The 57,671-nt window shown below is 43.1% G+C and carries 43 protein-coding genes (2 of these 43 running past the window's edge); 24 read left to right on the top strand and 19 right to left on the bottom strand.

Going from position 1 to position 57,671, the window contains the following annotated elements; translation table 11 throughout:
* The 4 genes from JMW85_RS05860 to rsmG all read right to left on the bottom strand — a co-directional run.
* Nucleotides 1–422, bottom strand: partial view of a MotA/TolQ/ExbB proton channel family protein gene (locus tag JMW85_RS05860; RefSeq protein WP_055124227.1) — the 5' portion only. It extends 313 nt beyond the left edge of the window; 422 of the gene's 735 nt are visible here — the first part of the coding sequence; the start codon lies at nucleotides 420–422; its stop codon lies off the left edge, out of view.
* A gap of 86 nt (nucleotides 423–508) precedes the next feature.
* Nucleotides 509–1,654: a ParB/RepB/Spo0J family partition protein gene (locus tag JMW85_RS05855; RefSeq protein ID WP_201581187.1), complete on the bottom strand. Its 1,146-nt coding sequence runs from the start codon at nucleotides 1,652–1,654 to the stop codon at nucleotides 509–511.
* 153 nt (nucleotides 1,655–1,807) lie between these two features.
* A complete protein-coding gene (locus tag JMW85_RS05850; RefSeq protein WP_201581186.1) occupies nucleotides 1,808–2,587 on the bottom strand; it encodes a ParA family protein in 780 nt (259 codons plus the stop codon).
* A 225-nt stretch (nucleotides 2,588–2,812) separates the two neighbouring features.
* Nucleotides 2,813–3,529: a 16S rRNA (guanine(527)-N(7))-methyltransferase RsmG gene (gene rsmG / locus JMW85_RS05845; protein ID WP_201581185.1), complete on the bottom strand. Its 717-nt coding sequence runs from the start codon at nucleotides 3,527–3,529 to the stop codon at nucleotides 2,813–2,815.
* Nucleotides 3,530–3,901: 372 nt separating this feature from the next.
* Between rsmG and JMW85_RS05840 the strand changes: the two genes are divergently transcribed.
* From JMW85_RS05840 to JMW85_RS05830, 3 genes are all read left to right on the top strand, one after another.
* Nucleotides 3,902–6,757, top strand: coding sequence for an ATP-binding protein (locus tag JMW85_RS05840; RefSeq protein WP_201581184.1), 2,856 nt, complete (start codon nucleotides 3,902–3,904; stop codon nucleotides 6,755–6,757).
* A 165-nt stretch (nucleotides 6,758–6,922) separates the two neighbouring features.
* A complete protein-coding gene (locus tag JMW85_RS05835; protein WP_201559783.1) occupies nucleotides 6,923–8,041 on the top strand; it encodes a helix-turn-helix transcriptional regulator in 1,119 nt (372 codons plus the stop codon).
* An 88-nt stretch (nucleotides 8,042–8,129) separates the two neighbouring features.
* A complete protein-coding gene (locus JMW85_RS05830) occupies nucleotides 8,130–8,777 on the top strand; it encodes a TerD family protein (protein WP_201559782.1) in 648 nt (215 codons plus the stop codon).
* Nucleotides 8,778–8,890: 113 nt separating this feature from the next.
* Here the strand turns inward: JMW85_RS05830 and JMW85_RS05825 are convergent, their stop codons facing one another.
* Nucleotides 8,891–9,874: an ion transporter gene (locus JMW85_RS05825; RefSeq protein ID WP_087814355.1), complete on the bottom strand. Its 984-nt coding sequence runs from the start codon at nucleotides 9,872–9,874 to the stop codon at nucleotides 8,891–8,893.
* Nucleotides 9,875–10,716: 842 nt separating this feature from the next.
* On the opposite strand from JMW85_RS05825, the gene JMW85_RS05820 reads away from it, so the two are divergent.
* Nucleotides 10,717–11,358 carry an OmpW/AlkL family protein gene (locus JMW85_RS05820; protein WP_109590148.1) on the top strand — a complete coding sequence of 214 codons (642 nt, stop codon included), beginning with the start codon at nucleotides 10,717–10,719 and terminating at the stop codon, nucleotides 11,356–11,358.
* 228 nt (nucleotides 11,359–11,586) lie between these two features.
* Here the strand turns inward: JMW85_RS05820 and JMW85_RS05815 are convergent, their stop codons facing one another.
* Both JMW85_RS05815 and aceE read right to left on the bottom strand, forming a co-directional pair.
* Entirely contained in the window at nucleotides 11,587–13,323 is a 1,737-nt protein-coding gene (locus tag JMW85_RS05815; protein WP_201581183.1) for a 2-oxo acid dehydrogenase subunit E2, read from the bottom strand.
* 25 nt (nucleotides 13,324–13,348) lie between these two features.
* Nucleotides 13,349–16,162, bottom strand: coding sequence for a pyruvate dehydrogenase (acetyl-transferring), homodimeric type (gene aceE, locus JMW85_RS05810; RefSeq protein ID WP_201581182.1), 2,814 nt, complete (start codon nucleotides 16,160–16,162; stop codon nucleotides 13,349–13,351).
* 626 nt (nucleotides 16,163–16,788) lie between these two features.
* Between aceE and JMW85_RS05805 the strand changes: the two genes are divergently transcribed.
* The 5 genes from JMW85_RS05805 to JMW85_RS05785 all read left to right on the top strand — a co-directional run bounded on the left by JMW85_RS05805 (nucleotide 16,789) and on the right by JMW85_RS05785 (nucleotide 27,790).
* Complete coding sequence (locus JMW85_RS05805; RefSeq protein WP_201581181.1) at nucleotides 16,789–18,420, top strand: hypothetical protein; 1,632 nt, start codon at nucleotides 16,789–16,791, stop codon at nucleotides 18,418–18,420.
* A gap of 273 nt (nucleotides 18,421–18,693) precedes the next feature.
* Nucleotides 18,694–19,158, top strand: a complete 465-nt coding sequence (locus tag JMW85_RS05800) for a hypothetical protein (RefSeq protein WP_060490843.1) — start codon at nucleotides 18,694–18,696, stop codon at nucleotides 19,156–19,158.
* A gap of 51 nt (nucleotides 19,159–19,209) precedes the next feature.
* Nucleotides 19,210–21,381, top strand: coding sequence for a beta strand repeat-containing protein (locus JMW85_RS05795; RefSeq protein WP_201581180.1), 2,172 nt, complete (start codon nucleotides 19,210–19,212; stop codon nucleotides 21,379–21,381).
* A 135-nt stretch (nucleotides 21,382–21,516) separates the two neighbouring features.
* A complete protein-coding gene (locus JMW85_RS05790) occupies nucleotides 21,517–26,850 on the top strand; it encodes an SdrD B-like domain-containing protein (protein WP_201581179.1) in 5,334 nt (1,777 codons plus the stop codon).
* 166 nt (nucleotides 26,851–27,016) lie between these two features.
* Nucleotides 27,017–27,790: a hypothetical protein gene (locus JMW85_RS05785; RefSeq protein WP_201581178.1), complete on the top strand. Its 774-nt coding sequence runs from the start codon at nucleotides 27,017–27,019 to the stop codon at nucleotides 27,788–27,790.
* Nucleotides 27,791–27,932: 142 nt separating this feature from the next.
* Here the strand turns inward: JMW85_RS05785 and JMW85_RS05780 are convergent, their stop codons facing one another.
* The 4 genes from JMW85_RS05780 to glpK form a co-directional block, all read right to left on the bottom strand.
* Nucleotides 27,933–28,625, bottom strand: a complete 693-nt coding sequence (locus JMW85_RS05780; protein WP_055124242.1) for a TetR/AcrR family transcriptional regulator — start codon at nucleotides 28,623–28,625, stop codon at nucleotides 27,933–27,935.
* A 238-nt stretch (nucleotides 28,626–28,863) separates the two neighbouring features.
* Nucleotides 28,864–29,892, bottom strand: coding sequence for an endonuclease/exonuclease/phosphatase family protein (locus JMW85_RS05775; RefSeq protein WP_201581177.1), 1,029 nt, complete (start codon nucleotides 29,890–29,892; stop codon nucleotides 28,864–28,866).
* Between the two features lie 248 nt (nucleotides 29,893–30,140).
* Entirely contained in the window at nucleotides 30,141–30,653 is a 513-nt protein-coding gene (locus JMW85_RS05770) for a hypothetical protein (protein WP_045446919.1), read from the bottom strand.
* A gap of 266 nt (nucleotides 30,654–30,919) precedes the next feature.
* Nucleotides 30,920–32,512, bottom strand: coding sequence for a glycerol kinase GlpK (glpK, locus tag JMW85_RS05765; protein WP_201581176.1), 1,593 nt, complete (start codon nucleotides 32,510–32,512; stop codon nucleotides 30,920–30,922).
* 622 nt (nucleotides 32,513–33,134) lie between these two features.
* Between glpK and JMW85_RS05760 the strand changes: the two genes are divergently transcribed.
* The 5 genes from JMW85_RS05760 (at nucleotide 33,135) to JMW85_RS05740 (ending at nucleotide 39,685) form a co-directional block, all read left to right on the top strand.
* The gene (locus tag JMW85_RS05760) at nucleotides 33,135–34,832 is read left to right on the top strand and encodes a TolC family protein (RefSeq protein WP_201581175.1); all 1,698 of its coding nucleotides are present in this window, start codon (nucleotides 33,135–33,137) and stop codon (nucleotides 34,830–34,832) included.
* A 210-nt stretch (nucleotides 34,833–35,042) separates the two neighbouring features.
* The gene (locus JMW85_RS05755) at nucleotides 35,043–35,909 is read left to right on the top strand and encodes a YihY/virulence factor BrkB family protein (RefSeq protein WP_201559776.1); all 867 of its coding nucleotides are present in this window, start codon (nucleotides 35,043–35,045) and stop codon (nucleotides 35,907–35,909) included.
* Nucleotides 35,910–35,957: 48 nt separating this feature from the next.
* Entirely contained in the window at nucleotides 35,958–37,142 is a 1,185-nt protein-coding gene (locus JMW85_RS05750; protein WP_087945569.1) for an HlyD family secretion protein, read from the top strand.
* A gap of 3 nt (nucleotides 37,143–37,145) precedes the next feature.
* Nucleotides 37,146–38,483 (top strand): ABC transporter permease, encoded by a 1,338-nt coding sequence (locus tag JMW85_RS05745; protein ID WP_201559775.1) that lies wholly within the window; start codon nucleotides 37,146–37,148, stop codon nucleotides 38,481–38,483.
* A complete protein-coding gene (locus JMW85_RS05740; protein ID WP_201559774.1) occupies nucleotides 38,483–39,685 on the top strand; it encodes an ABC transporter permease in 1,203 nt (400 codons plus the stop codon). The genes JMW85_RS05745 and JMW85_RS05740 overlap by 1 nt, the downstream gene beginning before the upstream one ends.
* Before the next feature lie 131 nt (nucleotides 39,686–39,816).
* Here the strand turns inward: JMW85_RS05740 and sthA are convergent, their stop codons facing one another.
* From sthA to ppsR, 3 genes are all read right to left on the bottom strand, one after another.
* Nucleotides 39,817–41,466: a Si-specific NAD(P)(+) transhydrogenase gene (sthA, locus tag JMW85_RS05735; protein WP_227681675.1), complete on the bottom strand. Its 1,650-nt coding sequence runs from the start codon at nucleotides 41,464–41,466 to the stop codon at nucleotides 39,817–39,819.
* 81 nt (nucleotides 41,467–41,547) lie between these two features.
* Nucleotides 41,548–41,952 (bottom strand): DUF4377 domain-containing protein, encoded by a 405-nt coding sequence (locus JMW85_RS05730; protein ID WP_201559773.1) that lies wholly within the window; start codon nucleotides 41,950–41,952, stop codon nucleotides 41,548–41,550.
* 144 nt (nucleotides 41,953–42,096) lie between these two features.
* On the bottom strand, nucleotides 42,097–42,993 hold the full coding sequence (gene ppsR, locus JMW85_RS05725; protein WP_045446910.1) for a posphoenolpyruvate synthetase regulatory kinase/phosphorylase PpsR: 897 nt from the start codon (nucleotides 42,991–42,993) through the stop codon (nucleotides 42,097–42,099).
* 594 nt (nucleotides 42,994–43,587) lie between these two features.
* On the opposite strand from ppsR, the gene ppsA reads away from it, so the two are divergent.
* The 6 genes from ppsA to JMW85_RS05695 all read left to right on the top strand — a co-directional run bounded on the left by ppsA (nucleotide 43,588) and on the right by JMW85_RS05695 (nucleotide 49,084).
* Nucleotides 43,588–45,972, top strand: a complete 2,385-nt coding sequence (ppsA, locus tag JMW85_RS05720) for a phosphoenolpyruvate synthase (RefSeq protein WP_201559772.1) — start codon at nucleotides 43,588–43,590, stop codon at nucleotides 45,970–45,972.
* Nucleotides 45,973–46,101: 129 nt separating this feature from the next.
* On the top strand, nucleotides 46,102–47,097 hold the full coding sequence (locus JMW85_RS05715) for an RDD family protein (protein ID WP_201559771.1): 996 nt from the start codon (nucleotides 46,102–46,104) through the stop codon (nucleotides 47,095–47,097).
* A gap of 280 nt (nucleotides 47,098–47,377) precedes the next feature.
* Entirely contained in the window at nucleotides 47,378–47,782 is a 405-nt protein-coding gene (rpsF, locus tag JMW85_RS05710; RefSeq protein ID WP_045446907.1) for a 30S ribosomal protein S6, read from the top strand.
* Nucleotides 47,783–47,798: 16 nt separating this feature from the next.
* On the top strand, nucleotides 47,799–48,029 hold the full coding sequence (gene rpsR, locus JMW85_RS05705; RefSeq protein ID WP_010198808.1) for a 30S ribosomal protein S18: 231 nt from the start codon (nucleotides 47,799–47,801) through the stop codon (nucleotides 48,027–48,029).
* A 26-nt stretch (nucleotides 48,030–48,055) separates the two neighbouring features.
* Nucleotides 48,056–48,565: a 50S ribosomal protein L9 gene (rplI, locus tag JMW85_RS05700; protein ID WP_045446903.1), complete on the top strand. Its 510-nt coding sequence runs from the start codon at nucleotides 48,056–48,058 to the stop codon at nucleotides 48,563–48,565.
* A gap of 270 nt (nucleotides 48,566–48,835) precedes the next feature.
* Nucleotides 48,836–49,084 carry a hypothetical protein gene (locus JMW85_RS05695; RefSeq protein WP_055124252.1) on the top strand — a complete coding sequence of 83 codons (249 nt, stop codon included), beginning with the start codon at nucleotides 48,836–48,838 and terminating at the stop codon, nucleotides 49,082–49,084.
* A gap of 76 nt (nucleotides 49,085–49,160) precedes the next feature.
* Here the strand turns inward: JMW85_RS05695 and JMW85_RS05690 are convergent, their stop codons facing one another.
* From JMW85_RS05690 to cobT, 3 genes are read right to left on the bottom strand one after another with little or no spacing between them, the layout of a single operon-like run.
* Nucleotides 49,161–49,712 carry a histidine phosphatase family protein gene (locus JMW85_RS05690; RefSeq protein WP_055124253.1) on the bottom strand — a complete coding sequence of 184 codons (552 nt, stop codon included), beginning with the start codon at nucleotides 49,710–49,712 and terminating at the stop codon, nucleotides 49,161–49,163.
* A 37-nt stretch (nucleotides 49,713–49,749) separates the two neighbouring features.
* On the bottom strand, nucleotides 49,750–50,625 hold the full coding sequence (locus JMW85_RS05685; RefSeq protein WP_201581174.1) for an adenosylcobinamide-GDP ribazoletransferase: 876 nt from the start codon (nucleotides 50,623–50,625) through the stop codon (nucleotides 49,750–49,752).
* Nucleotides 50,625–51,677, bottom strand: coding sequence for a nicotinate-nucleotide--dimethylbenzimidazole phosphoribosyltransferase (cobT, locus tag JMW85_RS05680; protein WP_055124255.1), 1,053 nt, complete (start codon nucleotides 51,675–51,677; stop codon nucleotides 50,625–50,627). The genes JMW85_RS05685 and cobT overlap by 1 nt, the downstream gene beginning before the upstream one ends.
* Before the next feature lie 226 nt (nucleotides 51,678–51,903).
* On the opposite strand from cobT, the gene JMW85_RS05675 reads away from it, so the two are divergent.
* Both JMW85_RS05675 and JMW85_RS05670 read left to right on the top strand, forming a co-directional pair.
* Nucleotides 51,904–53,262 carry a GntP family permease gene (locus tag JMW85_RS05675; RefSeq protein WP_201581172.1) on the top strand — a complete coding sequence of 453 codons (1,359 nt, stop codon included), beginning with the start codon at nucleotides 51,904–51,906 and terminating at the stop codon, nucleotides 53,260–53,262.
* 20 nt (nucleotides 53,263–53,282) lie between these two features.
* Entirely contained in the window at nucleotides 53,283–54,419 is a 1,137-nt protein-coding gene (locus JMW85_RS05670; protein ID WP_201581171.1) for a glycerate kinase, read from the top strand.
* A gap of 88 nt (nucleotides 54,420–54,507) precedes the next feature.
* Here JMW85_RS05670 and JMW85_RS05665 read toward each other — a convergent pair whose 3' ends face one another.
* Nucleotides 54,508–55,377 carry a LysR family transcriptional regulator gene (locus tag JMW85_RS05665; RefSeq protein WP_201559766.1) on the bottom strand — a complete coding sequence of 290 codons (870 nt, stop codon included), beginning with the start codon at nucleotides 55,375–55,377 and terminating at the stop codon, nucleotides 54,508–54,510.
* Between the two features lie 107 nt (nucleotides 55,378–55,484).
* On the opposite strand from JMW85_RS05665, the gene JMW85_RS05660 reads away from it, so the two are divergent.
* Together JMW85_RS05660 and JMW85_RS05655 are read left to right on the top strand one after the other, a co-directional pair.
* Nucleotides 55,485–55,985 (top strand): lactoylglutathione lyase family protein, encoded by a 501-nt coding sequence (locus tag JMW85_RS05660; protein ID WP_201559765.1) that lies wholly within the window; start codon nucleotides 55,485–55,487, stop codon nucleotides 55,983–55,985.
* A gap of 192 nt (nucleotides 55,986–56,177) precedes the next feature.
* A complete protein-coding gene (locus tag JMW85_RS05655; protein WP_201581170.1) occupies nucleotides 56,178–56,990 on the top strand; it encodes an enoyl-CoA hydratase in 813 nt (270 codons plus the stop codon).
* 602 nt (nucleotides 56,991–57,592) lie between these two features.
* Here JMW85_RS05655 and JMW85_RS05650 read toward each other — a convergent pair.
* Nucleotides 57,593–57,671, bottom strand: the 3' end of a protein-coding gene (locus JMW85_RS05650) for a RidA family protein (RefSeq protein WP_055124581.1). The gene runs 260 nt beyond the window's last position; 79 of the gene's 339 nt are visible here — the last part of the coding sequence; its start codon lies beyond the right edge, outside the window — the gene reads right to left on this strand; its stop codon occupies nucleotides 57,593–57,595.

Genomic DNA, 57,671 nt, shown 5'->3' with positions numbered 1-57,671 from the left:
GCCCCATCAGTAATCGCCAAAAATGACGAAATAATGCCTAACACCGTGCCTAACAACCCCAGTAGTGGCGCAATCGCCCCTATGGTCCCAAGCATATTGATGTTTTTTTCTAACTGATGCACTTGTACGCTAGCGCGGTTTTGCATATGCATCGTCATCGAGTCTAAGCCATATTGACGATACAGCAGCCCTGTCGCTAAAATATCTCCCAAAGGTGTTTTTTCTTTGACATTCATCAACTGTGTACGACCAATATCCCCATTCTCACGTAAGCGCGTGATTAGCTGTTCGCGCAATCTACTCGGAGCAACTTTATTAAACTGTAAAGTATGACTACGCTCGATGATGATAACCAATGCCAATATTGAGCACACCACGATAGGCGTCATCAACCAACCACCCGCTTTTACCAACTCCCACATATTGACTCTCTTTTATATTTTTATAAAAATAGCGGTTATCAAAATATCTTAATATTTACAGCATCATGACAAACTCGTTAGCGATATCAAGCCTGTGCTTCTATGTGCTTAATCAAAGCTGCTAACTGATCTTGGTTATGGAAAAATATCTCAACACTACCCTGGCCATCTTTTTTATGTTTGAGTTTGACTTCAGCCCCTAACATATCTGTCAGTCTTTGCGTCAAGCGCTCAACCTCACGAGATTGCGTTTGCTCAGCACGATTGGCTTTAGGCGCAGGCTGTAAGATCGATTTAACCAACTTTTCAGCGTCGCGTACCGTCATACCACCGTCGATAATTTTTTGCGCGATAATCGGCTGCTGCTCAGAGGATAATGCCAAGAGCGTGCGCGCATGACCCATATCTAGGGTGCTATTTGCCAAATGATCTTTGACTGTATCATGCAGTTGATTGAGACGCAGCAGGTTTGATACGGTGGTGCGTGCCTTGCCAACGACTTCGGCAATCATCGCATGACTCATACCAAATTCAGTATGAAAACGTTGTAATGCAGCGGCCTGTTCAATCACGGACAAGTCCTCACGCTGGATATTTTCAATCAAGGCCAGTGCGATGGCAAGCTCATCAGATAAAGCACGTTCAATCGCTGGAATAACGGCTTTACCTGCCATTTTTGCTGCACGCCAGCGACGCTCACCAGCAATGATCTCATGGGTAACGAATGCTTCACTCTTGTCTTCATTGGCCAATAACGGACGGATAACGATCGGTTGCATAACGCCATGCTGCTCAATCGAAGACGCCAGCTCTGCAAGCGCCGTTTCACTCATATCACGGCGTGGCTGATACTTACCCGCTTGCAAACGCGTGACATCTATTTGCACCAAGCTTATCTGGTCTTCAGAGGCACTAGTATCTGTTCCATTAACACGATTCTTATTAGCCGTACCTTTGTTTATCGTGCGCGGCGACCGTGTGGTTCGACTGCTGGCAGTGGTGTCAGAGGCAATAGGTTTGGTCGTTGGTTTTTCACTGGTCTCATTATCATCAGATTGAGCAGGCGTGCTAATATTTAATCTATCAGCGTTTAGCGTTTCAGCTGGCAAAGTACTCTCACGCGCCGCCATGTCGTCTTGCAAGGCAGAGGCGGTGATTTGCTTTTCTTTTTTGATTGACCCCAACAAGGCATCTAAGCCTCGATTGGCAGCCAACCCTCTTTTCTTCGCCATGATTACCTATCCTCTAACGCTAAAATAAAAGCCAAATAATTATTAATACAGCTTACTCATTACTTATAAATACGACATTCAATGTTCAATATCTGTTTAGTCGCTTGTGCTGACATTCTATCACTGGTGCTAAAAAACATGCATACATGCATATTAGTCACTTTGTTTCATGACTTCAGCCGCCAATTTTTGATAAGCGCGCGCACCTTTTGACCATCTCTCGTAAGCGATAACTGGCAAACCATGCGCTGGCGCTTCTGCCAAACGAATATTTCTTGGAATATGGGTTTTATACATAATATCGCCAAAGTGCGCTTCAAGCTCGGCAGACACATCCCGAGCCAGTGTATTGCGTGCATCAAATAATGTTCTCACCACACCGCGGATATATAGCTTTGGATTCAACTCGGTTAAACGCTCTATCGTCTGCGACAAATCAGCCAAGCCTTCTAATGCATAGTATTCACACTGCATAGGAATAATAACGCTATCTGTAGCAACTAACGCATTAATCGTCAGCAAATTCAAGCTGGGTGCACAGTCTATAACCACATAATCGTAAGCAGGTTTTTTAGCAGCTAGCTGATCATTAACCAAAGCCACCATTGCTGTTTTAAACAGCTCATGACTATTGGTCTTGTTCATTAGGGTGATATCCATGCCTGCCAAATCACGATTGGCACCGATCACATCAAACCCCGCCGGACTGGTAACAATAGCATCAGACAGCGATACTCCATCCAATAATACGTCAGCGATAGTTAGCCCAAGCTCGTTTTTATCAACACCCGTACCACTGGTCGCATTACCCTGTGGGTCTAAGTCAATCAGCAGTACATGCTTGCGCTTCGCAGCCAAGCTGGCGGTCAAATTTACTGCCGTCGTGGTTTTGCCCACGCCGCCTTTTTGATTCGCAATTGCTATGATTTCCATACACTCACTCAATTTAATTAGGGTCTATTACTGTTATTTTACTTTTGGCTTACACAATCAATTTTTCGCTAAACTTTGCATAGCATCATACTCATAAGCGTAAACAATACGAGTACTTTTATCTAATTAGCACGATTTGCATCACTATATTTTGAATATTATGCCATTCAAATATCCACAAAATCATGTGATACCGACATGTATCACTTAAAAGGTGTTCATAGCTTAGACATTTTTATAGGACAATTCAATTAAATGACGACTATCATGTAAACGAGGCACTTTAAGCTTAATCGTCTTAATATGCCAGTCATTGTCCAGCGCTTGTAGTTCTTCATCGCTTGGCGCTTTGCCTTTCATCGCGCATAGGTAACCGTTATCTGCTAAGCGCGGCTGAGCCACTTCGACAAAATCGATCAAACTGGCAAAGGCTCTAGAAGTCACAACGTCATAGCTGGCGTCATGCGCCTCGATACGAGAAGCAATTGGCTGCATATTATTCAAGCCAAGCTCACTGCTGATTTGCTTAATAAAACGAATTTTTTTCTGATTACTATCAAGTGCGGTGCATTGACGCTCTGGCTGACAAATCGCAATAATAACCGCTGGCATCCCTGCTCCTGTGCCAATATCTAACAGTGACCCTGACGGTAAATGCGTTATAATAGCCAAACAATCAATTATATGTTTGATCAATGCCTCTTCTGGATCAGTGATGGCGGTCAGATTATACGCTTTATTCCACAACAAAAGCTGGTCTAAGTACAATAATAATGTGCGCTGCTGCGTCTCACTCAAGGGTAAATTGAGCTCATTGACCGCTTGTGCCAAGGTATTCGCCAGCGCTGGCAACTGTGCGCCAAGCTTTACAAAGCCAGTCGGATCAATACGGATATTGCCCGTGTTAGCAGAGGATGAAGATGTTTTAGTAAAGTCTGACATACAACGAGTTATCCAGTTTTGACATGTGAACCGTCTATTTTATCATGCAGTCTGCCCATTGAATAGTTGCAGATTGCGCCAATGTGAGACATCTTATACTATCTGAGCCTATATTGAGGCGTTATTGTTCTTTAATCGCCTTAAATGGATGATGAATGATTACTTATATAGGCGGTTTTGACAGAGCCTGCTAATGATACAAAACTGCTTTTAATGATTTATTTAAAACACCGTTTTATCTTGTAAGATGTTTTTATGAACGATGCAAATTAACTAGAAAAAACCAAGTATTAGCACTCATTAGTAAACTTAATAACACTTAATAGCACTTAATAACCACGCCACTTTCCACAAACGATATAATTTATACCTATGACCAAACAGCCACACATCCCTACCTCTCAATTATCGAGAGACGCTAATAAAAAAGACGCTAATAATATGGCAACACCCATCATTGAATTAAAAAGCACCAAATCAGCAACACCGAATGCACCGCATCCATGCTTTATTGATATCAAGCAGCGCTGCCTTGTCACCGCTGAGCAACTAAAACGCTATAGCGATCCTGATGAATTGCCCTCGGATACTCGCACGGCACCAGATCTAGACGTTGGCTTTGGTCAGCAGCGTGCACTAAAAGCCTTACAAACAGCTTTGGATATCAAAGCCAGTGGCTATCATGTGTTTGCTGCTGGTGAAAATGGCTTGGGCAAACGCACCGTCATCAGCCGCTTGCTAACGCGTATTGCCGCCGATGCACCCACACCTGACGACTGGGTATATGTGCATAATTTTACCGATCCACGTACCCCTTTAGCCTTGCGACTACCTGCTGGGCAAGCCTCTTTATTGCAGCAGCAAGTCACTCACTTATGGCAACAAGCCAAAAAGCGATTGAGCCAACGCTTTCGTAGTGATCAATATCAAAGCAAAATCGAAGCAATCAAAAATGACACGCATCAAAAAGAAAGTCAGGCTTATGATGTGCTCAATGCAGAAGGCAAACAATATGATTTGGCGTTGACGTTTCGCTCCTTTGATAATAAAGCGGTGTTTGTACATCCCAGTCAACTCGCGACAGAAACTAGTGGTAGTAATGACAAACCATCTGCTAGCAACAAAAATAAATCCGTGAGCGATAATAGTAGTGAACCGAGCATTCTTAGCACCGAGTATAACGATCCTATAAATGCAGAGCAGAATAAAAACAATACTGAATACGGCAATAGTGAATACGAAGCTGAGCTAAATAACTTTGTCCAAAAAAACCATATGCAAAAACGCTTAAGTCAGTTGACCATCGCGTTAGAGCAGTTAGAGGACGAAGCCAATGATGCGATAGAAGCCCTGCATCGCAATATTGCACGTCGTGCATTACAACCGTTATTTGCCCCTGTTTATGAGCAATTTGCCAGTCACCCACTGGTCATTGACTATCTCAAGACCGTATTTGCCGACATGGTTACGCATGTCGAGCGCATCGTCAATGGCGATGACGAAGAGTTTGTAACGGCAGTTTTGGCCACAACCCCAAGTCGCTATGCGGTCAACGTCATTGTCAGTCACATGCCGGACGACGGTGCACCCGTCATCTTTGAGGACTTACCGACGCACTTGAACTTGTTAGGTCATGTCGAGCAAATCACCCAATTGGGCACGGTCACCACTGATGTCAGTATGATTCGAGCGGGTGCTCTACACCGTGCTAATGGTGGTTATTTACTATTAGAAGCGAGTCACTTACTTGAGCATCCGTATGCCTGGCAGGGTCTCAAGCGGGCGTTACAATCACGCAAAATCAAACTCTCAAGCCTTGAACAAATGCTGACCTTAACAGGCAGCTTATCGTTAGCACCTGCCCCCATTGACCTTGATGTTAAAGTGATTTTGCTTGGTGAAGCAGACTTATATTATGAGCTGTTAGAGCTTGAGCCTGAGTTTGATGCGGTATTTAAAGTACGTGCGGATTTTCACGATGACGTGCCTCGCAGCAGTGAGCACGAATTGGCGTTAGTCGCGAAAATGGCTGATATCATTGACTATGCCAATCTCTATCCGTTTGATCGTAGCGCGCAAGCTGCCCTACTTGAGCATTTAAGCTTACAAGCAGAAGACCAAGACCGCTTAAGCTTGCACAGTGATTTATTAATCAAGCTGTTGCATGAGTCTAACCGCCACGCGCATTTAAGCGGAAAAAACATTGTTAATGCCTATCATGTCACACAAGCCATCGATGATATGGACGAGCGTTCAGGATACCTGCGTGACCTCTATTGGGATGAGCTAAGAAACGGTCAGCAGCTTATTCAAACTCAAGGCAGCGCTGTCGGACAAGTCAATGCGCTGACAGTGGTCAGCTATGCCGATAGCGAGTTTGGCATGCCCGCCCGCTTGACTGCCGTCATTCAACCAAATATCGGTACAGGTGAGATTCTCGATATCGAGCGTGATGTAGACTTGGGCGGTAGTTTACACGCCAAAGGCATGCTGATTATGACCAGCTATTTGCGCGCATTATTCAGCCAACATCATGCGCTCAACTTTAGCGCCTCGCTCGCTTTTGAACAAAGCTACGCCCATATCGATGGCGATAGTGCTACCGTCAGCGAAGGCTGTGCGCTGCTATCTGCCTTAGCAAACGTCCCGATTGATCAATCATTTGCCATTACTGGCTCTATGAACCAATTGGGCGAAGTGCAAGCGGTTGGTGGCATCAACTCTAAAATCGCCGGATTCTTTGATGCATGCCGCGAGCAAGAATTGACTGGGCAGCAAGGCGTGGTCATTCCAATGGCCAATGTCAAACAGCTCATGCTGCGTGACGACATCATTGCTGCCGTCAAAGCGAACGAATTTCATATTTATGGTGTCTATACACTGAGCGAAGCATTGACGCTGATGACTGGTTTGCCTATCGATACCATGAACAAGAAAGGTCGCTATCGTAAAGACACGTTGTTTGGCAAAGTTTTAAGTCGTCTGATGTTATGGGATGAAAATCAAGATAACAATGACGATGGTATGGATGATAAAAAGTCCAAAAAGAAAGATAAAAAGAAGCAGAAAGCAAAACGTCAAAAAAAACGGGACAAGAGAAAAAAGGAAAAACACAAAGACAAGGCGGAGCACAACGAAGTCAGTATAAATGATGATCAAGGTATCAACCAAAGCATCAATCAAGGTATCGATAAGAATGCCACTAAAACGCCCATTGACGCCATATAAGCTGATTTATAGTGAAATTTAGCTGTATCAAAACCAATCCATAAGTCAGTGTGCTAATTGAAGACATGCCCTAGACGCTACGATACTTTTCTGCGATGATGAATGGTTAATACTCCGCTAAGCTATACAAAAGCCAACTCGTAATTTCATAAAGGTTATCGCTTAATGACTGTACATTCTACTGACGCCGACCACTCTCATGCTCAAACGAACTCTGTTGAGCAAGCTAATACTGTAGCGGCAGCGGACAGTCATGTCTCAGGAGATAACAACGATAATCGCCATGGCGCGGCGACGACGGCGCGCCAGTGGCAAGTGCTATCGCAACTACAGCGCAACCGCTGGGTGGGCACAACCCATATCTACGAGCAGCTGATGATGGCAGGTTTTGACATCAGCCTACGCACTGTTCAACGCGACTTAAATGCGCTAGCAAAACGCTTTCCTATAGAAAAAAACAACGCCAACCCACAAGGCTGGCGCTGGCGTGATGACGCGCCACTCCAAAGCTTACCGCACATGAATCTATCGCAAGCAGTCGCCTTTAATATGGTTGAAGCCAATCTAACTCAGCTACTACCACCTGTTATTTTAGATGAATTATTTCCGTGGTTTGACTTGGCAAGGCGGCAGCTAAAAAACAGTAAAGTCACCCATTCATGGATCGACAGAGTGCGTATTGAGCCTGCCACTCAGCCACTAATCGCGCCGCATATTGACTTGGATAGCAAAGACAATATTTACCATGCGCTATTTTATCAATTACAAATCAAAGCCTGCTACACACGCAGCAATAAATCACAGGCCAGTGAATATCTTTTGAATCCCATCGCTATTATCCAGCGCGGTGTGATTATTTATCTGCTGGCAACTCGTACTGATGATCCAAACTTTACCATTCGTACCTTTGCCCTACATCGATTTGCTAGCGTTGACATTCTTGAAAGCGCCGCACAAACACCTGAGAGTTTCCAACTCGATAATTATTTGGATGCGGGTGGTATGGGCTTTAGCCACCCCTTATTCGGTGAGCTGCCTAATCATGGCAAAAACACCGCTATTGAGCTACAATTCACCAAACAAGCGGGCAAAAGCCTGACTGAAAGCAAGCTCAGTGACGACCAAACTGTTACGTTGGATGATGACACGCTGACTATTCAAGCCACTGTCAACCTAACTTCACAACTGGTTTGGTGGTTGCGTGGTTTTGGCAATGGTTTATTGAATGCCAAACCAGCATTGTTACATCAAGCCGTATTGGATAAGTTTTTTGATCATAAATAACAACTGCGAGTAATGATGCTCAAATTTAACCGTATTCAGACGATTACCATTATTTAAAAATGAAGAACGAAAGTAGATAAGGAATGTTATGCCGACCACTACCTCATTGCCATTACTGTCAGACAGTTTAAGAGGACTGGGCTTAGACGCGGGAACCTTATTTTTTGCGCTAAACTATGAATTTACCAAGATTGAGCCAAAAGGCATGTTTAAGCGCTTTAAAAAAAACCAGAGCGCTATTGATATTGATTTGGCTTGCGTACTATATGACGACAATTGCACCATCAGTGATATCGTGTGGTTCAAACAATTGCGCGATAAAGCGGAATCAGTGAAACATCAAGGCGACAGTCTCAATGGCAAAGATCGCGGCGAACAAGCGATGTATTTGGCACCTCTTGACCAAGAGCAAATCAGGCTTTACTTAGATAAAATCCCAGCACATATCACCCACATTGCTATGATAGCCAACTCTTACCACGGTCATCCGTTTTCAAGAGTCAAAAAAGGCGAGATTCATCTAAGCGATGATGAAGGCAATCGATGCTTTGAAGTCAATCTAAAGCAACTGCCACGTGATTGCACGACGCTGTGGGTGGCACATTTACGCCGAGAAGTGGATGATTGGCATCTCACACTACAAAACTTACCCCTTACTGCCGAAGATTTAGCAACGGCGGCGCAGCAAGTCGCCCATGAATTGGCCCGTGCGCTACCCATTCCACAAGCTATCTAAATACCATAAAATATCCGTTTATTGCTAATAAAAAGGGTGCAACGTTCTGATAACATTGCACCCTTTTGTTAAACACCCATTTTTTGAAACCTGAAATAATTACTATAAAAGACTTACAGTGGCTCACCGCAATGTGGGCAAAAGTTCTTTTGTCGTTCTTCCACTTCTCTTTCGCGGCGCTCAAGCTCTTGTTCGCGTAATACCTGCAATACGATATTTTGCGCCTGCTCTTTATCCAGTCCCAGCTCACGGCGAATTTTATCGATCATCATCTGATTTTTCACCAAATCAAAATCGCTATCAATCAGCTGCGCTCGAAAGTCTTGTTCAAGCTCTTCACGGCGCTGAGCAAGCTCATTTGCTAAACCAGTCGCTAAAATACCTGCAGGTAATGCCGCCAGACCCACACCTAATATGGTAATAACCGCACCCAATATTTTACCCGCATTGGTAATCGGCGTGACATCGCCATAGCCCACCGTCGTTAGCGTCACCACCGCCCACCACATCGCTTTAGGTATCGACTCAAACTCTTCTGGCTGGGCGTGGTTTTCAACCAAGTAAATGCCACTAGATGCCGTCACAATCATAATTATTAAAATAAAAATAACCGCTTGGAACGAGCCTTTTTCTTTACTAATGACCACCAATAAGATGCGTAACGAAGCAAAATAGCGTGTCAGTTTGAGAATGCGGAATAAACGTAAAATACGTAAGAAGCGTAAATCAATCGTAACAAAGAAATTCAGGAAAGCTGGCGCAATGGCGACTAAATCAATCAACGCAGAAGGACTTTTCAACCACTCCCAACGCTGACGCCAAGTAGTGTCATCTGGTTTTTCCTCGGCCACACTCCACAAACGCAGCAAATACTCAATAGAAAACACCACGATAGAGAAATTTTCAAACCAAGTAAAATACTCCTGATAAGGGTAATACCAACTGTCAACCGACTCAGCAATGACCGCTGCTACATTGGTCATGATTAGAAATATTAAAAAGTAGTCAACGCAACGGCTAAACAGCGTATCGTGCTCATCATTTTGCAGAATATCGTATACGAAAAGACGCAAGCGCCGTATAGATTGGAATAGCATGCCGTCCCTATGCGGTGAAACACCGGTCTTATATTAATATAATAAAGCAGTCATCACAGAATATGACATTAATGCTCGGTCACCATCAGTATTTCATACCCATCACTACTTGACGATGTAGTGCTCTTAAAGCATTACTAGTGATAGGACTGGCTTATTTAGTATGAATCATGATCGGTGATTATACTAAATTTAAATAATACATGTAGGCAAACAAAATTAGCATCAGCACAATGGCGATGATAGCGAAGCGTAAAAATCGTTCGTCAGCGCGTAATTGCTGACTGATATCTTGAGCAGGCAGCAAAAATAAGTTGCATTCAGGACAGCAAGAGTCCATGCGATCCAATATCGTCACAGAACGTGCGTTTGTGCAGCGTAGAGGAGAATTACTACAATAGCCAAGCATAATATATTACCCCTCTTTTCCCACTCTCATTATTCATTCGAAAAGTAATGAGACTATCATTACCGGCTCTAAGTTTTTGACATTTTAATACGCTAAAAGTATCAGCGAGAGTTTAGCATCATTGACTATCGACCAAATTCTAGCGCCGTGCCTCTGTATAACATCGGTATGATAGAATCTAAGTCCTGCCTCACAAACACTAACTGTCCCAAGTAATTTTTAATTACCTCGACAAATATACCTTTTACGGTAAATTTATGCCATAAAAGCCATTAACATGCATTTAAAACCTTACAGTAAATATGGTTTTGTATTATAATGGCGTTGTAATGTTACAGGTTAGTCAATAATCATAACATTGTGTATCGGTACCTAATGTCATCCCTCGTTAGATAGCCACCGATAATCTTCTATCACGTTAAGGAATCAAATGATGAAACTACAATCCCTAGTTTTAGCCACTGCTGCTGCACTTACTATGACCACAGCATTTGCTGTACCAGCTGGTACTTGGTCTGTCGCTGCTGGCGCTCACATGGTTGACCCAAAGAGCGATAACGGTACTCTGGCAGATGGCACTATTGGTGTCGACGTAGACAGTGATGTTCAACCAACCATTAGCGGCGAATATTTCGTTGCCAATAACATTGGTATTGAATTACTAGCGGCTACACCATTCCATCATGACATTACCTTAACTGCTGGCGATGCTACTATCGATGCTAAAACTCAGCATTTACCACCGACTCTATCGGTACAGTATCACTTCGATGGCTACAACATGCCTATGAATGTGAAGCCATTTGTTGGTGTTGGTGTGAACTATACGACTTTCTTTAAAGAAAAAATCTATAGCGATGCTTTCGAAAAATTAGAACTTGATGATAGCGTCGGCGTTGCTGGTCACATCGGTCTTGACATACCTTTTGCCCCAACTGAATACTTCCGTATTGATGCTCGCTATATGGACATCAAAACAGACGCCAGCGTAAAAGCTAATGGTGAGACCATTGAACTTGGTGAAGTTGACATCAGCCCTTGGGTATATGGCGTTGCTTTTGTTAAGACTTTCTAATATAACATAAAGTAATGTGAATAAAAAAAGCTGGCTTAATCGCCGGCTTTTTTGTATCTAAAGTTTAAGCGGCAATGATTATAGATAAAAAGATTATAGATAAAAACGATTGTGCTAAAGTCATTAACCGCTAAAAATCTGGCGACCATTAGCAACAAATTTTAAGCACAAAAAAAGACCATCCTAAGACAGTCTTCTTTTTTCAGATCCTTTTAGTACAAACGATTCTTACAGCAAAATACGGCGCGGATCAGCCAGCAATGTTGCGATATAACGGGTAAATACGGCAGCATCTGCGCCATTAATCACACGGTGATCGTAAGACAATGATAATGGCAACATGAGACGCGGCTCAAAGCTTTGCTTCTTAGCATCCCAACGTGGCTGCATGCTTGCCTCAGACACACCTAAAATACCCACTTGAGGCCAATTTACTAATGGCGTAAAGGCAGTACCACCCAAGTTACCTTGGCTTGATATGGTAAAGCTTGCGCCTTGCAAATCTTTAGTAGTGAGTTTTTTGTCACGCGCTTTTACCGCAAGCTCACCAATTTCAATGGCGATTTGCTTCAAGCCTTTATCCTGTACATTCTTGATAACAGGTACGATGAGACCATCATCCGTTGCCACCGCGATGCCCATATTGACACTTTTACGCAAGATAACTTGCGTATTGTCATCATTTAAATGACTGTTAAAAAGTGGATGCTGCGTTAAGGCATAGGCCGTCGCTTTGACCACGAACGCTAAAATCGTGAAGCCGATACCTTCAGCTTTCATGCTACCTTTTAGCTCGCCACGCAGTTTTTCTGTCTCAGTGATATCAGACAAATCAAACTGGGTCACTTGTGGCAACAAGGTATTATAGTTGAGCTGCGGTATCGATACTTTTTGTAGACGGCTAAGGTCTTGGGTTGTTGTTTCACCCCAAATCTCAACGTTGCTCATGTCAGGTAAGCTTGGCAGGCTAGCGCTGGCTACATTGCCACTGGCAGGTGCCGCTTTTTGAGTGCTTAAGCTTTCTTTAACATGTGCAAACAAGTCTTCTTTTAGAATGCGATCATTCAGCGCCGAACCATTCACTTGGGTGATATCGACACCTAACTGACGCGCTAGCTTACGTACGGCTGGACCTGCATATACGTCAACCAACTTTTCATTGACCTGTGCTTCAGTCAACTTATCAGCTTGCTTACTAGCGACCGCATTAGGCGTTGTAGATTTTTCTGCCTGTTTTGCCTCACCCATTGTTTTAGCAGCAGCTTTCTCTTCTACTTTGGCTGGTGCTGAATGCTTTTGCTCAGCGCTATCTGATGTAGACTCACTTGTATCAGCAGCATCTGCACCACTACTCATGATAACGATAAAGTCTTGACCATTAGCAACCATATCACCAGTCTGAACTAAGATTTTTTCAATCTTACCAGCGACTGGTGCGGGTACTTCTACCGATGCTTTGTCAGATTCAATCAATAGGATTGATTGATCTGCAGTCACGATGTCACCAACACTGACCATGATTTCAGAAACTTGCGCTTCATCAACACCTAAATCTGGCAATGCATGAGTGGTCGATTTACCAGCGTTAGACGCAGGCTTGTCATTAGCGTCAGACGAGGCTGATTCAGTTGCCGCAGGCTCAGGTTTTGTTTCTGGTTTAGCAGCCGTTTCATCTGCCTTTTGCTTCTCGTCAGCAGCGCTATTTTCTTTAGTGTCTACATTGCTTTCTGCATTGTCTGCTTCACTTTCAAGCTCAATCAGTACCATACCTTCACTGACCTGATCACCAACAGCAACGCTGATTTTGGTGACTGTGCCAGCAGCGGAACTTGGTACTTCAACCGAGGCTTTGTCAGATTCTAATAGAATGATGTTGTCATCTTTTGCGATGACATCACCCACTTCTACCATAATTTCGCTGACTTCGGCGCTATCAACACCCAAATCGGGGGCTTTAATATCCATGATTTATCTCCTAGTCTTATGATTATTATTCTTTGACATCACCGTTATTAAGTAAAGTCGCATCAGCTTGATCTTCAGCCCGACCCTCATTACTGATTTCATCATCATCTTCAGCGACAAATTCAGGGACAGGATTTGGATTGACATTACCAGGTGCTGGTGCATCAGGAGAATGATCATAATAAGGCTGTTGTTGCCATGCAGGTGGCTGATCCACATCGATGCCTAAGCTTGAAATCGCATCTTTTACCAAACGCATCTCAACTTCACCTTCATCGGCCAAGCGTTTGAGCGTGGCAACCACGATATGTGCGGCATCAACGTTGAAGAAACTACGCAGATTTTCACGAGTATCAGAACGGCCGTAGCCATCAGTCCCTAAAGTCGTATAAGGACGATTATCTGGCAACCAAGCACGGATTTGCTCCGAATAATTGCGCATATAATCCGTCGCAGCGACGACGATACCTTCGTGCGGCGCTAACTGCTCAGTCACCCAAGGCACCCGCTCTTCATCCATTGGATGCAAGCGGTTGTAGTCATCACAGACCATGCCGTCACGAGTCAACTCGTTAAAGCTGGTCACACTCCAAACGTTGGAGGTGATATTAAACTCATCTTTTAGAATCTGCGCCGCTTTTTGTACTTCACGTAAAATAACGCCAGAGCCTAATAGCTGCACTTGGGTTGAACCATTGTCTTCAAGCAAATACATACCGCGCTTGATACCTTCCTCGGCGCCTTCTGGCATCTCAGGTTGCTCATAGTTTTCATTCATGAGTGTTAAGTAATAATAAACGCGTTCGCCTTCACCATACATACGGCGTAGACCGTCGTGCATGACGACTGCTAGCTCGTAACCGAAGCAAGGATCATAAGTCACACAGTTAGGAACGACGTTGAATAGAATCTGCGAATGACCATCTTGATGCTGCAAGCCTTCGCCGTTCAAGGTGGTACGACCAGCTGTTGCACCCAGTAAGAAACCTTGTGCTTGACAATCACCTGCCGCCCAAGCCAAATCACCCACACGTTGGAAACCAAACATTGAGTAGTAGATATACATCGGAATCATCGGCAACGCATTCACAGAATAACTGGTTGCCAACGCAATCCACGTACTCATTGCGCCTGCTTCGTTGATACCTTCTTCTAACATGTGACCGTCGATGGCTTCTTTGTAGCCCATCAAAGCTTCACTGTCTTCTGGCGTATATTTTTGACCAACCGCAGAGTAGATACCCAACTGGCGGAACATACCTTCTAGACCGAAAGTCCGTGCTTCATCAGGTACAATAGGCACGACGCGATCTTGGATGTCTTTGTTTTTTAGCATGGCTGACAATAAGCGCACAAACACCATCGTCGTTGATTGCTCTTTACCATTGCTGCCTTTTAGTACCCGATCAAACATTGACAGTTCAGGAATATTCAATGGGATATGCCCACTGCGGCGATTTGGCAAATGACCACCTAGCGCTTCGCGGCGACCTTTAAGGTACTTCATCTCCGCTGAACCTTCTTCAGGGCGATAGAATGGTAGCGTCTCTAACTGCTCGTCAGTAAATGGTAAATCAAAGCGATCACGGAAATACATCAACGCTTCTTGATCGAGTTTCTTAATCTGATGTGATTTATTGACCGCTTGTGTTTGAGCCGATAAGCCATAGCCTTTAACAGTTTTGACTAAAATAACGGTTGGCTGACCTTTGGTTTTCATCGCTTCACTGAATGCAGCATACACTTTCATTGGATCATGACCACCACGATTCAAGCGCGAGATATCCTCATCAGATAGCGCATCGGCCATCTCTTCTAACTCAGGATATTCACCAAAGAACTCTTTGCGAGTGAACTCAGCTGTACGGGCTTCGTATAGCTGATACTCACCATCGACCACTTCTTCCATACGATGTTTGAGCACGCCAGTTTTATCATTGGCAAGTAAGCTGTCCCATTTACCACCCCAGATAACTTTAATCACCCGCCAGCCAGCACCGCGGAACACAGACTCTAGCTCTTGGATAATTTTACCGTTACCACGGACTGGACCATCAAGACGCTGTAAATTACAGTTGACGACCCAGATTAGGTTGTCCAACTTTTCACGACCAGCGAGAGAAATAGCCCCTAAGCTTTCTGGCTCATCCGTTTCACCATCACCCAAGAATGTCCAAATCTTACGACCTTCTTTTTCTAGCAAACCGCGGTTTTCCATATAGCGATGTACATGGGCATGATAAATCGACATGATCGGACCAAGTCCCATCGATACGGTTGGGAATTGCCAATAATCTGGCATGAGGTACGGATGCGGATAGCTTGATAAACCTTTACCGCCGACTTCACGACGGAAATTATCAAGTTGATCTTCGGTCAATCGACCTTCTAAATAAGAACGTGCATAAATACCGGGTGCTGAGTGACCTTGATAATAAATCATGTCACCACCGAAATGATCGCTGGCAGCACGGAAAAAATGGTTGAAACCTGTCTCATACAGCGTGGCACTAGAAGCGAAAGTCGCTAAGTGACCACCCAAATCGTCGTCATTTTTGTTTGCACGCATGACCATGGCCAATGCGTTATAGCGAATCAAAGCACGAATTTTGCGCTCAATGGTTAGGTCACCAGGGTACATCGGTTCATCTTCAACGCCGATAGTATTGATATAAGCGGTATCGAGACGATTGAACGGCAGATCTTCTTGAACTGCCATATTGTATAAAGCTTTTAGCAGAAACTGAGCACGATCTTTGTCTGCATGTTTGATAACAGATTCAAACGCTTCCAGCCACTCTTGGGTTTCGGTGCTATCAGCATCCTTATAATAATTCATCACTATTGTCCTTTTTTATCAGTCAGTCCTGCCCGAAGACAGGATATTATTAAATCAAAGTGTTACTTCAATATTGTCGTGCGGGAATAATTTTCTCAATGACTTCCTTGTTAATTTTAAGAAGTGAGATTTATAGTAGGGTGCGGTTATGTAGCAGTATTTGACCAACTCATAATCTGGAGCAGCCTCACATAGCCAAAATAAAAACAGCGCTACTATCTATCGCATATGAACTGAGTATTTAAAAGTGGTTAGATAATAAGATGCTAACCCAACTTTTATAGTCAATTATCAAATGATAATAACTCTTTATTATAGGCTCTTATGCTGCAGTTGTTTATAGCTGTAAAGAAATGGTGATATGACAAGTATTTTTGAAATAAATAATCATTAGTTTTTTTAGAAATGTTTCAATGAAATATAAGAATTGTTTGCTAACAAGCTAACATCTATAACCAGATACTGTAGCTGGTCATGAAATATCTGCCATTCATCCACTTCGTAGGACTTTTACGAAATTATTGCTTAATATGTTAAGTTACGTAATATATACATTAGTTTAGTTAGTGAAATAATTGAGAACTAGTTAAACGCTTATAGCAAGTTTTAGCTTATAGGAACAAGATATGCATAAAGTCCAGTTCACTTCAGACTCAATAAGTATTTATTTGTTGCGCGAATACGTGTATCAGATACTAATCTTGACAGGTTTTATGATATTGCTATTGGCTAGTAACTCTGCCTCAGCACTTGCTCCCAATCCTGGGGCTACTTGTACTGGTATTGCAGGGGCGTCTCAGGGTAGTTTAACCAATAATGACTATAATAGCTTAATATCTTCATTAGGAAACTTTGTACAAGTTGCAGGTAATGCGTCTGGCAGTATTCCATTGCAGGTTAAGATCAGCACTGAAGAGTCTAGCTCGAATACTACATTGAATGCTCTTACTGTCACTGATTTTGATAGTGTTAGAGCCATAAATGTCAGACGTACATTCCCTAATACGTCTGCTTACACCGATATTAATCTTGATTTTCGTAATAGTATAACTACTCAACCAATTTTTTTAACTAATGTTGCTCTTAGCGCTTTTGATATTGATTATGCGAATAGTAATGGCAACACTTTTGATGATTTTGTACAAATTACTGGAGTAAACGAAGCTGGGACTACTATATCTGGCACCTTTCAATCTGTAACTGGCTCAAATATTACATTCAGCGACTCTTTACAAGGCTTGTTAACTAGAACAGTCAGCGACCCTAATTGCCCAGCCAAAAATCTTGGCACCCAATGTCAAGGATCTGTACAATTTTCTCAGCCAGTTAGTTCTGTTAAAATTCGTTACTCCAATACAGGGTATCTTCGTACATCAACTAATCAGGAAATTGATTTTCGAGTGGACAATTACTGCTATGTTCCTCAGTATATATTCTCTGGTACAGTATTTGATGATAACGGTGGTATTACTGATACCCAAGCTGATGCTAATAACGCCAATATTACTAGTGGTACCTATTTTAATAAACCAAACTACTTTAACGGTGTATTTAATACCCCTCAGGAATTAGGTATTAGTGGGAGTAATGTAAGATTAGCCAATTGCGCAAACAACTCTATTACTTATCCAACCCAATCGGTAATTAGAAACGGGGCTTCTGTCGGTGAGTATCAAATCAGTATTCCTAAAACAACACTGGCTAATAATACTAATCTTTGTTTGGTAGAAAGTCGAACAGGGGCTACTTATCCTATTCGCACTAGTAGTGAGAGCAGAAATGTTGGTTTCTCAGCAACCACTTATAATTATCCTAATAACAACTTTGGTAGAGTCATCGCTGCGAATGCAGCTTTGGTTCTGCAGAAGTACCAGTTTGTGAACGATTGCAATGCCAGTACTTTAGTTTACGCCTCAGTTCCGATGACTGGCGATCCAAGAACTGGGTTCAGTATGGATCCTATCCAAAATAATATCACTCCGCAGCAGTGTATTGCTTATAAGATAACCGCGACCAATCGCGCCAATCTTGCTATTAGTGACTTTATCATGAGTGATGTGCTTCAAAAGAAAGGGGTAAATAATGCACAGGTAACGTCTATACGTGTGGCGCCTACCGATAATAATGGCAGTTATGCTACTGATAGTGTCGCTCTTGGTTTGAATGGTACGGTCAAAACTACTGCATTGATGTTGCAAAAAAATACCAAAAGTGATTTTTATTTCAACACCAAATACGGCACTACTGTGAACCCTTAGTAACTATTCCCCCTTGCTATATTATCAACCCTAAAGAATATTTTTTACTGACAAAAGCCCTATCTCTATAGATAGGGCTTTTACCGTTTGTGTACTCCAAAATACCATTTGTCGTTTTTGTGGTGAATATTTGTATTGTTTGCGTGACAATCACATTAAGGAACAATTCTAACTTTATCAGCATCTCTTATTCATAGTTGATTGCAGTTTTTACATTGCATGGGACGAAGTCAAGATTGACTTGATAATAATGGTTTAAGCAAGGAATACGATATGAAAGGTTTTAATTTTTTACGCAGTGCCATATTAGCAAGCTTAGCGTCGGTAATAGCACTAAGTGCTGCTCACGCCAATGATGCCTTAAAAATGGATTTAACAGCCAATCAAGTCACCAAAAACGCCGAAGGTAAGATCTCTTATCTACCAGTTCGTAATGCTCCAGCGGGTACGGTCATTCAGTATAAGGCAACATACAGCAATATTATTAACAAAGATATCCAAGATCTGGCGGTCGTATTGCCTATCCCTGCCAATATGGCTTTCACTGGTGAAGCTAATCCTACCAGTGCTCAAGCCAGTATCGATGGCAAGAACTATGCCGATATGCCACTGATGCGTAAAGTCGATGGCAAAATGGTTAAAATTCCGTTTTCTGAATATCGTACCCTGCGCTGGAATATCAAGTTATTACCAGCACAGAAGTCTGCCGCCGTGGCACTTAACACGATCGTCAACTAGACCTCTCCTTCAACTCACAAAATCTTGCTCTTCTAATTTTAGGATATCTATATGAAATCAAATAATTTTAATTATAGCCTGTTAGCCGTTGGTGTTGCTGCGGTGATGGGTATCTCTACTGGGGCTATGGCGGCTACGGCTACTGATACAACCAAGGCTGCAGGGGCTATTAATAACGTAGCAACCGCAAGCTACAGCGTTGGTACTGTTGTTCAACCTACGGTTACTTCTAATACTGTCACAGTTAATGTTAATGAAACGGCTAACTTCTCACTAATAGCTACTATTGTCGACAATGATAATAATAATAATACAAACTCAAATCAGGCAGCTACTCTTGGTGGTACAAATACTTTCACTCATTCTTTGAGCAACACTGGTAACGTGACTGATACTTATACGGTTAGAGCTCTAGCTAGTGATGACGCTACCCTTGTTACAGCAAGTCAAAATTATCTTTTTAAAGCTAACAACGATAGTATCGCCTTTGTGATCAAACGCACTTCAGATGGTACCGCTCTAACCTTAGCTGAAGGGCAAGCATTGGGACTTACAGTGGTGGCTGGAAACATAACCAGTGGTGGCACTATTAAATTGGCACCAGGTTTAACTGCAGATTTGTCTTATCAGGTACCTGTACCTAGTGCAAATCAAATTGGTGGTCAGATAGGTGTAGGTACTTTGACAGCTTCAAGTGCTTTCATTGGTACTGGAACCATACTTACAAATGAGAACCAGAGTATTGTTAGACTTCCTGTTTTCAGTATTGTGAAGAGAGTAACTAAAACATTAGATCTTAGCAATCCGACTGATGAGGCAACCTATACTATTACAGTCAAAAACAATAAGGATTCTGCTTACGCTACTGATGCCACTAATGTAAAAATTATTGATAGCTTACCAGCAGGTCTAAAATTGGTATCAGGTTCAATAGTTACTACTGTTGATAACTCAGGATTGCTTGTTCCAAGTGGTACGAAGGGAACAATAGGTAATACTGCTACTACAAGTAGTAATGGTACAAGTAATGCTATTGATAGCTTTGAGATTGGCAATGTAAATCTGCCAGTTGGTGCAATCGTTACCGTTACTTTCAGAGTTTTACAAGATGACCTGGAGACACTTGCTTCGCCTCTCATCAACCACGCTCATGTAGAGGCTCCTGTAGGTAATGTCACTATCAAAGATAGTACTGAGAATGGAGGCGCAAATGAAAATACTGCTACCTATTACCCAGCAGGTGATGATGTAGAAAACATCAATGGTTCTAATCCAACTGGTACAGGTGGTGATTCTACGCAGCCACTATTAACGGTTAAGCGTGCATTGGCATTAAGTAATCCAACAGTAAGAGAGATTTCACCTGCCTCAGGTAGTACTAGTCAAGCTACGCACACGACTATTATCACTAATACCGGTCGAGACACTGAAGGTACTGATGCTAACCCTTTAAACTTCACTATTGCAGATGATAGTTTGAATACTGCGGTCAGACCTGTCATTGGTCCTGTCAGTATCACTTATACGCCTGCCAGTTCAACAACATCAATTACAAGAAGTATTTCACCTACCACTACTAGTGGTAATACATACTCTCTTAACGGTACTACTTTACCTGATGGTGGTATTCCTAATGGTGGTACATTTACGATTAGTTATAACATTTCATCAGGCAATGTAACTAATCCTAAAGATGCTACTACAGCTGCAGCTTTAGGTAGCAGCGAAAATACTATCGTAACTTTAACCCCTACTGGTACTGGTGCTCCTACTGCTACTACAGTTACAGATAAAACTAATGTCAAAGGGTTAACTTTAGAGAAGTTTCAAGCACTAGATGCAACATGTACAGGCGCCTTTTCTGCAGCTGTATTTAGTAAAGATGCGATAACTGGTGCGAAACCTGATCAATGTATTATTTATCGTATTAATGCGACTAATACTTCCTCGGCTATTCAAACTGCAGATTCAAAAGCGGCTTCTGGCTTTAATATCACAGGCTTAACCATAACAGATTTACTTTCTAACTTCTCAGCTGGTGCTGATTATGTAAGTGGTACGGCTGCTTCTTCTGCTACTACCAGCTCTTCTATTGGTGACGCCACTGCAAATGCTACTGCTATTACTGCCGCTATGTCTGGTACAGATGTTTTAGCTCCTCAAGGTACTGCTAGCTTAAGCTTTAAAGTTAAGATTAAAAATGCTCGTACTACTACACCATAAATAATTTTCGGTTCTAAATCTATAAGCCTCAATAGACGTTTATAGATCCTCTAGCTTGAATTAATCACTTTTCATTATTCAAGCTAGAGAATCTCTACCCTTACCCTCACTGATATTTTATTGGATAAGCGACATATGACTCTATCTACCATGACACCGTCTAATCGTACTGCATTGTGTTCAGCAAAGATCTCTGCGCTGTCATTGGCAATGTTGCTTATGCAATCAAATATCGCGATTGCAGCTGATGCAGCAAACCCTAATCTGCAAATCATCAACAATATTGCAAATGCTAGCTATAACGTCAATAACCAGACTGACGTCACAATATCTAGCACCTCAAACCAAGTACAAGTCAAAGCCTCAGACCTTCCTGAATACGGTATTGAACTCACTCAACAGCCGTTACTCACCGTTATGCCCAACGCCTTAGTTAACTGGGTAAATGTCCTCAGCAATACCAGCTATAGCAACCAGACTGTTGAGCTAACATTGGCTGTATCGCTAACGCTCTCAAACTTAAAAGTCTATCAAGATCTAAATAAAAACGGCGTCGTTGATAATGGTGATACTGAAGTTATTTTCGATAATTTAAGCGCACAAATCAAACTTGGACACAGTGAAAGTATCCAGTTCATCGTGCAAGCTTTATCAGATGTTAACGGCAAAAGTGGCGATACTGCAGATATTAAAATTGGCGCTGTCGTTCTGGAAGACCCATCCGTATCGAGTGTCAACGCGATTGATAGACTGATCATCGTTGAGCCTGAAATCAAATTTACAACGCCTAAGTTTGACGAAAACAAAACCACCTCACAAATCGATGAAAACGTCTATATCGATGCCAGCTATGCGCAGTGTAACGTTCAGCTAGATAAGCCAGATCAAGTATGGGTCACGATTACCTCTTTGTTGACGGGTGACAAATACGCATTGAAAGCGATTGAGACGGGCAATAGTACTGGTAAATACCAGCTATCAGCACCAACACAAAACAATGCCAACGCTATCAATGACAAATTTATTCAGACTCTAGCAAATGATACGTTGACTGCAAGTCTAGACGCCTGTATCGCGCCTTCTGTCGGCACTGGCGCTGAGCAGCTACCAAGCGAAGGTGACTTCACCGTACGTATCGATGACTTAGATACACAAATCAATATCGTCGATGATAGCCCAAGCTTAGTCGTCACCAAAGAAAGCGACGTTAAAAGCGCTGAATTTGGTGATTATGTTAGCTACACCATTAATATCACCAATAGTGGCAACTCTACCGCTTACGATGTACAGCTAAAAGACGCCCTACCCCGTGGTTTTGCTTATGTAGATGGTAGTGTACGTATCAACCAAACTGCTGATATCAGTATCGACCAAGCACAAACCACTGAGTTTAAAGCTGATGGTAAATATCAGGTGCTAAATTTAGGTAATATGGCAAATGGCGAAAGTAAAAAAATCACGTATCGTGTCTTAATCGGTTCCTCATCATTAGGCGGTGATGGCATCAACCGCGCGACTGCCGTTGCTAGCAATGAACAAGGTAAAAGCTTAGTTTCAAGAGAAGCACAGTGGAAGATTGAAGTAGAGCGCGGCCTCATGAATACTGATGGCATCATCATCGGTAAGGTCTACCACGATATCAACCGTGACGGCATTCAACAAAAAGAAGATGGCGAACTTGGCGTTGCAGGAGTGCGTATCTACATGGAAAATGGTAACTTTGTCGTGACTGATCCTGAAGGTAAATATAACTTCTATGGTGTCAGTGCCAAAACTCACGTCTTAAAAGTTGACCGCACCACCATCCCTCACTCAACCGAGATGGTCACCCAAAGTAATCGCAATGCTGGTGATGCTGGCAGCCGTTTCGTTGACTTAAAATATGGCGAATTACATCGTGCCGATTTCGGTATCGTGGTCGGTATGGGCGATAGCACTGAGCGTTTGAATACAGAGCTTGTCGCTCGTAGCAAATCAGTGAGCGCTAAGAATGATAGCCTTGAGCAAGCAGTAAAAACCGAGCTAACCCTAGACCCTGACTACAATCGTGACTACGATGATAATGTAGACGCCAGTGGCTGCAACATCAATGGCGACTTAGATCTGGGCAGCAACTGTGACTCTGCTATCGTCAATGAGATGATCAATCCAGCCGCCAATCGTGTTGATATGACCGTAACTACGGTAGCACCGCCAGTAGAAAAAGAGTTGGAAGAATATCTCAAAGAAGTGGCTAACAATGACGTGGCTTTTATCAATTTAAACGAAGGTCAACAGCTCAGCACTTATAAACAAATGGTACAGGTGCAAGCGCCACTGGGTTCAATATTTACACTATATGCCAATGGAAAAGCAGTATCAGAACAACAAATCGGCAAAACAGCTGAGCAAGAAAAACAGAATGTGACTGCCTTTGATTACTATGCCGTCGACTTAAAACGCGGCAACAATACCCTTCGCGGTGTCGCTACTGACGTGAATGGCAAAATTATCTCTGAGCAAACCATTAAAGTATCAACGCCAGACAATTTACAAGCCATTGACTATCGCACTCAAGCGCAGCTAGTACCGGCAGATGGCGTTAGCGATTATCAAGTCGTTATTAGCCTAAAAGACCGTGATGGCCGTCCTTATATCGCCTCAACACCTATCACTATCGATACCAATATCGGCCGTATCAATCTTAATGACAGCAGTAAAGATCAAGCTGGTTCGCAAGTTATTGTCTCAGGTGGTGAGCTACTCATACCCGTGACTGCACCAAGTGTACCGGGTAAAGGTGAGTTGGTCATCGACACTGGTAGCAGTAAACAGATTATCCCGTTACAATTTACCGCGCAATTACGTCCTCTCATTGCCGTCGGCATCGTCGAAGGCGCGATCTCACTTAAAGACTTTGATGGCAGCAGCATTACTGACGCCCAAGGCGCTTTTGAGCAAGAGCTCAATGATTTCGCTGGTAACGATGACTATACCGCTTCTGGTCGCGCCGCGATGTTCCTTAAAGGCAAAGTACGTGGCGATTATTTGCTCACTTTGGCTTATGACAGCGACAAAAAAGGCGAGCGTCTGTTCCGTGATATCGAGCCTGGTGAATACTATCCTGTCTATGGTGATTCATCAGCCAAGGGCTTTGATGCGCAATCTACCAGCAAACTCTATGTGCGCTTGGACAAGGGTCGCTCATTTGCTATGTATGGCGACTTAAAAACTCAAATCGATAACGATGAAGGTATTAAATTAGGTCAATATAACCGTACGTTGACTGGCCTAAAAGCCCAATATGAAGATAGCAATACTCGCATTACTGCCTTTGTCGCGGAGACGAGTACTAGCCAGCGCGTCAATGAGACTCGTGGTCTTGGTATCTCAGGCCCTTATCCATTGGCTGAAAACTTTGATGCCGTATTAGAAAACTCAGAAACTGTCGAAGTGATCACTCGTGACGCTAACAATCCAGGCTTGATCATTAGCCGTGAGACCCTTACCCGCTTTGCCGATTATGAAATTGACCCTATCAGCCGTAGCTTATTTTTAAAAGCCCCTATCGCTAGCCAAGACATCGATGGCAACCCTATTTATCTACGAGTCACTGTAGAAGTCGATGAAGGCGGCGAAAAATACTTGGTCGGTGGCATTGCTGCCAAGCAGCAGTTGACTGATAAAGTCGCCATCGGTGGTAGCTATGTCAACAGTGATGACCCTCTTAACAAAGAAGAGCTGGCTAGCGTCAACAGCGTTATCAAGTTTAACGATAAGCTAAAACTGGTCGCTGAATACGCGATGAATAAAGCTGAGAATCCAAATTTTCAGCCAAGCAATCAAATCAATGCGACAGAATTAGACGGTCAGGACGCAGAAGGTAATGCCTTGCGTATCGAGCTTGACTTTGATAACAAGAAAAACACTCGTGCCAAAGCTTATTATAATGATACTGACGAAGGTTTCGTGACTGGTGCCTCGCCGCAGACTGCTGGGCGCGCTGAATCGGGCGTCGAAGTCACTCATTTAATTAATGACAAAAAGACCGCGCTAAAACTAGAAGGCGTACGTACTAAAGATCATACCACTGATGCTAGCCGCCAAGGTGTCTTAGCCAGTATTGAACAGCGTTTGAGCACCAACATCGTTGGCGAGATTGGCTTACGTTATTATAAGCAAGATGCAACGGCAGCTTCACGCAATATCCAAGCGGTAACAGACGTCGTAGATGTGACTGATAACACTCTCTTTAATGACGATATTATCAATCAATCGGCGCTAAATAATGTCAGTGATTCTGAAAAAGATATTGAAGGTACTACCGCCCGCGCTCGCATCACGGCACGGTTGCCCAAGCTCAATGACTCTTTAGTATTTGCAGAATATGAGCAAGATATTGATAACAGTAATCGTAATGCCACCTCCATCGGAGGCGAGACGCCGCTAGGTGGTTTAGGCCGCCTATACGCCCGTCATGACTTGATCAACAGTCTATCTGGTAGCTATGGTCTTGATGATACTGAAGAACGTCAGCGTACGGTTTTCGGTTTTGATGCCGCTTATATGAAAGATGGCAAAGTCTATAGCGAATATCGCATGAGTGACGCCATTAGTGCTCGCGAAGCTGAAGCTGCTATCGGTCTAAAAAACAAGTGGTATGTTCAAGAAGGTCTGACTTTAAACACCTTATTTGAGCGTGTTGAATCATTAGAGGGCGATACCGAAAACACCGCAACGGCAGCTGGCATTGGTATAGAGTATCTTGCGAAAGAAGATTACAAAGCCTCAGCGCGTTTTGAGAAGCGTTGGGGTGAGACCAGTGACACATTGCTAGGTAGCGCTGGTATTGCTTATCGCTATACTGACGATGTGACTCTGTTGGCCAAAGACATCTACTCGCGCGTCGATTATGACGATGGCAATCGCACGATTAATCGCTTCCAGCTAGGAGCTGCTTATCGTGATTATGATAGCAATCAGTTAGACATGTTAGCCAAGCTTGAGTATCGCTTAGATGATAACAGTACTGGCGATGACGCCTATCAAAAAGACGCCGTTATCTGGTCATTGAGTGGTAACTATCATCCAACGCGTCCGTTGACGTTATCAGGCCGTTACGCGGGTAAATATACTCAGTTTGATGCTGATGATATTAGTAGCGACAATACAGCCCATGCGCTTTATGCTCGCGGTCTATATGACATCAGTGAGCGCTGGGATGTGGGTTTGCAAGCAGGCACTTATTGGAACAAACAAGCAGATGATATGTCTTATATGCTGGGTGCGGAAGTGGGCTATAGCCCGATGACCAATCTTTGGTTGTCACTAGGTTATAACTTTATGGGCTTTGAGGATGAAGACATCGCTTATGACGATAGCACTATGGAAGGCGCTTACTTTAGATTACGCTTCAAGTTTGACGAAGACCTATTCAAACGTGATGATCCACGTAAGAACCAGCGTTTGACGACTCACTCTACATTGTAATTTATCCCCATTGTCGTGTTATTATCTGACGACAATGCGGGCGTTATCGCGCTGTTCATCATATTATATGAAAGATATATTTTAATAAGTGATGAGATCAACGCCAAAAACCGCAAGTACCAATACCAATATTGATACTGATCCGCTTAATATGAGGTTTTGCATCATGCCTAATCATGCCAACAAAGCAGCCCATTATAAACAGCCTATAAAGGCTTTATTATCAACCGTTTTTTTCCTGACAATGACCTCGGTTGCATCGGCGAGTCATCATACTCCTGAAGTGGCAGTAACCCATGACGATAATCACTGTGCCAATGATGTTCAAACTCAGTCTCACCACCCAAAATACCAAAGTACGCGCCAACGTGCTATGAACTGTATGTTGACAGAGTTACAAGCGTATCAACAAAAAAACATGAGTGCACGTCAGCAATACTTTGCCTATAAAGCTCAGGCTTGGCTTAACTACGCCATCCATCAAGACAGCATAAATAGTCGTTCACCTGCTGGGCAGCAAGCAGCACAGGCAGCAGAGACGATTTTGACTACCTTAAGAAATGGCAAGGAACAAGATCTCAACCTTATTCAAGACATACCCTCAAACTCTGCTCTCATGCGCCCCGATCTATGGGCAACCTTAAACGCGCTAAAAGATAGCGGTGGTATCGAGTCAGCACCACGAGAGATAGCCTTCAGCGAGGTCGCTTTAATTTGGGCTGCTACGAACCAGTGCGAGCGCGGCTGGCGGGAATCAGGCATCCATTTTCGCATGGCAGATCGTTGGCTTGAACAAGCCCGCGAAGCATACGTCAATACCCATGATTCACAGACCAACGTCGCTTTGGAAGAGCTGATCGTCAGCTATTATAAGCAATATGAGACATTAGATGCGAGTGCTGATAGTTGCCGTGGGCAAGTATTGATGCCTATCCGTTAAGTCCATTATTACCACTGCTCATCAATGCAGTAAATACAAAAAAGCCGACATATGATGTCGGCTTTTTTGTATTTACTTAGCAGACATTAGAGCATGTTAATCACACTCTAATGTCTATGCATCATCTAAATAGCGAAAAAAACTAGCGATTCTTACGCGGTAGCTTTTCTGGTAGATAGCAACGCAAATAAGCGATAAACGCAGTGTTTGCTTCTTGGATATATTCATTAGTAATGCTTTGGTGACGACGATAAGACAATGTGAATATCGCATTAATAATGCTATAAGCAATCAATAGCGTGTCTTGAATATCGTGGAAACTCGGCATCTCATAGCGCTCTGATAAACGCTTATAAACCAAATCGACGATTTGATGATCGATATCTTCACCAAAACTATCACCTTCAAAATCAGGCGTGTTCGTGTCATAAATGAGCTTGGCTTTGGTTTCGTCGTTATGGAATATCGTCACACAATTATCAATAAGCGCCGTCAAATAGCCCTGCCATCTGTCATAATTACCAATATCTACTGTTTCTACTATCTCTAATATTTCGATAGCATTCAAAAAACGCAATGCTAAAAATATCGCTTCGATGTTAGGAAAAAAGTGATAAGCAGAAGCTCTTGGAATGCCTGCTTCTTCACATACAGCCGCCAAAGTAATGTCATTGATAGGTTGGGTTTCACTTAACTTCTTGGCACCAGCCAAAAGTTTTTGACGGCGCGCACGGCCTTGTTGGCTGGTAAACTTAAACTTATTCGGGACCAGTTTTTTTGCCAGTTCCGAATCTACCAACACATCTTCAATCTTTTCGTCTTTATTTTCGCTCATCATAAGTCTCTTAATGTTACACCCTATTTTATAAATATAATCTTCAATAGATAGTATTCGCCCTAAATTGAAGAATTACATCCTATTAGCTAATAATGTAGCACTGATATTAGCGCTACTATGTCTAATGGAGAGGCATCATAAACGCTTGTACACTATCAAGCAAGGGAGATAAATGGGTTAAAAATTAATGTATAGGTCAACCATTTAATAGCGTTGACCACGTAATGTAAAAAATTTAATCTTTGAGTTTAATTTTCGCTCTTATAATACCATGATCGATGACCCTATCTGCATAGTCCCACTTTAAATGGTCATTGAAATAGTCTACTCTTTCAACCTGACCCAGTGAAAACTTGCTATCAGGAAGAAACTCTTCTGAAACAAATAACTGATCAATCACTTCTGGCATACCTTGATATATATGGGTATATGCCACATCTTTCATCCAACCATAGCGTGCTTGGATACGCGCAGCATCGAATAATGCAACATCGCGCATGCCTTTATCGTAATTAACTTCACCAGTCTCAGCCATCAATTGGGTGGTGACGCTACCGGTGACATCATTCATATCACCTAACAAAATCAATGGCTCACGAGTATGACGTAAGCGCTCTATAATAGACATGCGAATAGAGGCTGCTTCTGCGGCGCGCATACATAAGCTACGGAGCTTGGCACGGACTCGAATATTTGGATCGTCCATGTCTTCTAACAAATTGCCACTTTCATCACGCAAGAAAAATGCCCGTTTGCTTTTTAGATGCGCCGTAATAATCGTTATCGGTTGACCAAAGGCATCGACCCGTACTAGCAATGGTGGACGATTAAAGCGATGGTAAGGACCAATATCAGGGATATCAATCACCGCTTTTGGCGCAATATCTTCAAGCAAGCGGCTTTCTAATTGCTCAAAGCGGCTAATGATACCAACGGCAGGAGTATTTTGTGCCCCTTTGCCATGGGTATAAGGGCTTGAACGGTCGTTACTTGCTAACGGAACAACGACATGCTCGGGCTTAAACCCCAATGATACCGCCAACGCTTCAAGCGCATTACTATCCCAGACTTCTTGCACCGCAATAATATCAGCATGTGCTTTTGCTAATAAATCGGTGATGCCGCTTAGCTTGTGCTCGTATTCATCGTTACTGTAAGCTGGCGCATTGTCATAATAAATTCGGTTAGGGTTGGCAAAATTGAGCAAGTTGGCAGTGGCGATATAAAATTGTCTGGCGCTTTTAGCTTCCGCATTATTGTTCATAGATTACCTATTATTTTTATTCTAGAATATTGCTTCCAAAGATGATTGGCTGTTTAATATATTCATACTTAGTAATATACAGCAAAAAAGCCTCCAAAGAAATCTTTGAAGACTTTAAAATAGCATAAATTGAAAGTATTTAGTCTATCAGCAGACCCAAGTCTACAATCAGGCTAAGCCCAGTGATAAGGTAGTAAGCTTATATACTGTCTACTTACTTAAATCAAATGTGCTGTTAGTTTCGCTTATTACGATACACGATTCCATGCGTCATACGATGCTTTGCGTGCTTCTTCCCACTCCATGCGTGATTCACCTTTTACTTCATGCCATGAGCGCTCTAATTCAGCTTCATGGTCTTCAAAACGTGCATCCGCAGGATAACGAGCACGGTTGGCGTACCCTACTGCATAAGCTGGATGTAGATCACGGTCGAAGTCATAACCTTCTTTGTAATAATCAACATTGGCATATTCTGCACGCCAGTAAGCTTCTTCACGTGTTGGATCAATCGCTTCTGCTGCTGCATGTCCTGCACCGCCACCAACGATAGCACCAATCGCACCACCAATAAGTGTGCCAAGTGGTCCTGCCATTGTACCGATTGCTGCACCCGCCGCTGCGCCGCCAAGACCACCAATAGCTGTGCCTACTGGATGCGAACCTGGCTCACCTGTGATGATATCAGCATTCAGATCCTGCTTAGCTTCTTTTGACATATGCTTTACTTCACTGCGATCAATACCGTCATAGTTACTCATAATTTTATCCTTAAATTAATTTGTTATATTTTAGATTTATTAAGTGCTAAAAATTAGCAGTCTTACTCGAATCATGTGTTACTTGAGTCGCCTAAAGTATAGAAATTTATGGATAACAACAGATAGATAGGTTGTGTAAATTGTGTCCAGATTGCGATTGTCTTGCGTTACAGCCTGTATCTTTATAATGATTTTGTAGGACAGTGAAGCGTTTTAAGTAATTTTTCATTGAGTTGTTACAATATTTTAATGTGTCTGTTGAATACTTATAAGGATGTCAATGTTCTATCGATGGCTCGTTGCCACTTATCAAGATGTTGTTCACGGATATCACTGGACATTTGGGGTTCAAAAACACGATCGACTTGCCATGATGCTTGCATCGTCCCTTCATCATATAGCCCCGTTTTTAAACCTGCGAGTAATGCTGCACCTTTGGCAGTGATTTCTGTATCTCTCGGACGCAGGACAGGCACATCGAGTAAATCAGCTTGAAACTGCATCAATAAGTCATTATTAGCCGCGCCGCCATCTACTCTTAGCTCAGTTAATGGATGAGGGCTGTCTTTTTGCATGGCAATGAGCACATCATAAGTTTGATAGGCAACCGCCTCTAACGCAGCACGAGCAATATGGGCTTTAGTCGTGCCGCGGCTCATACCAGTAATACTGGCGCTGATATCGGAGCGCCAATAGGGTGCTCCTAGCCCTGTAAATGCAGGCAGTAACACCACCTCTTCACTACTATCAACTTGGCGAGCTAAATCTTCGACTTCACTGCTCTGTTGAATCATACCCAGATTGTCCCGTAACCATTGGACAATAGCACCTGCCATAAACACACTACCCTCCAAGGCATAAGTGACTTCCTTTCTGGGTGGCTGCAACATGCGTTTGCCTGACTGTACAATTTGATCGAAAGATAAATTGTCTGGACGAGTCGGTGTGGATTTTCGTTGCCAAGCGATTGTCGTTAGTAGTTTATGCTCGCTAAGTTTGGGTTTTTGACCAATATTCATCAGCATAAAACACCCAGTGCCATAAGTGTTTTTGGCCATGCCCGCATCGAGGCAGCCTTGTCCAAAAAGTGCCGCTTGCTGATCGCCCAATACCGCTTGAATAGGAATTTGTTTGGCAAATAGTCCTTTTTTGGTTTTACCAAAGTCACCATCAGATGCTAGGACTTTAGGCAAAATATTCATGGGTATCGCAAAACGGGCGCACAGCTCTTCTGACCACTCAAGCTTGTGGATATCATATAATAAAGTACGGGAAGCGTTGGTCACATCAATGACATGCTCGCCACCGGTTAGCTTATATATGAGCCAACTGTCTATAGTACCAACCGCTATTTCTCCTCTACTGGCTCGTACGCTCAATTTCGGATTGTGCTCTAGTAGCCAAGCGATTTTGCTGGCACTGAAATATGGATCTAAACGTAGGCCTGTAATACGTTGCACTTCGCTTGTCACATCATCATGGCTGCCATTCATCATGCTACTGGTACTCTCAGCTGCGAGTGTTTTACAGTAGTTCGCCGTACGGCGATCTTGCCAAATGATGGCAGGGGCTAAAGGTTTACCCGTTTGCTTATCCCACATGACAATAGATTCACGCTGATTGGTGATCGCGATACTGGTGACGTCGGTAGCAAGTAGCCCTGCTTGATTAATCACATCATGGGCACAGCTAATCTGCGTTTGCCAAATTTGTTGCGCGTCTTGTTCAACAAAGCCCGCTTTTGGGGTTTGTAAAGTGGTGGGCTGCTGTGCCATTTTTATCGGACGCGCACGATCATCGTACAATATCGCTCGACTCGATGTCGTCCCTTGATCCAAAGCCAAAATATATCCTGCCATTACTCATATCCTATTTTGTCGCATTCATTTTTTACAATTATATTTTATAGCCGAGTCTTTATTGATAGCACGTACTTTTTGGGAGTAACGCTTATCGCAATAGCCAGTTTTATTTACATTAGCACTGCGCCAATGAACAACTGCCGACAGTTAAAATAAATGCCGTTCATTTTAATCTTGCTCAACGCTATAAGGTGCTGAAATATAGCACACACCACTATTATGTATAGTTTATAAGCTGCTTTGTAATACAACAATCATCACTAACCATCATTTTCGCTAAAAGCTTTTAAAAGTGATCTAAAATCGATTTAAGTGCTAATGACTTGATAAACCTTTTATTATTAATTAACAAATGATGTTATTATTTGTCTTAACACCCGACCTCTAACATAAAATCACGGCTTATTCAACGCACAGTAAGCAAATACTGAGCATTGACCCGTCACCATTGTGCCACTACAGTGTAGCGCTTGTTACCCATAACAAAATATTGGCTTCTGTTAATGGTTGCCCATATTGAACTGTTTGGACAGGGTTTGACCATAACAGTTGATATTTTTGATACTTTTTTGCCTGACTCTAAAATACTTTGCATTCTAATTAATGGCTTATGTGACTTATGAAATTTGCTTTATCGACTCTGTCTACTGCGGTGATGACGATTACGTTCATGGGTTTAGCGGCGCCTACTTTTGCAAGCGCTACTGATCATAATATCGAGTCACCGAATGAGGTCACAGCCGTTGCAGTGACGCAAATTATCGACGCTGACACTCAAAAAAGTACTCAAAGCAGCGTTCAAAACAGTACTCAAAAAAATGAGATTCAAAATAGAAGGTCAACGACAGATACAGACATGGGTCAAGCCGAGCAAAAAACTGGCTTAACAACGCTTATCGATCCCATTACCCATAAAAGTATTGATAATAGTTATCCATTAGCAGTATCTAGCCTGTTAAGCCTTGAGCAAGCTCAAAATATTTTATTGCAAGTGTCACCGAAACTGGCCGCGAATCAAGCGGCGATTGCTGCTAGTGAATACCAAACGGATGCGCTTAAAACCTTGGACAATCCATTGGTGTTTGCCCAATTATCAGCCAACGCTTACAACTTAGACGCGGATCTTGACTTATCATCATTGAAAAACGGTATTGTTAATGACGTTAACAATGGTATCGATAATGTGATTCCGCCTATTCCACCGTTACCAGATTTGCCAAATTTTGGTGAATTGGTCGGTGAGCGTATCCCAGATTCTTATGAGTTAAAGCGCTCAGGCTCAACGGCTGGTGCAGGTCTGGGCGTGGTTTGGCCCATCTATACTGCTGGACGTACCAACGCTTTGACAGGTGCTTCCAATGCCCGTACCCAAGAAGCCGTCGCAGACAGTCTATTGGATAAAAACGAGCTTTATAACACCCTGATTGAGCGTTACTTTAAAGCACAGCTGGCCATCATTGCCGCTTATTTACGTGAAGATGCTTATGATACCTTGCAGCAGACTGACCATATGGCGCAGCGGCTTTTTGAAGAAGGTTTTATCTCACGTGTTGATCGCTTAGAAGCACAATCTGCGCTTGCCGATGCAAAAAGTGAGTCCGTCAATGCCAATAACGATGCTCGTCTTGCGATGATGGCTTTACAGCGGCTATTGCGTACCGACTATCGTATCAAACCCACGACACCGTTATTCGTTTCTAGCCGTCCTTTACCCGATGTAAACTATTTTCAGAATTTATCACTCACCAATCACCCAGGTCTACAAAAAGTCGCCGCCAAACGCGCACAAGCTGAGCAGCTACATGCGCTATCAGATACTGGTCACAAGCCTACCGTCATGCTCTATGGCTACGGAAAAATTGAAAAAGACCCCAGTTGGGTAGCCGGTATATCAGCCAGCTGGAAGCTGTGGGGTGGTCTTGATAAAAATGCGTCACTCGCATCGAGTAATGCCAAAATACGCCAAGCGGATCTGTCTGAAATCGAAGTCAGTGACAATTTATTATTACTGGTCGAAAAAAACTGGCACGATGTTAATAATGCCCAATCTCGTTATCAGGCATTACAAAGCAATGTAGATCTGGCCGCAGAAGTATTGCGTTTGCGCCAGTTGGGGCTACAAGAAGGTGTAAATACACCGATTGAGGTAGTCCAAGCACAAACGCAGTCGCTTAAAGCACGTACTGAACAAGCGCAAGCGGCGAACAGCTATGTACAATCGCTGGCCGCACTCATGCAAAGCTGTGGTACGCCTCTTGCCTTTAACGCCTATCTTAATGCTGCTGATATTCGATTACCGACTTTGTATACTGAGTAATGATTTAATTTGAAAAATATAGATAGTGTGGATAATCGTTTATATAGTTGATTCGATTTGAAAGTATGACAAGGCAGCTGAGCGAAGAGGTATATTTGATACCTCAAGCGAGGTTAACGCCGCAATACTATTATAGTAGCCTGACCATACTAATTATCATGAAGCTGCCATTAACCATACTATTGCTAACTCTATTGCGAATACTGTTTTATGAAAAACCCGACTTCTAAATTAATAAATAACTGGCTGCAGCCTTCATTAAAGACGTGGCGTATTGCGAACAACTCTAATGTTTGGGCACACTGCGCGAGCGTGGGATTTTTTGGTTTTTTATCAATTTTTCCATTAATGGCGGTGTTTGTGCTGCTTTATGGTCTCGCGTTTTCACCAGCTGAGATGCAAGAGCAAATCTCGATTTTGCATCCGTTTATACCTGATACGGTGTATGAAGTCCTCAATTCACGCCTAAGCGCATTGGTCTCTAATACCACATCCGCACTCACGTTCAGTCTTGTCTTATCGACCTTACTCGCCCTATATGCTGGCTCTAAAGGTGTTAAATCTTTAATTATTCTTATCAATCTTGCCTTTCATATCACTCAAGAGCGTAACTTCATACAAGGTAATATTTTAGCAGTCAGCTTAACCTTTGGCGCGGTAGTAATCTTGATTATAGCGGTCTCTTCTATTGCTATTATTCCTGTAGGGGCAGCCTATTTCCCCTTCCCGCAAATAGCTAAAACGATTGCGCTTTGGAGCAGGTGGCCTATATTGGCTGGTATCATATTTTTGAGCTTTTTAAGCCTCTATCGCCTAGCCCCAAACCGTGACGCCGTCGCGCTAAAAAAACTGGTGCCAGGAGCAGCTCTGGCGACCATTCTTTGGATTGTATTGTCTGTGCTATTTTCGATTTATGTGCAAAACTTTAATAACTATAGCGCTGAGTTTGGCGCGCTTTCAGCTGCCGTGGTCATTATGCTCTGGCTTTATTATTCAGCATTTATCGTTGCCTTTGGTGCGATTTTTAATTCTGAAGCCTTAGAAAGCGCCAAACCTTATGCTGTACGAATGTACTAATAACATACCCTTTATCCTCAATTTTGCTGCTTTAGGAATCTCACTGTCATGACTGAATCTACCAACGAATCAGACGACTCGCGCAAGTTAAACGACTCAGAGCAATCTACTGACTCAGTCAATAACCATAACGATCAAGCAACTGATGCTGAAAATGAGCAAGCAGTGCCTACTTATAAGCGCCATGCAGAAAAAGCGGATAAATCTGCCATGATAAAAAAGGCACTTCTGGCGCTATTGGTTCTGATTGTATTAGGTGTTATTGCCTATGGTCTATATAAAAGCAATCAGCATAGCGAGCCTGAAGTCGTGACTTTGCAAGGGCAGATGCAGATGCAGCAAACCTCCATCGCGGCAAAAGTGCCGGGACGTATTGCCAAAATTCTGGTCACAGAAGGTGATGCGGTGACGGTCGGGCAACAGCTGATTGAAATGGACTCGCCTGAGATTAACGCAAAGATCAATCAAGCGCTGGCTGGCAAGCAAATGGCACAAAGTCAGTTAGATAAAGCCGAAAATGGCGCCCGTCCACAAGAGATCGCTCAAGCAAAAGCGGCATGGCAAGCCAACAAAGCTGCTTCTGATTTGGCAGAGAACACTTACCAGCGTGTCAACCGCCTGTATGAAGAAGGCCTTATGGCACGGCAAAAACGCGATGAGGCGTATGCGCAATATCTGGCTACTCAAGATCAAACTGAAGCGGCACGCTTACAATACGACTTGGCTAAAGAAGGCGCACGCAGTGAAGATAAATCAGCGGCGACAGCACAAGTAGCACAAGTCGATGCCCAACTAGAAGAAGCACTGGTGGCAAAAGAAGAAGCCAACTTAAAAAGCCCTATTGCAGGTATTGTGGACAATGTCATTGTCAGCGCGGGTGAAGTCATCGGACAAGGCGTGCCTATCTTGACGTTGGTCAATACCGATGAGCAGTGGGTCGTACTTAATGTCACCGAATCCTACTTAAACCAGTTTGCGATTGGTCAGAAATTTACTGGTACGATTCCTGCGCTGTCATCAGCAAATAAGCCTTATACCAAACAGTTCACCGTTTATGCTACGTCAACATTGTCTGACTTTGCCACTTGGCGCCCGACCAATAATGATGATGGATTCGATGTACGTACCTTTGAAGTAAAGGCACGTCCGACGACTCCCGATGCACGTATTCGCTCAGGTATGAGCGTTATTGTACGCGTCAATCCAGCACTTACTAATGCAAGCCAAGAGTAAGCCATGCACCTGATGAAGTTAAGTAAGGCTTTTTTACGTAGTGCTGCCTATGAGCGACGGTTTTTGACCAAAAATCCGTGGGACTTTAGTATGGTAGTCTGGATACCACTGGCAACCGTCCTACTGATTTGGTGGATATTTTCACAAACACAGATTACGGATTTGCCCATTGGGGTGATAGACCAAGACAATAGCCCGATTGCCAATACCGCGGTACGCTATTTGGAAGCCAGCCCTACTCTAACGGTTAGACAACTTTATTACTCAGAGGCTGAGGCAAAAGCGGCTATTTTGCAGCGTGATATTTACGCTATTGTCATTATCCCTGAAGATTTTTCTCGGCATATTTTATCTGCTGAGCCTGCTCCATTAATTTTACAAGTAAATGCTCAGTACGGTACACATTCGGGCATTATCCAAACCAGCGTTCAAGCGGTCGCTGGGACGTTATCGGCAGGCGTTGAGATACAACGCTTGGTCAAACAAGGCATGGCACCGTCGCAAGCTGCGATTGCTTACTCACCGATTGGCATACAGCGTATCAGCCTGTTTAATGCAGCCACCGATTATCAGCAGTTTTTGGCTTCAACGGTCATACCCGCGCTGCTGCATATTTTAGCGATGGTGATCGGTGCAACGACGATTGGTCGTGAGCTGCGGGATAAACGACTCGGCCACTGGTATCGCTTTATCAGTACAGGTCATCCTAATTTGACACGAATCACACAAAACGAGTCAACATCAGGGCAAATATTAAATGCCGTAGAAAACAACCATAACATGAGCAAAAATGATCAAATCTCTGTCTCTAGTCATGCGAATGAAGATATGACGGAAAGTGCAAACGTTTTAGTATTATTGTTTGGTCTGTTAGGCAAATACTTTTGGCCTACATTGGCCTTTAGCATTTGGGCGATGTTGGCTCTATGGCTTGCCACGCCGCAAGAATCCGTTGCCATGAGCTCAGTGCTTGCAACTTATGCTGGTTTGATATTATTAATAATGCTATCGTTTTGGCTGGGTGCTATCTTTACCTTAGGCTCATTCTCATTACGCATGGGCTTGTCTGCTACTGGTTTTATTTCAGCACCTTCTTATGCCTTTGCTGGTGTGACCTTTCCTTATATTGCTATCAGTGACAGTGCTCGGCATTGGTCAGATGCACTGCCACTCACTCACTATCTAAAACTGCATATTGCACAATTACAGATGCAAGCGCCTGTTGCTGTGTCATTGCCGATCGTCTATGGTCTGGCTATTGCCACGACGATTGCGATGAGCTTGACTACTTTATTAACCAAACGCGCGCTGGCGCATCCTGAACGTTGGGGGGCGCGCTAATGTCATTACCACCAAAAGACCATTTATCTTCGACAACGTCAGATTCAACCAAGCAGTCTTCAACACCAAGTTTCTTAGGTAGTTTTTTACAGACCATTAAGGACATCTTTTCTGATAAAGGTGTGCTATTACTCTTACTGATTGCCCCTATTATTTATGGCTTCTTTTATCCTTGGCCGTATTCGACAGAAGTGGTCAACCATGTACCTGTTGGTATCATTGATAACGACAATAGTAATCTATCACGAACCATCGTTCGCTATGCGAGTGCCAGTCCGCAGTTAGACACTCAGCTTTTTCTCAACGAGCAGCAGGCTAAAGAGGCCATATGGTCAGATGAAATCGCTGGGTACATGGTCATTCCAAGTGGGCTTGAGCAGCAAGTACTATCGGGAAAAGCAGCGAGCGTCAGCGTATTGGGTAATGGCGGCTACTTTCTGTTAAATAAAAATGTACAAATGGGGTTTTTAAAAGCAGTCAGTACGGTATCAGCAGGGATTGAAGTCAAAAAAAATGTGGCACAAGGTGCTTATTCAGCAACAGCGGCTGCTAATACTCAAGCGGTACCATTAGTAATTATCCCTCTATACAATCAAACAGAAGGTTATGGCGCTTACGTGGTGCCAGCGGTCTCTATTCTAATTTTGCAACAAACCTTATTAATCGCCACAGCGATGCTGATTGGTACGTGGTATGAGCAGCGGCGACATGCGACGAGTATCCGTGGTTGGCTTGGGCGAATTGCTGCGCTCAGTATGTTTAGCTTCATTATTGGCTGCTTTTATTATGGTTGGACATTTGAGCTACACCACTATCCGCGCGGGCAAAACATGCTTGGCAGTTTACTGTTCCTTCTGTTATTTTGCCCAACCGTGGCGACACTTGGTTGCGTGCTTGGACTCTGGTTTCGCCAGCGCGAACGTAGTATGCAAATCCTAATTTTTAGCTCACTACCGATGTTTTTTGTCAGTGGTTATCCGTGGCCAGCAGATCAGCTGCCCACAGTTTTACAAATCATACGTTGGTTCGTACCCACGACACCGGGTATCAATACCTCCGTCCAGCTTAATCAAATGGGGGCTAGTATTTCCCAAGTTTCTACTGGATTTTATGCACTAGCCGCCTTATGGGTATTTTACTTTGCGCTACTTATGTGGGTGCGCTGGCATAACGCGAATAAAGCACTTAAAACAGTGTCCTAAAGCAAAAGACGATTGCATGTCATTAGCGCCTACCATCAATAAAAGCCAAATCAATAATCCTGAATCAAAAAAAAAGCGCCTGCTAACATAGCAGACGCTTTTTTATTTATAACGTTTTAAGATTCTATCACTTAAAAAACACGATTAAGACCATTTAGTGCCGCCACACGATAGGCTTCTGCCATCGTTGGATAGTTAAAAGTAGTATTCACAAAGTACTCAAGTGTATTATTACTCTTACACTTCATCACGGCTTGTCCAATATGGATAATCTCTGATGCATGGTTACCGTAGCAATGGATGCCTAAAATCTCCAACGTATCACGATGGAACAAAATCTTTAGTACGCCTGAGCGTTCACCAATGATTTGTGCACGTGCCAAATGCTTGAAGAATGCTTGACCCACTTCGTATGGGACTTTTTCGTCGGTTAGCTCTTGCTCAGTTTTACCAATACAAGAAATTTCAGGAATCGTATAGATACCAGTTGGCACGCTTGACACTGGTTCCGCATCGCTATCACCGACCATAAAGGCCGCCGCACAGCGTCCTTGGTCATAAGCGGCAGAAGCCAAAGATGGCCAACCAATCACATCGCCTGCCGCATAGATATTTTCGATTTCAGTACAATAGGTATCATCAACTTTTAATTGACCACGGCTGTTTGCTTTTAGACCAATCGCTTCTAAGTTTAAACCTTCCGTATTACCTGAGCGACCATTTGACCAAAGAATGGCATCAGATTTGATGCGCTTACCACTCTTTAGATGCAAGACGACATAATCGTCATGCGTTTCAAGATGATCAATCTCTTCATTACTACGAATCAATACGCCAAATTGTCTAAAGTCATGCGCGATAGCATCGCTAATCTCGCTATCGAGATAACTGAGCAATTGATTTTGGTTATTAATCAAATCAACCTTATAACCAAGACCCGAAAAGATAGAGGCATATTCACAACCAATCACGCCCGCACCATAGATGATAATTTTTTTGACCACATAATCCATTTGCAAAATTTTATCAGAATCAAAAACGCGCGGATGGTTAAAGTCTAAAATTTCAGGGCGATAAGGACGACTACCAACCGTTACGATGGCTTTATTAAAGGTAATGGTTTCAAAGACATTGTCATCGGTTTCAACACGCAAAGTATGAGCATCAATGAAACTTGCCCAACCTTGAATCACTTCAATGCGATTGCGTTCATAGAATCGGGTGTGCGTACTAACCTGATTGCGAATGACTTTTCGGGCATTGGCAAGCACTCTATTTAGAGGAACTTGCTTGTACTCCATCGCCTTGGTAAACATAGGATCACGGCGAAAGTTAATGAGGTTAAATACCGATTGGCGCAGTGCTTTACTTGGAATCGTACCCACATGGGTAGAGTTACCACCTACCTGATCACGTGGATCAATGACCACCACTTTTTTGCCAGATTTAGTCAATTTCATAGCCGCCGCTTCGCCAGCAGGACCTGCTCCTAAAACGACCGCATCATACTCATACTCGTGGTTATCGCCTTTTAAGCGACGTGAATCTTTTGTATAACCAGACTTGATATCGATTCGCGTATCATCGAGCGGATTAATAAGATCAGGATGGTGCATGACATCATCAGTGACCTGCTCATGGGTTTGTTCAATATTTTGTTTTTTATTTTTGCCTTCAGTATGTTCAGGATTCGGCACGCGACCGCTTTCTTTATTCGAGACTTCGGTATGAATGTCTTTACCAATATCATTGGTCGCGTCGCTTGGTTTTTTAGTTCCCATCGTGTCCTCTTTACATTTACTTATTTATTTAATTTTTAGACTGTGTGTGAATCAATAGGTGCTTGAGTCAAAATCACACGACTAAGGCGTGCCCACCATACGTTGTGACACAATATTTTGCAGTGTCCAATGCCCAGTCGCGCTTTTCTGTCCCTCGTCAATCTGCGGACGCGCACTAATCACATATTCTGTGCCAAGGCTTGGTTTAAAGTCATCAATCCAATCATAAGGTACCTGAAACACGCTGCCATCTTTGCTTGATTTGGCCAGTAAACACTGCATCGGTAATGCCGAGGCGCAGGCCACACGATTGGGCATAATTGTTAGCATTTGCGCTTCACCCAATACGATGGTTGGGATATAACGTGGCTCAGGCACTGGCTCACGTGAAAAAGGTGACGTTTGGCAAGCACTCAGTAAACTTACCGCACTCAGCAAGCTGGCCAATAATAAAGGGGTCTTGCTAGACTTATAAGATGAACTCATAGTATTCTCTATGTGATAATGAGATGGTATTAAATGATTATTAATAGTGATGCTTTAAATAATGGTTCTTTTTTGAGCAATCGTTATTGCTAAATAATTAATTGATTGATTGATTCAAGCCATTCATTGATAGCTTATATTTTATTAGCCGATACGGCGTTTGAGACCCGTCATCTGCAGGATGCGCGTAGCGATTTCTTCAACGGACATCTCAGAGACATCAAGGCTTGGAATACCATGCGTGATATAAATCCCTTGTATTGCCCGCTGCTCCTGCTGACATTGCTGATAGCTTGAATAACGACTGCCCGCACGGCGCTCTTGACGGATTTTCACCAAGCGATCGGTATCGATCAATAGACCGAACAGCTTGTCTTTGTGCTCGCGCAATGCTTTTGGTAATTGATTATCGTACAAGTCATCTTCGGTCAAAGGATAATTTGCTGCTCGAATACCGAACTGTAAGGCTAAGTATAAAGAAGTCGGTGTTTTGCCTGAACGCGATACGCCCACCAAAATAATATCGGCCGCATCGTAATGACGCGTACGCGCACCATCATCATTGTCTAAAGCGAAATGCACCGCATCGATACGTTCTTTATAAGTCTCAGAATCCACATCGTCGTGTGCATGACCCGAATGTCCGTCAGGCTCCACACCCGTTTCTTCAGCGACGCGACCTATCAAACCCTCATACATATCCAAGTTACAGCTTTGGGCAGAATTGATCTTTTCACGAATATCAGGGTTAACAATCGTATCAAAGACTAATGGCAACAGACCATCTCGTTGATACGCCATGTTGATTTGCTCAACGGCGTCTTCTGCACGCTCTAAGCTATCGACATATGGCAACACTCGTGTTTCAAAAGGTACTGAAGCAAACTGACTCAAGATAGCGCGGCCAAGCGTCTCCGCCGTAATCGCTGTGCCATCTGAGATAAAAAACGCGGTTCGAACGGCTTGAGAGCTGTCTAAGTTTAACGCGTTGCGATTTTGAATAGTGGGATTCAGTTGTTCAGCTGGATTACTTGAGTACATAACGTTGGCACCTCGATTGAAAACACAATGGTAATTTTCATTTGGCTTTTATTTTTGATCGGCTTTAGACTTGATTTTCAGACGTAATTTTCGTTTTGTATAAGCGCTAATATTACACATTTATATCAGGATAAACCGCTACTATTTATGCTCTACATTATACGCATAATAGCGACCTAATAGAAATCAATGTTACAGGCGTACACTTAGAAAGCCACAGTGCCCTTAATCTTATCATGCCGATTAATAACCATTATTGTGCTGACTGGTTATTCATACTAGCGCAGCATTACCTGCTATATATAAAGGCAAATACTATAAGAACATCCTAATACTCTTCTCTTATTTATTTTAAATCCTCTATTTATCAGCCGATTTATAGATATATCTTGATAATTAGAGTGGTCTTGACTCGCATTTTTACATCATCTCAAAAATAGAAAAATGAATAATCTTCTACTAATTATGTAGCAAAGCCCACAATTTGTATCTTTTTGACAAAAATATTGGTTCAACCCCTCGAAATTCTCCAAATATAGCGGTATAATTCACCGTTATAATCTTTACTAAATAACCTTATTTTCTGGAGTTATCATGGCAGCGCAATCTACAGCACTTGTAATCAATCTTGATCAGCTAGGAAAAGACGACATTGAAATGGTCGGCGGCAAGAACGCCTCATTAGGTGAAATGATCAGCCATTTGTCTGATTTGGGTGTTAGTGTTCCAGGCGGCTTTGCCACCACGTCAAATGCATTTAACCGCTTTTTGAATGAAACTGGCCTGCTTGACAAAATCAACAACGAACTAAAAACGCTAGATGTTGACGATGTCAAAAAACTTGCAGAAACGGGTAAAAAGATTCGTACTTGGATTATTGAGCAAGAGCTGCCAAGTGATCTTGAGCAAGAAGTACGTCAATCGTTTGAAACGATGAGCGGCGGCGAAGACATCGCGGTTGCTGTACGTTCTTCTGCGACTGCCGAAGATTTGCCAGATGCATCATTTGCGGGTCAGCAAGAGACTTTCTTGAACATTCGCGGTATTGATAACGTTCTGATTGCGATTAAAGAAGTATTTGCATCTCTTTATAACGACCGTGCCATCTCTTACCGTGTACACAAAGGTTTTGAGCATGAAGGCGTTGCCTTATCGGCTGCTGTACAGCGTATGGTTCGCTCAGAAACTGGCGCGGCGGGTGTGATGTTCACGCTAGATACCGAAAGCGGTTTTGATCAAGTGGTCTTTATCACCTCAAGCTATGGCCTAGGTGAAATGGTTGTACAGGGCGCGGTTAACCCAGATGAATTCTATATTTCTAAGCAATTACTAGCCAATGGCAAACCATCGGTGATTCGCCGTAACCTAGGCAGCAAGCATAAGAAAATGGTTTATGGTGATGAAGGTAGCACCACTAAATCAGTAAAAACCGTCGATGTTGAAAAGCAAGATCGTATGCAGTTCTCATTATCAACTGAAGAGCTAACTTCTCTTGCTAAACAAGCCGTGACGATCGAAAAGCATTACGGCCAAGCGATGGATATCGAGTGGGCAAAAGACGGCGATACCAACGAAATCTTCATCGTTCAGGCGCGTCCAGAAACCGTTAAGAGCCGCCAAGACAGCAATGTTATGGAACGTTATATCATCGACACGACTAATGCTAAAGTATTGTGTGAAGGTCGTTCAATCGGTCAGCGTATCGGTTCAGGTAAAGTCCGTATCGTTAGCAACTTAAATGAGATGGATAAAGTACAAGAAGGTGATGTACTGGTATCAGACATGACGGATCCGGATTGGGAACCTGTCATGAAGCGTGCTTCTGCTATCATTACTAACCGTGGTGGTCGTACTTGTCACGCAGCGATTATCGCTCGTGAGCTAGGTGTTCCAGCCATCGTTGGTTGTGGTAATGCCACTGAGCTATTGGTTGATGGTCAAGACGTCACTGCTTCTTGTGCCGAAGGTGATACTGGCTTCATTTATGAAAGCCAAATTGATTTTGAAGTACAGACCAACTCTGTTGAGTCTATGCCAGAGCTTGCCTTCAAAGTAATGATGAACGTTGGTAATCCAGATCGTGCCTTCTCATTCACGCAAATGCCAAACGAAGGTATTGGTCTTGCGCGTTTAGAATTCATCATCAACCGTATGATTGGTGTGCATCCAAAAGCACTACTGAACATGAACAGCTTACCACGCGAAATCGCCCAAGCCATCCAAGAGCGTATCGCTGGTTATGCCTCACCGGTTGATTTCTATGTTGATAAGTTGGTCGAAGGTATCTCAACGCTAGCCGTTGCCTTTATGGATCAGCCAGTTATCGTTCGTATGTCAGATTTTAAATCAAACGAATATGCTAACTTGCTTGGTGGTAAATTATACGAGCCATCAGAAGAAAACCCAATGCTTGGTTTCCGCGGTGCCAGTCGTTATGTGTCTGACAACTTCCGTGACTGCTTTGAGCTTGAGTGTAAAGCACTAAAACGCGTACGTGATGAGATGGGCTTGACCAACGTCGAGATTATGATTCCATTCGTTCGTACCGTTGGCGAAGCCAAAGAAGTCATCGAATTACTTGAGAAAAACGGTCTAAAACGTGGCGAAAACGGTTTACGCGTTATCATGATGTGTGAGCTACCAACCAACGCCCTATTGGCAGATGAATTCCTAGAGCATTTCGATGGTTTCTCAATCGGCTCTAACGACTTGACTCAGTTGACCCTTGGTCTTGACCGTGACTCAGGTATCGTCTCACATCTATTTGATGAGCGTGATCCTGCGGTTAAGAAACTATTGACCATGGCGATTGATGCGTGCCGTAAAGCAAACAAATATGTCGGCATCTGTGGTCAGGGTCCATCAGACCATCCAGATCTCGCGTTCTGGCTCATGGAGCAAGGTATCAGCTCAGTGTCATTGAACCCTGATTCTGTACTAGATACTTGGTTCTTCTTAGCTGGTGAAGAAGCGAAGTAAGCCGTAACGTTCAGTCACAGCAATAATTCACACAGTCATTAAAGAAACAATGATTAGGGTCTATTTGAAAAATATTAAATAGACCCTAATATTATGTATCATATATAGTGACTTAAGATATGACTAACTATGCAGGCAATTATGCAGATTTTCCTTGCTCGAAATAACGTACAAGCTGGTCCCTACAATTTGGAGCAGCTAAATATCATGTTGGCATCTGGTGAAGTACTGCTGGATGATTTGATGTGGCATGAAGGCTTAGACCAATGGCAGCGTGTCGGTAACTTGACCAATAATCAAACGGTTTATCGACCTACCAACCTTGGCAAGCCTCAGGTTAATGACTCTATTATCAATAATGTAACTGTTTTTCCTGAAGATAACGCTAGCAATAGCTCGGATAGCAAATCAGTTTCATTAGATAGATTGTATGGCAAGCCTGAACGTCCGAAAGACACGGATAAAAATGTGAAAGCTGACATGACCACCAATCGTCAGCAAACACCGCACAATAATGTGTCACTAAACAAGGCTAATAGCAATCAGGCTGCGTCTAGCAAAGACAAAGTCGTCGGCAATGTGGTACTTGCACCGATTATGTCGCGAGTATTAGCAACAGCCATCAATGGATTACTCTATCTACTGGCTATTTTTCCGCTAGTGATGGCATTGACAAAAATGGATGTGGATTATACCAAATTCCAAAATATCCAAGACATGGATGCGGCTTATCAGTATTCAATGACACTGATGGAGAGTCTTCCTAGTAGCACATTGATGATGTCGCAAGTGATGGTATTTGGCTTATTTGCGCTACAACTGGTATTTATCACACTGCGTGGTCAGTCACTCGGTAAGCTGATTACGGGTATTCGCGTGGTGGATCAAACCACTCATCGGCTGCCCTCTTTTACCAAGCTTATTGGTGTGCGTACTTTGTTATTGTTTATTATTTATAACTTATTGTTCTCGTTTACCAGCTTCTTAGGGTTCGTGATTATTGCTATTCATTATTACATGGCATCGAAAAGCCCTGAAAATATCGGTTGGCATGACAAGTTGGCCAAAACCTTAGTGGTAAAAGCAGATAGCAGTCAGTTAGTGAAAGAACCAAAAATAAAATAGCTTGTTTATTAACAATCCATCTTATTATTTTGATAAAAAAGCAGCGCGATATCGCTGCTTTTTTATGAACCGAGCATTTTTAATTATTGTTATAATTTATTAACGGTGGCTCAGTGATTAACCTTTGTGTTAGTTGCCGAGTACTGTTATAATACGGCGCTTTATAAACTAAGCTTATTTCTTATTATTTTTTATAATAATAGCTAGAAATCGGGCTTACCTTATAAATCTCCTTGCTATTAACATAGGGTTAATAGCTACTAATCCGTAAGGAGTCATAATGCGACATTACGAACTGGTGTTACTTGTACACCCAGACCAAAGCGACCAAGTGGTCGGCATGGTTGAGCGCTACATCAAGTTAGTTCAAGACAACAACGGTGTTATTCATCGTTTAGAAGATTGGGGCCGCCGTCAATTGGCATATCCAATCAACAAGATTCACAAAGCTCATTACGTTCTTTTCAACATTGAAACTGACGGTGAAACTTTAGCTGAACTTGAAGAATTATTCCGTTATAACGACGCGATCATTCGTAGTCTAGTTATGCGCCGTGACGACGCTGTCACTGAAGAGTCGCAGTTAGCCAAGAATGCCGATGAAAAACGCGCACGCAAAGCAACTACTCGTCGTCCAGACAGTCGTGAAAACGATAATGACGACAACGACAACAGTGAAGACTAATTAAAGGAGAATACTCATGGCACGTTTCTATCGCCGTCGCAAATTCTGCCGTTTCACTGCTGAAGGCATCACTCACATCGATTATAAAGATGTTGAATTGCTAAAACAGTACATCAGTGATAATGGTAAAATCGTACCAAGCCGCATTACCGGTACATCTACTAAATATCAGCGTCAACTAGCTACTGCTATCAAGCAAGCTCGTTATTTATCGCTACTTCCATACACTGATAACCATCAGGGTTAACCGTTAATTTTAACTAGGAATGACTCATGCAAATTATTTTGTTACAGCGTATCGTCAACCTTGGTAAACTCGGTGAAACTGTCGATGTGAAACCAGGTTACGGACGTAACTTTCTTATCCCTTTGGGTAAAGCACTACCTGCTACTGCAGCTAACATTGAAAAGTTCGAAGCACGTCGTGCCGAGCTTGAAGCTGAAGAAGCCAAAGAAGTAGCTGTTGCTCAAGAACGTGCTGATGCGCTAACTGACGTTAATGTCATCATGCGTGCTAAATCAGGCGACGAAGGCAAGCTATTCGGCTCTATCGGTACTCGCGATATTGCTGAAGCATTGACTAACTCAGGTCTAGAAGTAGACCGTGCTGAAATCAAGCTTCCTGAAGGCACTTTACGTCAAGTTGGCGAATACAATGTTGATATTCAGCTACATCATGACGTTACCGCTACTATTCTAGTTACCATTCTTTCTGAAGATGGCGACAACGAAGAGTCAGCAACAGAAGTTGAAGACGAGAACGAAGATTATTCAGAAGAGTAATTTTTTGAATATCTAGATCTAGTCTAAAAAAGCCAGTAACGTCATGTTGCTGGCTTTTTTGCGTTTTGCTATCGCGTTTAATTTAAGATTTTATCAGGTATCTTGAACAGTGATATATTCTAGCAACTATTTGTAATAAATAGCTTGGAAAGCCTATACTTAACAATAAGATACTACCTATAAAGTCATCTTTATTATTGTCACCTGACTTGATATGCTCGTTGTATTTGATTGATAGATTTTATTTAGATAACGATAGGCTGCAATGACATGATAAATACTGACGACAAATTACGATGTACCCAAGGCAATCACTTTTATAGCGAAGGTGAAATTTATAAGGTGGGTAGAATCGTTAATAATAAATACTTTCAAATCCTAACCGATAATGATGCAGACCACTGGTATGCAACACTGGATGATAGAGGCATTTATGTGAGCTTTGATTCAAACCTAGGATTAGCAGAAAACGAGAGAGCCTACTTTGAAAAAATCGATGAGCTACAAGCTGAAAGCTAGCAGCCTCCTAAATTATTCAAAAGCACTCAAAAGCATTCAAAATTTAAAAACGGTCAACATAATGGCCGTTTTTTAATTAAATATCAATACGATTACAGGATAGATATGCGACAGAGCGCGGCCACTCAGCGGCTGTTTTCGGCACTTCTTGGTCAGCAGCTATTATCTTGGCTGCATTTATCCAGCCTGTATGACCGATGACTAATACTGGGCTATCTTCTTGTTCAGCTGAAATCTTAACCAACCAACCTTCAACACGCTCAAATAGCTGCTGCAAGCTCTCTCCATGACTGGGGGCAAAATGTGCAAAATTATGACACCACTCATCAATCTCTTGCTTGGTGATTTGCGCCCACCGACATCCATCCCATTCGCCAAAATGAATCTCAGCCAATTCAGGTGCGACTCGACACTCAAAACCACGTTGCGCTAATATTTGCCCGACTTTTAGTGAACGTTGTAAGGGGCTGACCCAAATTGTTTTTGGCAATTGATGCAAACGCACAAAGCGCTCGATTTTATTGGCAAGACGTTTCAACTTACGTTTATCGACGCCGACATCCGTTTGTCCAATACAAATTCCTTCAGTATTCATCGGTTTGGGATGACGCCAAATATGAAAAATCATTTGCTGTTACTATCCTATTTTGAGCATCATTTTTATATCAGATAAACGGTATAGAAGCAGCCAGTCCGATATAAATAGCAATTTCACTAAGCTGCTGCGTCGCGCCGAGCCCATCGCCCGTGTAACCATCCAAGCGCCTGCGCAATAAACGTCGCATGTAGTCAGTGGCTATCAGCGCCAATATAAATGCTAACAACCATTGAGCAAGCCCAATCTGCTGCATCGTATTGGGAAATATAAGGGCGACTAAAATAATAGCCAATATTAGCCAGCCACTGCTATATAGCCCTTGTATTGGCGTCAACTGCTGCGCCATCGGTTTGGCTTTTGCGTGTTCTATCTCTCCACCATAAGGCAGTAAAGACAGCAGGCTAATGCAAAGTAAACGCGACGCGGTATGTCCTATGATAAGCGCGATGACAGCTATCGGTATGGGCATCGAGGCAAGTAAGCTAATTTTGAGTAATAACGCCGATACCAAACCTAATACACCATAAGTACCTAGGCGTGAGTCTTTCATAATAGTCAGTGTGCGCTCGCGAGTCAGACCACCGCCGAGACCGTCACAGCTATCCGCCAGACCATCTTCATGAAAAGCGCCAGTGAGCTTAATTCCAAAAGCTGTGCTCAGCACTGCAGCAACCAGCGGCGTAAATAACAGATTGCCCAGCCAAAACACGCCAGCACAGAGTAAGCCCACCAGTAAACCGACTGCGGGGAAATGGCGACTGCTCTGATGCAACCATTGCGGATCATAATGCTTAAATGGTGGTACTGATAATCTCGTTAAAAATTGAACGGCGACCAGTAACAATATCCATTCATGCTTTATCAATTGAACAAGGGTTCGTCTAGGCAAAGACGGTTTTGATGGCTCTAGCTGATTTGATTGTTTGTTTAATGGTTGTGACATCAGTTGTTTTGCTCACTGATACCGGCGTCACTAAAACTTGCCATCTCATTGATAATGGCGCAAGCGGATTGCAACAATGGATACGCGAGCGCAGCCCCGCTACCCTCGCCTAAGCGCATGCCCATATTAAGTAAAGGCTCAGCATTTAGTGATTTCAATAAATGCGCGTGCCCCGGCTCAACAGAATGATGAGCAAAAATCGCGTATTGAGCAACACCGGGCGCTAGGCGTTCAGCCACCAATAATGCGCTACTGGCAATAAAACCGTCAATCAGGAGAATACGCCGTTCACTAGCAGCCCGAATCAGCGCGCCTGCCATCATAGCAATCTCAAGCCCGCCCAATGCAGCGAGTACATCAAACGGTGCTTGTGCCTGTTGATGACGCTCTAATACTTGCGTCAAAATATCCGTCTTATGCTCTAATCCTGAATCGTCAAGACCGGTACCACGTCCAATACAATCAGCAAGTGGTACATCACCCAATCTCGCCAGCAAGAGACTCGCCGCCGAAGTATTACCAATACCCATCTCCCCAACAATCAACAGATTACCCGCTAGATTCTTGACGACTTTCATGCCGTTTTCTAGCGCTGCTAAACACTCTATTTCTGTCATTGCAGGCTCTGTTAGCGCGTCTCGGCTACCATGGCGAACCTTGTAATCTAGCAATTTTGGATGAGGAGCAAAGTCGGCATCCACCCCAGCGTCAACAACCTTTAACTCAATATTATGCTGGCGTGCCAGTACGTTGATGGCGGCACCGCCTTGCAAAAAATTATGAACCATTTGCGCAGTGACAGCACTAGGAAACGCTGATGTACCATGCTTAGTCAAACCATGGTCTGCCGCAAACACTCGTATTTGCGCTTGCTCAATATGCGGTGTGATCGTTCCTTGAATCATGCCCAACTGCACAGCGAGTGCCTCTATTCGCCCAAGCGCGCCCAGCGGCTTGGTTTTTAGGTCTATAATCTGCTGTAGCTGCAGACGTAATTCATCATTTTCTATATTGGCGATAGTAGGCGCAGTAAATATGGTCAAGGTAGGCATCCTGATAATGGTACGTGTGAAGCAAAAAGCACATACTAGCAGAGTATCTAAGCTTTACCATGAATAAAATCAAATATGAGCCGAATAGATTCCCTAGCAGCTTGGATTTACTATAGAATATGCCCCTTTAAAAATCCATATACCTATTGATGCTGCTATTAATGAAATAATAGCTCAGTAGCAGCATCCACAATTATCGCTATCAACCCTACATGTAGAGACAGTAATGATCGTATTTTGGCTTGTGCTGACCATTCTTTTTATTATTTTTGCCACAGCAAAGTTAAAGTGGCATCCTTTTTTAGTATTGATATTATCAGCCTTTTTAGTAGCGCTATTTTACCAAGTGCCGCTTAATACCGTTGCTAAAACCATCTCTGATGGCTTTGGCGGTATTTTAGGTTACATCGGTCTGGTTATTGTCTTTGGTACTATCATCGGGCTAATCCTTGAAAAAACAGGTGCCGCCATTGTAATGGCAGAAACGGTCATCAAAGTTTTGGGACCACGCTTCCCTACTTTGACCATGTCTATTGTTGGTGCTGTGGTTTCAGTGCCAGTATTCTGTGACTCTGGCTATATTATTTTAAACTCATTAAAAGAAACATTGGCCGAGCGTTTACACGTATCCAGTGTGGCGATGAGCATTGCCTTAGCGACAGGCTTATACGCAACCCATACCTTTGTACCACCAACCCCAGGTCCAATTGCCGCAGCAGGTAACTTAGGGCTAGAATCCAATTTAGGCTTGGTTATTATGGTCGGTGTGGTGGTGACAGCGGTTGCTGTACTGGCTGGCTGGTGGTGGTCTAATCGCTTCTTGAATGTCGCTCCCGACAATATCGATGCACTGGATGCGCCAGCAGCGACTTTGCCTGAAAACATGAAGTCACGCGACGACTATAGCAGCATGCCATCCGCAACAATGGCGTTTTTGCCTATTATTGTCCCTATCGTATTGATTTGCTTATCGTCTGTTGCGAACTTCCCAAGTGCGCCATTTGGCAGTGGCACGTTGACAGATATTTTAGTGTTTATCGGCAATCCACTCACGGCATTACTGATTGGTTTATTCTTGTCTTTCTTACTAATTAACACTGAGCAAAAAACACAGCAAATTAGCGACAGCATCTCTCAAGGTTTGGTTGTGGCAGCCCCTATCCTATTGATTACTGGCGCAGGTGGTGCATTTGGTGCCATGCTAAAGGTCACACCGATTGGTGACTATTTGGGCACGACATTGTCTGCGTTGGGGCTTGGTATCTTTATGCCATTCATTGTCTCTGCTGCGTTAAAAACGGCACAAGGCTCGACCACAGTCGCCTTGGTCACCACCTCTGCGATGATCGCGCCGTTATTGGATCAAATTAGTCTCGACAGTGAGCTTGGTCGCGTATTCTGTGTGATGGCCATTGGTGCAGGTGCCATGACTATCTCGCACGCCAATGACAGCTTTTTTTGGATTGTCAGTCAGTTTAGTCGTATGAGTGTGGCGCAGGCTTACAAAGCCCATTCTATGGCAACGGGTATTCAAGGCGTGACCAGCATCGTATTTATCTGGCTATTAACCTTGGTATTTATTTAAAGAGATTCAAAGAGACATTCATGAAAATTTTAATTGCTCCCGACTCATTTAAAGAAAGCTTAGACGCACTGGATGTTTGCCACGCCATTCAATCTGGCTTCCGCCAAGTGTTTCCAGAGGCTGATTATAAGCTATTGCCGATGGCTGATGGCGGCGAAGGCACCTCTGCGGTATTGTCTTATATATTGGGTGGACGCTGGAAAGAAGTGGTGGTCAATGATCCACTGATGAGACCGATAACGGCAAAGTATTTATTATTGCCCGACGCTACGGCTGTCATCGAAGTTGCTCAAGCTTGCGGGTTACATCTACTGACAAGCGATGAACGCAATCCTGTCATTGCTAGTAGTTACGGTGTCGGCGAGCTGATTGCTGATGCGTTAGAAGAAGGGGCTAAACGCATCGTGATTGGTCTAGGTGGTAGCGCAACCAATGATGCAGGTCTTGGCATGCTAATGGCATTAGGCATCACATTTCACGATATCAATGACACTCTACTCACTCATGGTGGTGGCGCACTTGCCAGCCTACATAAGCTTGATAATATAAATCTTCATGCAAAGATATTAGACACAGTATTTGAAGTCGCTTGTGATGTGACCAATCCATTATGTGGTCTTTTGGGTGCGAGCGCAGTATTTGGTCCACAAAAAGGCGCTTGTCCAGAGCAAGTCAAAGCCTTAGACAAAGCACTCAGTCACTTTGCCACCATGTGTGGTCATCACGGTTATGAGGACTGCCAACATGCCGAAGGCGCTGGAGCAGCTGGTGGTCTTGGCTACGCGATGATGACGTTCTTTCAAGCTCAGCTAAAATCAGGCTTTGACACAGTTGCTGAGGTGGCTCATTTGTCGAAGCATATCGCAGAGGCTGATCTCGTTATCACTGGCGAAGGTAAGCTTGATGCGCAGACAGCCATGGGTAAAGTGGCAGGTGGTATCAGTCAGCTTGCCAAAGCCAGCCATACGCCAGTCATTGCTATTTGTGGTAGTGTTGACGGACTCAAACCTGCGCAAACCAGCCAGTTCGAGGTCATCATGCCCAGTATTCAAAAAGTAGATACCATTGAAAACGTACTGAGTCAGGCTTATGAAAATATTGAAACCACGGCTGTAAATATCGCTGCAAGTATCAAACTTGGGCAAAACTTGAAATAACGATAGTCTATTAAATAAGAGACTTCTATTAAATGCACAGCTATTTAACCTTTGATAGCTGTGCATTTATCATTCATTCTCAAAATATCTATAGCCATTTCGTTACTTCATCAATGACAGTATGCATTCTATTAGAGAGTGCATGCTGTCGTCTTACTGCAAGATATAGCGTCTCGCTAACGGCAACAGGCAGATGATGGTTTTTAATAAGCTCAGGCTTTTGATAAGCAGCCACTGCATGTGCAGGTAGCACGGTAAAGCCTATACCCCTACTCACTGGCTCTAAGATTAATCCTATCTGATTCGAAAAGCCTTTTTTCTCAAAATCATTGATGTGCTGGAATCCAGGATAATTAGCGCTTAGCAGCATACCTGCATGATGTGCACCATCTGGATGATCAATAAAACCAAGCTCGGTGAGATGCTCCCAGCTCGGCTCCACCGTAGTTGCAGGTGTTACTAATATTAGCGCTTCTTGAGCCATAGACTTACAACTGACTGTCTCCTCATCTGAGACATCCGTCATAAAACCAATGTCAATCTCATGATTGGCAAGCGCCTTCTCTATATCAGAATTTGGAGCAAAGCGATAATCAATCACTAGCTTTGGATGCTGCTGTTGTAAGGTCAAAAGCTGCGGATATAGCTTGAGTCCCACACTACCAGGCGACATCAAACGTACCAACCCTTCATAATGAGGATCTTCACCGATGCGCTGCTCCAGATTTGATAAGCGCTGCAATATCTCCCCTGCTTCTTTATAGAGCTGTTCACCTGCATTGGTCAGTGAAAACTGCTTTCCTTGACGAATCAGTAAGTCTGTGTCCAACTGATCTTCTAGCTTACGTATATGCTGACTCACGCCAGATTGGGTCATGTGTAAGCGTTCAGCCGTACGAGTAAAGTGCCCGAACTCGGCAAGCGCACAAAAAGTGCGCAACCATGTGATATTTATCATTACGATACATAATTATTTATATAATATTTGATAATTTTACATAATAATCGTATGTTTGTATACTGGCCTCACGTTAAATAAGAGTACAACTAACAGGAGCAAAAGCTATGAACAACGTTTATCCAAGGAGTTTTTCGCACATCGGCCTGTCAGTCCCTGACTTAGAAGCCGCCGTAAAATTTTATACTGAAGTAATGGGTTGGTACACCATCATGGAGCCAACAGAGATTGTTGAAGATAATAGCCCGATTGGTGAGATGTGTACTGAAGTATTCGGTTCAGGTTGGGGCAGTTTCCGTATTGCTCACCTATCTACTGGTGACCGTATCGGTGTTGAAATTTTTGAATTTAAAAATCAAGAAAACCCTGAAAATAACTTTGAATATTGGAAAACAGGTATCTTTCACTTTTGTGTTCAAGATCCAAATGTTGAAGAGTTGGCTGAGTGCATCGTTGCAGCAGGTGGTAAAAAGCGTATGGAAAAACCACGCTATTATTACCCTGGTGAAAAGCCTTACCGCATGATCTATATGGAAGACCCGTTTGGCAATATCGTCGAGATATACAGCCACAGCTACGAGCTTATTTATAGCGAAGGCGCATACTAAGTTCAGTGTAAATACAGCCTTGGCGTGTATCTGACTGATAAACAAATAGCGACCTCAGAATATGAGATCGCTATTTTTATTTGTCTGCTTTCTACATGAGCAACCTATTATATAAGAGGTAAGCCATGCTACTATTTAGGTAGCTATATATAGCATCTACCAAATGAAACAACCCATTATCAAGGATGATAAATGACAAACTCTGACGTTGCCTTAGACATGGATGACTTTCCCGTTATTAGAAAAGATGATAGAAAAAGTGGCGTGGTCACTCTCACCTTAAACCGACCAAAGCAATTCAATGCCTTATCCGTTGAGCTACTCTCTGCGCTACAAGCGGAACTGGACAGTATCGCTCAAGATGACAATATCCGTGTAGTCGTCATTGCAGCAAATGGTAAAGCGTTTTGTGCCGGTCACAATCTAAAAGAGATGCGCGCACATTCAGATGAAGCCTTTCAGCGCGCCCTATTCCAGCAATGCAGTCACATGATGCTCACTATTAATCGTATGCCGCAAGTCGTGATTGCAAAAGTGCAAGGCATCGCGACAGCAGCAGGGTGCCAACTGGTTGCCGCCTGTGATTTAGCCGTTGCCGCTGATGAAGCCAAATTTGCCACTTCAGGGATAAACGTTGGGCTTTTTTGCTCCACACCTGCTGTAGCCGTCAGTCGCAATCTACCTCGTAAGCAAGCGTTTGAGATGCTGATTACTGGTGAGTTTATCGATGCACATACCGCCTTGCAATATGGATTGATTAATCGAGTAGCGCCAGCGGGACAATTAGAGCAAGTCTTGCAGTCTTTAATCACAGCTATCACCGCCAAATCTCCAGTAGCGGTAAGAACTGGCAAAGATATGTTTTATAAGCAATTGAATATGAGCGTCGAAGATGCTTATGACTATGCCAGTGAAGTGATGACTTGTAATATGATGGCAGACGACGTGAGTGAAGGTATTGACGCCTTTGTTGAAAAGCGCCAAGCCGTATGGAAAGGATGCTAACGGTTTGACAAAAACACTCTGACTAAAGAAAGATGACGTTGCTATTATTATGAAGCCATTAAAGCGCCCACAATCATAAATGCAACGGCTATGAGTGATCTCAAAAATGGTGAACTGCACTCTGCCCAGCGAGTGATAATAAAGTATAAATTGGCAAATGGAAGAAATAGATATAACAGCCCCCACAGTACCGACTCTTGGAAGGCTATAATAATTAACTTAATACTATAAATAATGCACATGATGCTTGCGATGACAAGTAAAATAACACCTATGAACTCCACGTGAATTTCCTCAAAAACTTTAATAAAAGGCAAACTTATAATTAGCTAAAAAAGAGAGTCATAATATTGCTGCTATCAGTGCTAAAGCACTTTACAAGTTCTCAATATATATGAATTATCTCAGGACTGTTGCTGGCGTATAATAACAGGTAACGTGAAAAATACATAATATTATAAAACATAAGTTGAATAAATATGACTTAATCTGCTTTGATCGTTTATAAAAACATATTCACAACCAAACCATAAGATGACAAGAAAGGCCATGATATCGCTATCATGGCCTTTTTTAAACAACTACTACAATCAATCTGTTACTTACTCAGCGGCGATGGCAATCATCTCAACCAACAGCTCAGGACGTGCCAATGCAGACTCGCCACAAGCACGAGCTGGC

The organism is Psychrobacter glacincola, from assembly GCF_904846075.1.
In the GTDB taxonomy this organism is placed as follows: Bacteria; Pseudomonadota; Gammaproteobacteria; order Pseudomonadales; family Moraxellaceae; genus Psychrobacter; species Psychrobacter glacincola_C.
The sequence above is the reverse complement of the archived record's forward strand: the minus strand, read 5'-3'. Positions and strand labels throughout refer to the sequence as shown.

Coding starts and splice junctions, on each gene's coding strand:
- JMW85_RS05855 (WP_201581187.1), bottom strand. CDS start 1,654: ATGGCGAAGAAAAGAGGGTTGGCTGCCAATCGAGGCTTAGATGCCTTG.
- JMW85_RS05850 (WP_201581186.1), bottom strand. CDS start 2,587: ATGGAAATCATAGCAATTGCGAATCAAAAAGGCGGCGTGGGCAAAACC.
- rsmG (WP_201581185.1), bottom strand. CDS start 3,529: ATGTCAGACTTTACTAAAACATCTTCATCCTCTGCTAACACGGGCAAT.
- JMW85_RS05840 (WP_201581184.1), top strand. CDS start 3,902: ATGACCAAACAGCCACACATCCCTACCTCTCAATTATCGAGAGACGCT.
- JMW85_RS05835 (WP_201559783.1), top strand. CDS start 6,923: ATGACTGTACATTCTACTGACGCCGACCACTCTCATGCTCAAACGAAC.
- JMW85_RS05830 (WP_201559782.1), top strand. CDS start 8,130: ATGCCGACCACTACCTCATTGCCATTACTGTCAGACAGTTTAAGAGGA.
- JMW85_RS05825 (WP_087814355.1), bottom strand. CDS start 9,874: ATGCTATTCCAATCTATACGGCGCTTGCGTCTTTTCGTATACGATATT.
- JMW85_RS05820 (WP_109590148.1), top strand. CDS start 10,717: ATGAAACTACAATCCCTAGTTTTAGCCACTGCTGCTGCACTTACTATG.
- JMW85_RS05815 (WP_201581183.1), bottom strand. CDS start 13,323: ATGGATATTAAAGCCCCCGATTTGGGTGTTGATAGCGCCGAAGTCAGC.
- aceE (WP_201581182.1), bottom strand. CDS start 16,162: ATGAATTATTATAAGGATGCTGATAGCACCGAAACCCAAGAGTGGCTG.
- JMW85_RS05805 (WP_201581181.1), top strand. CDS start 16,789: ATGCATAAAGTCCAGTTCACTTCAGACTCAATAAGTATTTATTTGTTG.
- JMW85_RS05800 (WP_060490843.1), top strand. CDS start 18,694: ATGAAAGGTTTTAATTTTTTACGCAGTGCCATATTAGCAAGCTTAGCG.
- JMW85_RS05795 (WP_201581180.1), top strand. CDS start 19,210: ATGAAATCAAATAATTTTAATTATAGCCTGTTAGCCGTTGGTGTTGCT.
- JMW85_RS05790 (WP_201581179.1), top strand. CDS start 21,517: ATGACTCTATCTACCATGACACCGTCTAATCGTACTGCATTGTGTTCA.
- JMW85_RS05785 (WP_201581178.1), top strand. CDS start 27,017: ATGCCTAATCATGCCAACAAAGCAGCCCATTATAAACAGCCTATAAAG.
- JMW85_RS05780 (WP_055124242.1), bottom strand. CDS start 28,625: ATGAGCGAAAATAAAGACGAAAAGATTGAAGATGTGTTGGTAGATTCG.
- JMW85_RS05775 (WP_201581177.1), bottom strand. CDS start 29,892: ATGAACAATAATGCGGAAGCTAAAAGCGCCAGACAATTTTATATCGCC.
- JMW85_RS05770 (WP_045446919.1), bottom strand. CDS start 30,653: ATGAGTAACTATGACGGTATTGATCGCAGTGAAGTAAAGCATATGTCA.
- glpK (WP_201581176.1), bottom strand. CDS start 32,512: ATGGCAGGATATATTTTGGCTTTGGATCAAGGGACGACATCGAGTCGA.
- JMW85_RS05760 (WP_201581175.1), top strand. CDS start 33,135: ATGAAATTTGCTTTATCGACTCTGTCTACTGCGGTGATGACGATTACG.
- JMW85_RS05755 (WP_201559776.1), top strand. CDS start 35,043: ATGAAAAACCCGACTTCTAAATTAATAAATAACTGGCTGCAGCCTTCA.
- JMW85_RS05750 (WP_087945569.1), top strand. CDS start 35,958: ATGACTGAATCTACCAACGAATCAGACGACTCGCGCAAGTTAAACGAC.
- JMW85_RS05745 (WP_201559775.1), top strand. CDS start 37,146: ATGCACCTGATGAAGTTAAGTAAGGCTTTTTTACGTAGTGCTGCCTAT.
- JMW85_RS05740 (WP_201559774.1), top strand. CDS start 38,483: ATGTCATTACCACCAAAAGACCATTTATCTTCGACAACGTCAGATTCA.
- sthA (WP_227681675.1), bottom strand. CDS start 41,466: ATGGGAACTAAAAAACCAAGCGACGCGACCAATGATATTGGTAAAGAC.
- JMW85_RS05730 (WP_201559773.1), bottom strand. CDS start 41,952: ATGAGTTCATCTTATAAGTCTAGCAAGACCCCTTTATTATTGGCCAGC.
- ppsR (WP_045446910.1), bottom strand. CDS start 42,993: ATGTACTCAAGTAATCCAGCTGAACAACTGAATCCCACTATTCAAAAT.
- ppsA (WP_201559772.1), top strand. CDS start 43,588: ATGGCAGCGCAATCTACAGCACTTGTAATCAATCTTGATCAGCTAGGA.
- JMW85_RS05715 (WP_201559771.1), top strand. CDS start 46,102: ATGCAGGCAATTATGCAGATTTTCCTTGCTCGAAATAACGTACAAGCT.
- rpsF (WP_045446907.1), top strand. CDS start 47,378: ATGCGACATTACGAACTGGTGTTACTTGTACACCCAGACCAAAGCGAC.
- rpsR (WP_010198808.1), top strand. CDS start 47,799: ATGGCACGTTTCTATCGCCGTCGCAAATTCTGCCGTTTCACTGCTGAA.
- rplI (WP_045446903.1), top strand. CDS start 48,056: ATGCAAATTATTTTGTTACAGCGTATCGTCAACCTTGGTAAACTCGGT.
- JMW85_RS05695 (WP_055124252.1), top strand. CDS start 48,836: ATGATAAATACTGACGACAAATTACGATGTACCCAAGGCAATCACTTT.
- JMW85_RS05690 (WP_055124253.1), bottom strand. CDS start 49,712: ATGATTTTTCATATTTGGCGTCATCCCAAACCGATGAATACTGAAGGA.
- JMW85_RS05685 (WP_201581174.1), bottom strand. CDS start 50,625: ATGTCACAACCATTAAACAAACAATCAAATCAGCTAGAGCCATCAAAA.
- cobT (WP_055124255.1), bottom strand. CDS start 51,677: ATGCCTACCTTGACCATATTTACTGCGCCTACTATCGCCAATATAGAA.
- JMW85_RS05675 (WP_201581172.1), top strand. CDS start 51,904: ATGATCGTATTTTGGCTTGTGCTGACCATTCTTTTTATTATTTTTGCC.
- JMW85_RS05670 (WP_201581171.1), top strand. CDS start 53,283: ATGAAAATTTTAATTGCTCCCGACTCATTTAAAGAAAGCTTAGACGCA.
- JMW85_RS05665 (WP_201559766.1), bottom strand. CDS start 55,377: ATGATAAATATCACATGGTTGCGCACTTTTTGTGCGCTTGCCGAGTTC.
- JMW85_RS05660 (WP_201559765.1), top strand. CDS start 55,485: ATGAACAACGTTTATCCAAGGAGTTTTTCGCACATCGGCCTGTCAGTC.
- JMW85_RS05655 (WP_201581170.1), top strand. CDS start 56,178: ATGACAAACTCTGACGTTGCCTTAGACATGGATGACTTTCCCGTTATT.